General features: G+C 57.6%; 54 protein-coding genes and 1 tRNA gene (2 of these 55 running past the window's edge). 14 read left to right on the forward strand and 41 right to left on the reverse strand.

Annotated elements, in window-relative coordinates:
* The 5 genes from ACG74X_RS00565 to ACG74X_RS00585 form a co-directional block, all read right to left on the reverse strand.
* Positions 1-134: the 5' end (the start) of an HlyU family transcriptional regulator gene (locus tag ACG74X_RS00565; RefSeq protein ID WP_411231950.1), read on the reverse strand. Its footprint begins 142 nt before the window's first position; 134 of the gene's 276 nt are visible here — the first part of the coding sequence; its start codon is at positions 132-134; its stop codon lies beyond the left edge, outside the window.
* The gene (gene rpoD, locus ACG74X_RS00570; protein ID WP_411231951.1) at positions 134-2,119 is read right to left on the reverse strand and encodes an RNA polymerase sigma factor RpoD; all 1,986 of its coding nucleotides are present in this window, start codon (positions 2,117-2,119) and stop codon (positions 134-136) included. Before rpoD ends, ACG74X_RS00565 begins: the two co-directional genes overlap by 1 nt.
* A gap of 112 nt (positions 2,120-2,231) precedes the next feature.
* The gene (dnaG, locus tag ACG74X_RS00575) at positions 2,232-4,178 is read right to left on the reverse strand and encodes a DNA primase (RefSeq protein WP_411231952.1); all 1,947 of its coding nucleotides are present in this window, start codon (positions 4,176-4,178) and stop codon (positions 2,232-2,234) included.
* Between the two features lie 76 nt (positions 4,179-4,254).
* A complete protein-coding gene (locus ACG74X_RS00580) occupies positions 4,255-4,557 on the reverse strand; it encodes a hypothetical protein (protein ID WP_411231953.1) in 303 nt (100 codons plus the stop codon).
* Between the two features lie 68 nt (positions 4,558-4,625).
* Positions 4,626-6,062: a Glu/Leu/Phe/Val family dehydrogenase gene (locus ACG74X_RS00585; RefSeq protein WP_411231954.1), complete on the reverse strand. Its 1,437-nt coding sequence runs from the start codon at positions 6,060-6,062 to the stop codon at positions 4,626-4,628.
* A 299-nt stretch (positions 6,063-6,361) separates the two neighbouring features.
* On the opposite strand from ACG74X_RS00585, the gene ACG74X_RS00590 reads away from it, so the two are divergent.
* Genes ACG74X_RS00590 through ACG74X_RS00600 form a run of 3 tightly spaced genes read left to right on the forward strand, consistent with a single transcriptional unit; the run spans position 6,362 to position 9,179 of the window.
* Positions 6,362-8,026, forward strand: coding sequence for a pilus assembly protein TadG-related protein (locus ACG74X_RS00590; protein ID WP_411231956.1), 1,665 nt, complete (start codon positions 6,362-6,364; stop codon positions 8,024-8,026).
* Positions 8,027-8,034: 8 nt separating this feature from the next.
* Positions 8,035-8,565, forward strand: a complete 531-nt coding sequence (locus tag ACG74X_RS00595; protein WP_411231958.1) for a TadE/TadG family type IV pilus assembly protein — start codon at positions 8,035-8,037, stop codon at positions 8,563-8,565.
* A complete protein-coding gene (locus tag ACG74X_RS00600) occupies positions 8,562-9,179 on the forward strand; it encodes a TadE/TadG family type IV pilus assembly protein (protein ID WP_411231959.1) in 618 nt (205 codons plus the stop codon). The genes ACG74X_RS00595 and ACG74X_RS00600 overlap by 4 nt, the downstream gene beginning before the upstream one ends.
* Here the strand turns inward: ACG74X_RS00600 and ACG74X_RS00605 are convergent.
* From ACG74X_RS00605 to ACG74X_RS00615, 3 genes are all read right to left on the reverse strand, one after another.
* Complete coding sequence (locus tag ACG74X_RS00605; RefSeq protein ID WP_411231961.1) at positions 9,176-9,649, reverse strand: hypothetical protein; 474 nt, start codon at positions 9,647-9,649, stop codon at positions 9,176-9,178. The genes ACG74X_RS00600 and ACG74X_RS00605 overlap by 4 nt on opposite strands.
* A 130-nt stretch (positions 9,650-9,779) precedes the next feature.
* The gene (locus tag ACG74X_RS00610) at positions 9,780-11,579 is read right to left on the reverse strand and encodes an ABC transporter transmembrane domain-containing protein (RefSeq protein ID WP_411231962.1); all 1,800 of its coding nucleotides are present in this window, start codon (positions 11,577-11,579) and stop codon (positions 9,780-9,782) included.
* A gap of 132 nt (positions 11,580-11,711) precedes the next feature.
* Positions 11,712-11,785: transfer RNA gene (locus ACG74X_RS00615), tRNA-Gly, on the reverse strand.
* A 281-nt stretch (positions 11,786-12,066) separates the two neighbouring features.
* Between ACG74X_RS00615 and ACG74X_RS00620 the strand changes: the two genes are divergently transcribed.
* A complete protein-coding gene (locus ACG74X_RS00620) occupies positions 12,067-12,735 on the forward strand; it encodes a L,D-transpeptidase family protein (RefSeq protein ID WP_411231963.1) in 669 nt (222 codons plus the stop codon).
* A 49-nt stretch (positions 12,736-12,784) separates the two neighbouring features.
* Here ACG74X_RS00620 and ACG74X_RS00625 read toward each other — a convergent pair whose 3' ends face one another.
* Positions 12,785-13,066 (reverse strand): hypothetical protein, encoded by a 282-nt coding sequence (locus tag ACG74X_RS00625; RefSeq protein ID WP_411231965.1) that lies wholly within the window; start codon positions 13,064-13,066, stop codon positions 12,785-12,787.
* Positions 13,067-13,291: 225 nt separating this feature from the next.
* The gene (locus ACG74X_RS00630; RefSeq protein WP_411231966.1) at positions 13,292-14,659 is read right to left on the reverse strand and encodes an aspartate aminotransferase family protein; all 1,368 of its coding nucleotides are present in this window, start codon (positions 14,657-14,659) and stop codon (positions 13,292-13,294) included.
* A gap of 123 nt (positions 14,660-14,782) precedes the next feature.
* Here ACG74X_RS00630 and ACG74X_RS00635 point away from each other — a divergent pair, with 123 nt between their 5' ends.
* From ACG74X_RS00635 to ACG74X_RS00670, 8 genes are all read left to right on the forward strand, one after another.
* Positions 14,783-15,460 (forward strand): GntR family transcriptional regulator, encoded by a 678-nt coding sequence (locus ACG74X_RS00635; protein WP_411231967.1) that lies wholly within the window; start codon positions 14,783-14,785, stop codon positions 15,458-15,460.
* A 148-nt stretch (positions 15,461-15,608) separates the two neighbouring features.
* The gene (locus ACG74X_RS00640; RefSeq protein WP_411231969.1) at positions 15,609-16,373 is read left to right on the forward strand and encodes a class II aldolase/adducin family protein; all 765 of its coding nucleotides are present in this window, start codon (positions 15,609-15,611) and stop codon (positions 16,371-16,373) included.
* A 42-nt stretch (positions 16,374-16,415) separates the two neighbouring features.
* Positions 16,416-17,972, forward strand: coding sequence for an ABC transporter substrate-binding protein (locus tag ACG74X_RS00645; RefSeq protein WP_411231970.1), 1,557 nt, complete (start codon positions 16,416-16,418; stop codon positions 17,970-17,972).
* Between the two features lie 67 nt (positions 17,973-18,039).
* Positions 18,040-19,011: an ABC transporter permease gene (locus ACG74X_RS00650; RefSeq protein WP_411231971.1), complete on the forward strand. Its 972-nt coding sequence runs from the start codon at positions 18,040-18,042 to the stop codon at positions 19,009-19,011.
* Complete coding sequence (locus ACG74X_RS00655; protein ID WP_411231973.1) at positions 19,008-19,847, forward strand: ABC transporter permease; 840 nt, start codon at positions 19,008-19,010, stop codon at positions 19,845-19,847. Before ACG74X_RS00650 ends, ACG74X_RS00655 begins: the two co-directional genes overlap by 4 nt.
* Complete coding sequence (locus ACG74X_RS00660; protein WP_411231975.1) at positions 19,844-21,472, forward strand: ABC transporter ATP-binding protein; 1,629 nt, start codon at positions 19,844-19,846, stop codon at positions 21,470-21,472. The genes ACG74X_RS00655 and ACG74X_RS00660 overlap by 4 nt, the downstream gene beginning before the upstream one ends.
* Positions 21,469-22,431, forward strand: coding sequence for a 2-hydroxyacid dehydrogenase (locus ACG74X_RS00665; protein WP_411231977.1), 963 nt, complete (start codon positions 21,469-21,471; stop codon positions 22,429-22,431). The genes ACG74X_RS00660 and ACG74X_RS00665 overlap by 4 nt, the downstream gene beginning before the upstream one ends.
* Positions 22,432-22,449: 18 nt before the next feature.
* Positions 22,450-23,478, forward strand: a complete 1,029-nt coding sequence (locus tag ACG74X_RS00670) for a histone deacetylase family protein (RefSeq protein WP_411231979.1) — start codon at positions 22,450-22,452, stop codon at positions 23,476-23,478.
* 101 nt (positions 23,479-23,579) lie between these two features.
* Here the strand turns inward: ACG74X_RS00670 and ACG74X_RS00675 are convergent, their stop codons facing one another.
* From ACG74X_RS00675 to ACG74X_RS00745, 15 genes are read right to left on the reverse strand one after another with little or no spacing between them, the layout of a single operon-like run.
* Positions 23,580-24,521, reverse strand: a complete 942-nt coding sequence (locus tag ACG74X_RS00675; protein ID WP_411231980.1) for a FoF1 ATP synthase subunit gamma — start codon at positions 24,519-24,521, stop codon at positions 23,580-23,582.
* Positions 24,505-26,037 (reverse strand): F0F1 ATP synthase subunit alpha, encoded by a 1,533-nt coding sequence (locus tag ACG74X_RS00680; protein WP_411231982.1) that lies wholly within the window; start codon positions 26,035-26,037, stop codon positions 24,505-24,507. Before ACG74X_RS00680 ends, ACG74X_RS00675 begins: the two co-directional genes overlap by 17 nt.
* On the reverse strand, positions 26,027-26,794 hold the full coding sequence (locus ACG74X_RS00685) for a F0F1 ATP synthase subunit B (RefSeq protein ID WP_411231984.1): 768 nt from the start codon (positions 26,792-26,794) through the stop codon (positions 26,027-26,029). The genes ACG74X_RS00680 and ACG74X_RS00685 overlap by 11 nt, the downstream gene beginning before the upstream one ends.
* A gap of 4 nt (positions 26,795-26,798) precedes the next feature.
* A complete protein-coding gene (locus ACG74X_RS00690; protein WP_411231985.1) occupies positions 26,799-27,089 on the reverse strand; it encodes a F0F1 ATP synthase subunit C in 291 nt (96 codons plus the stop codon).
* The gene (locus tag ACG74X_RS00695; RefSeq protein ID WP_411231987.1) at positions 27,086-27,775 is read right to left on the reverse strand and encodes a F0F1 ATP synthase subunit A; all 690 of its coding nucleotides are present in this window, start codon (positions 27,773-27,775) and stop codon (positions 27,086-27,088) included. Before ACG74X_RS00695 ends, ACG74X_RS00690 begins: the two co-directional genes overlap by 4 nt.
* Complete coding sequence (locus tag ACG74X_RS00700; RefSeq protein ID WP_411231989.1) at positions 27,766-28,068, reverse strand: ATP synthase subunit AtpR; 303 nt, start codon at positions 28,066-28,068, stop codon at positions 27,766-27,768. The genes ACG74X_RS00695 and ACG74X_RS00700 overlap by 10 nt, the downstream gene beginning before the upstream one ends.
* Positions 28,065-28,352: an AtpZ/AtpI family protein gene (locus ACG74X_RS00705; protein ID WP_411231990.1), complete on the reverse strand. Its 288-nt coding sequence runs from the start codon at positions 28,350-28,352 to the stop codon at positions 28,065-28,067. Before ACG74X_RS00705 ends, ACG74X_RS00700 begins: the two co-directional genes overlap by 4 nt.
* The gene (locus ACG74X_RS00710; RefSeq protein ID WP_411231991.1) at positions 28,349-28,759 is read right to left on the reverse strand and encodes an ATPase; all 411 of its coding nucleotides are present in this window, start codon (positions 28,757-28,759) and stop codon (positions 28,349-28,351) included. The genes ACG74X_RS00705 and ACG74X_RS00710 overlap by 4 nt, the downstream gene beginning before the upstream one ends.
* Entirely contained in the window at positions 28,756-30,159 is a 1,404-nt protein-coding gene (gene atpD, locus ACG74X_RS00715) for a F0F1 ATP synthase subunit beta (protein WP_411231992.1), read from the reverse strand. The genes ACG74X_RS00710 and atpD overlap by 4 nt, the downstream gene beginning before the upstream one ends.
* A gap of 24 nt (positions 30,160-30,183) precedes the next feature.
* The gene (locus ACG74X_RS00720) at positions 30,184-30,948 is read right to left on the reverse strand and encodes an SDR family NAD(P)-dependent oxidoreductase (protein WP_411231994.1); all 765 of its coding nucleotides are present in this window, start codon (positions 30,946-30,948) and stop codon (positions 30,184-30,186) included.
* Between the two features lie 33 nt (positions 30,949-30,981).
* The gene (locus ACG74X_RS00725; RefSeq protein WP_411231995.1) at positions 30,982-31,542 is read right to left on the reverse strand and encodes an HdeD family acid-resistance protein; all 561 of its coding nucleotides are present in this window, start codon (positions 31,540-31,542) and stop codon (positions 30,982-30,984) included.
* Entirely contained in the window at positions 31,535-32,473 is a 939-nt protein-coding gene (arcC, locus tag ACG74X_RS00730) for a carbamate kinase (RefSeq protein ID WP_411231996.1), read from the reverse strand. The genes ACG74X_RS00725 and arcC overlap by 8 nt, the downstream gene beginning before the upstream one ends.
* Positions 32,474-32,476: 3 nt before the next feature.
* On the reverse strand, positions 32,477-33,478 hold the full coding sequence (argF, locus tag ACG74X_RS00735) for an ornithine carbamoyltransferase (RefSeq protein ID WP_411231998.1): 1,002 nt from the start codon (positions 33,476-33,478) through the stop codon (positions 32,477-32,479).
* A 12-nt stretch (positions 33,479-33,490) separates the two neighbouring features.
* A complete protein-coding gene (locus ACG74X_RS00740) occupies positions 33,491-34,720 on the reverse strand; it encodes an arginine deiminase (protein WP_411232000.1) in 1,230 nt (409 codons plus the stop codon).
* A 16-nt stretch (positions 34,721-34,736) separates the two neighbouring features.
* Positions 34,737-36,185, reverse strand: coding sequence for a YfcC family protein (locus ACG74X_RS00745; protein WP_411232001.1), 1,449 nt, complete (start codon positions 36,183-36,185; stop codon positions 34,737-34,739).
* A gap of 187 nt (positions 36,186-36,372) precedes the next feature.
* Between ACG74X_RS00745 and ACG74X_RS00750 the strand changes: the two genes are divergently transcribed.
* Both ACG74X_RS00750 and ACG74X_RS00755 read left to right on the forward strand, forming a co-directional pair.
* Positions 36,373-36,807, forward strand: a complete 435-nt coding sequence (locus tag ACG74X_RS00750) for a hypothetical protein (protein WP_411232002.1) — start codon at positions 36,373-36,375, stop codon at positions 36,805-36,807.
* A 28-nt stretch (positions 36,808-36,835) separates the two neighbouring features.
* Positions 36,836-37,123: a coiled coil domain-containing protein gene (locus ACG74X_RS00755; protein WP_411232003.1), complete on the forward strand. Its 288-nt coding sequence runs from the start codon at positions 36,836-36,838 to the stop codon at positions 37,121-37,123.
* 98 nt (positions 37,124-37,221) lie between these two features.
* On the opposite strand, the gene ACG74X_RS00760 is transcribed toward ACG74X_RS00755, so the two are convergent.
* From ACG74X_RS00760 to ACG74X_RS00835, 16 genes are all read right to left on the reverse strand, one after another.
* On the reverse strand, positions 37,222-39,078 hold the full coding sequence (locus ACG74X_RS00760) for a PHA/PHB synthase family protein (protein ID WP_411232004.1): 1,857 nt from the start codon (positions 39,076-39,078) through the stop codon (positions 37,222-37,224).
* A gap of 59 nt (positions 39,079-39,137) precedes the next feature.
* On the reverse strand, positions 39,138-39,749 hold the full coding sequence (locus ACG74X_RS00765; RefSeq protein ID WP_411232005.1) for a hypothetical protein: 612 nt from the start codon (positions 39,747-39,749) through the stop codon (positions 39,138-39,140).
* 41 nt (positions 39,750-39,790) lie between these two features.
* Positions 39,791-40,129 carry a chaperone modulator CbpM gene (locus ACG74X_RS00770; RefSeq protein ID WP_411232007.1) on the reverse strand — a complete coding sequence of 113 codons (339 nt, stop codon included), beginning with the start codon at positions 40,127-40,129 and terminating at the stop codon, positions 39,791-39,793.
* Positions 40,129-41,061 (reverse strand): DnaJ C-terminal domain-containing protein, encoded by a 933-nt coding sequence (locus ACG74X_RS00775; protein WP_411232008.1) that lies wholly within the window; start codon positions 41,059-41,061, stop codon positions 40,129-40,131. Before ACG74X_RS00775 ends, ACG74X_RS00770 begins: the two co-directional genes overlap by 1 nt.
* Positions 41,054-42,901 carry an ATP-dependent zinc metalloprotease FtsH gene (gene ftsH / locus ACG74X_RS00780; RefSeq protein ID WP_411232009.1) on the reverse strand — a complete coding sequence of 616 codons (1,848 nt, stop codon included), beginning with the start codon at positions 42,899-42,901 and terminating at the stop codon, positions 41,054-41,056. Before ftsH ends, ACG74X_RS00775 begins: the two co-directional genes overlap by 8 nt.
* Entirely contained in the window at positions 42,898-45,561 is a 2,664-nt protein-coding gene (locus tag ACG74X_RS00785; protein ID WP_411232011.1) for a cation-translocating P-type ATPase, read from the reverse strand. The genes ftsH and ACG74X_RS00785 overlap by 4 nt, the downstream gene beginning before the upstream one ends.
* 195 nt (positions 45,562-45,756) lie before the next feature.
* Positions 45,757-46,944, reverse strand: a complete 1,188-nt coding sequence (locus ACG74X_RS00790; RefSeq protein WP_411232013.1) for an acetate/propionate family kinase — start codon at positions 46,942-46,944, stop codon at positions 45,757-45,759.
* Positions 46,937-47,893 carry a bifunctional enoyl-CoA hydratase/phosphate acetyltransferase gene (locus ACG74X_RS00795; RefSeq protein WP_411232014.1) on the reverse strand — a complete coding sequence of 319 codons (957 nt, stop codon included), beginning with the start codon at positions 47,891-47,893 and terminating at the stop codon, positions 46,937-46,939. Before ACG74X_RS00795 ends, ACG74X_RS00790 begins: the two co-directional genes overlap by 8 nt.
* Before the next feature lie 148 nt (positions 47,894-48,041).
* Positions 48,042-48,953: an aminotransferase class IV gene (locus ACG74X_RS00800; protein ID WP_411232869.1), complete on the reverse strand. Its 912-nt coding sequence runs from the start codon at positions 48,951-48,953 to the stop codon at positions 48,042-48,044.
* Between the two features lie 294 nt (positions 48,954-49,247).
* Positions 49,248-50,282, reverse strand: a complete 1,035-nt coding sequence (locus ACG74X_RS00805) for a branched-chain amino acid ABC transporter permease (protein ID WP_411232015.1) — start codon at positions 50,280-50,282, stop codon at positions 49,248-49,250.
* A 30-nt stretch (positions 50,283-50,312) separates the two neighbouring features.
* Positions 50,313-51,215 (reverse strand): branched-chain amino acid ABC transporter permease, encoded by a 903-nt coding sequence (locus tag ACG74X_RS00810; RefSeq protein ID WP_411232016.1) that lies wholly within the window; start codon positions 51,213-51,215, stop codon positions 50,313-50,315.
* Positions 51,208-52,008: an ABC transporter ATP-binding protein gene (locus ACG74X_RS00815; RefSeq protein WP_411232017.1), complete on the reverse strand. Its 801-nt coding sequence runs from the start codon at positions 52,006-52,008 to the stop codon at positions 51,208-51,210. The genes ACG74X_RS00810 and ACG74X_RS00815 overlap by 8 nt, the downstream gene beginning before the upstream one ends.
* 34 nt (positions 52,009-52,042) lie before the next feature.
* Positions 52,043-52,867: an ABC transporter ATP-binding protein gene (locus ACG74X_RS00820; RefSeq protein WP_411232019.1), complete on the reverse strand. Its 825-nt coding sequence runs from the start codon at positions 52,865-52,867 to the stop codon at positions 52,043-52,045.
* Between the two features lie 108 nt (positions 52,868-52,975).
* Complete coding sequence (locus ACG74X_RS00825) at positions 52,976-54,322, reverse strand: ABC transporter substrate-binding protein (RefSeq protein ID WP_411232021.1); 1,347 nt, start codon at positions 54,320-54,322, stop codon at positions 52,976-52,978.
* A 369-nt stretch (positions 54,323-54,691) separates the two neighbouring features.
* Positions 54,692-56,671: a cache domain-containing protein gene (locus ACG74X_RS00830; RefSeq protein WP_411232023.1), complete on the reverse strand. Its 1,980-nt coding sequence runs from the start codon at positions 56,669-56,671 to the stop codon at positions 54,692-54,694.
* 3 nt (positions 56,672-56,674) lie between these two features.
* On the reverse strand, positions 56,675-57,671 hold the 3' portion of the coding sequence (locus ACG74X_RS00835; protein ID WP_411232025.1) for a sigma-54-dependent transcriptional regulator. It continues 494 nt past the right edge of the window; 997 of the gene's 1,491 nt are visible here — the last part of the coding sequence; the start codon falls outside the window, past its right edge; its stop codon occupies positions 56,675-56,677.

Below are 57,671 nucleotides of genomic sequence, written 5' to 3' on the forward strand. Positions count from 1 at the left end.
ATCCGCGCCGCAATGCGCCACGTTCCACCATCTTTCACCGGATCAGCGTAAATCGTGAACCCGTTGTGCACTTCGGCGGGGGCAGACGGGGCCGCACCGCCGCCGCCACCAAAGAGTTTCTTGAGAAACGACATTACTGATCCAAAAAGCTGCGCAGCTTGCGCGACCGGCTTGGGTGTTTGAGCTTGCGCAGCGCCTTGGCCTCGATCTGGCGGATACGTTCGCGCGTCACGCTGAACTGCTGGCCCACTTCCTCCAGCGTGTGATCGGTGTTCATGCCGATGCCAAAGCGCATCCGCAACACGCGTTCCTCGCGCGGGGTAAGAGAGGACAGAACCCGTGTCGTGGTTTCCTTGAGGTTGTCCTGAATGGCCGCATCCAAAGGCAGAACCGCATTCTTGTCTTCGATGAAATCACCAAGCTGGCTGTCTTCCTCATCACCAATTGGCGTCTCAAGAGATATCGGCTCTTTGGCGATTTTCATCACCTTGCGCACCTTTTCCAAAGGCATTTGCAGCTTTTCTGCCAATTCCTCGGGGGTCGGTTCGCGACCGATTTCGTGAAGCATCTGGCGACCGGTCCGGACCAGCTTGTTGATCGTCTCGATCATATGCACCGGAATACGGATCGTGCGCGCCTGATCCGCGATGGAACGGGTGATCGCCTGACGAATCCACCATGTCGCGTAGGTGGAAAATTTGTAACCACGGCGATATTCAAACTTATCAACCGCTTTCATCAAACCGATATTGCCCTCTTGAATCAGGTCCAGGAACTGCAATCCGCGATTGGTATATTTCTTCGCGATCGAAATGACCAAACGCAGGTTGGCTTCGACCATCTCCTTTTTGGCCTGCCGGGCTTCTTTTTCACCCTTTTGGACCTGTGCCACGATGCGGCGGAATTCCGAGATATCGAGGCCAACATATTGACCGACCTGCGCCATATCCGAACGCAGCTCTTCTGCCTTGGGCAAAGAGCGTTCGATGAACATCTGCCAGCCACGGCCGGACTTTTCGGACATCTCCTCAAGCCAGTTCGGGTCAAGTTCGCGGCCACGATAGGCATCGATGAATTCACGGCGGTTTATACGGGCCTGATCGGCCAGTTTCACCATCGCGCTATCAATCGACATGATCCGTTTGTTGATACCGTAAAGCTGATCAATCAGCGCTTCGATCCGGTTGTTGTGCAGGTGAAGTTCATTCACCAGTTCCACGATCTCGGACCGGAGTTTCTGATACCGCTCTTCGTCACCGGTGCTGAACGACCCATCCTCATTCAGCGTTGCTGAAATCCGATTGTCCTGCATGCTCGACAGTTCTTCATAGTCCTGAGCGATGCGGTCCAATGTCTCAAGTACGCGAGGCTTGAGCGCGGCTTCCATCGCCGCCAGGGACATATTGGCCTGTTCGTCTTCGTCATCATCATCATCGCTGACAATCGGGTTGCCATCGGCATCCAGTTCTGGCGTGTCGTCCGATTTTTTCTCGGCCGTGGGGGCCTCGGCACCGGTGACGACCGGTTCGTCGCCTTCGCCGTCTTCACCCATCTGGTTGCCAAAGGTGGTCTCAAGGTCGATGACATCGCGCAAGAGAATGTCTTCGCTGAGCAGTTCTTCGCGCCAGATCGTGATCGCCTGAAAGGTCAGCGGGCTTTCGCACAGCCCGGCAATCATTGTGTTGCGACCGGCCTCGATCCGCTTGGCAATCGCGATCTCGCCCTCGCGCGACAGCAATTCCACACTGCCCATTTCGCGCAGGTACATGCGCACCGGATCATCCGTGCGGTCAAGTTTTTCGGACGTGCCAGAGGCAAGCGTGACTTCGCCCGGCTTGGCCGTTTGAACGAGGTCGGTTGTGCCCTTGTCCTCTTCCTCGGCCTCTTCGTCTTCTTCAGTGACCTGGATGCCCATTTCCGAGAGCATCGACATCACATCCTCGATCTGGTCAGAGCTGACCTGATCGGGCGGCAAGACCTCGTTCAGCTGGTCATATGTGATGTAACCCCGTTCTCGCGCTTCGGCGATCATCTTTTTAACGGCGGCTTGGCTCATGTCGAGGCTGACGTCTTCCTCGCGGTGTTCGGTCTTGGCGTCGTCGTTATCTTTGGCGGCCATGGATGCTCCTGTCGAGGCGGGGCGATTCGTTAGACCCGAATCATTAGCGCGAAATTGCGATTCGCACACCCGTTTACCTTTATTCGTTTACGCTTTCCTTAGCAAAACACAGCTAGTTACGAGGTTTCTCAAAGCGTATCGTTTCCATCAAAGCAGCAAAAGCGCTGCGTTCTTCGCGGCTGATTGGGGCGCCGTTCGGCCCGGTATCATATTCCGTCTTATCTTCGGCCTGGGCGCGATGCGCTTTTTGGCGGGCTTCGGCGGCCTGACTTAGCCGCCATGTTACTGTTTCGTCGGCCACACCGTTCAAGTCTTCCGACGCTTCGGCAATTTCGGCATCAAGCCCGCAATGAGCCTCCAGTTTGGCAAGTTCTTCAGCAATGGTCAGGCGCGCAAGATCGGCGTTCCCAGGGTTGCGCACGCAAGGCGTAATCGCCACATGGCGAGACTGGCACAGTTTTTCAAGGGCTCCAGCACCAAGTGCTGCATCGGCCGCTGCCTGCACATCGCCTGCCGATGCGTCAGCGTGTTGTAAAAGACACGATCTTAACACGGCATGGTCGGGATCAGCGCATGGCATCATTTCAAGCTGCGCTTCAAATTCGCGGATCACCTCGGGCGTTGCGATCAATGCCGCCAGAATAACAGCCTCGCGCAGGCGCAATTCGATGTCCTGACCGCCTGCGACCAAGAGCGAAGACCGGGTGTTTTGCGTTGGATGGTGTTGGGGGCCGCTTTGCGCACGGCGGTTCTTACCTTGTCCAACGGCAGAGCGGCCCCGAAACAACTCCCAGCGCAGGCGCTTGATTTCCTCGCCATAGTGACTGCGCAGCGACGGGTCCTGAATGGTCCTGATGCGTTCGCGCAGGGTTTTGTCCAAGGCCGCTTTCCGTTCGGGGCTGTCAAAAACCCGGCCTTCGGTTTCCCGCCGCCATAGAAGATGGACCATCGGTTGTGCGGCGTCGATCAAAACCCGCATAGCCTCGCGGCCTTCTGATCGGATCAGGTCGTCGGGATCTTTGCCTTCCGGCAGCAGAACAAAGCGCAGGGATTTGCCCGCCTCCAAAAGAGGCAAAGCCGTGTCAATCACGCGATACGCGGCCTTGAGTCCGGCCTTGTCGCCATCAAGAGCCATGATCGGTTCGTCGGTGATCCGCCAAAGCATCTGAAGCTGCGTTTCCGTCACCGCAGTGCCCAAAGGGGCGACAGCCGCGTCAAACCCACCCGAGGCCAGCGCAATGACATCCATATAGCCTTCGGCAACGATCAGCGGCTGCCCTTTGCCAGCCGCCTCTCTGGCGGGGCCCTGGTTGTAAAGTGTCCGGCTTTTGTCGAACAGCGGTGTTTCGGGGCTATTGAGGTATTTGGCGTTATCATCCGGGTCCATGGCGCGCCCGCCAAAGGCGATCGGGCGACCGCGTGGATCATTGATCGGAAACATGATCCTGTTGCGGAAGGTATCATACGGCTTGCCGCCCTTTTGTGACGGCTTGGCAAGACCCGCTTCCATGATCTGTTCGGGTGTGACCCCTTGCCCTGTCAATTGATCCCAAAGGTTTTGCCAGCCGGCAGGCGCAAAGCCCAACCCGAACCTGTCTTGAGTGGCCGCATCCAGGCCGCGCCGCTCCAGGTAGTCGCGCGCATGCGCCCCTGAACCGCTGCGCAGTTGCATCCGATAAAAGCGGACAGCCTGTTCCATCACGTCAATCAGTTTGGCGCGGTGATCGGACTTTTCCTGCGCCCGAGGATCGCGGGCTGGCATGGGCAGCCCCGCCTCCCCCGCCAGAATCTCAACCGCTTCCATAAAACTGACATTTTCGGTTTCACGCACGAAGGAAATCGCATCGCCTTTGGCATGGCAGCCAAAACAATAGTAATATCCCTTGCGGTCATCCACATGAAAGCTGGGGGATTTTTCCTGGTGAAACGGGCACGGAGCCCACATATCCCCCTTGGCCTGATTGGACTTGCGGGTGTCCCAAAGCACCTTGCGCCCGACAACCTGACTGAGGCTGGTGCGGGTGCGCAATTCGTCCAGAAATCCGGGTGGCAGGCTCATCCCAAGAATATCGGGTTTGCGCGCACGAGAGTCCAGTGCCTCGGACCGGTGACCAAGCCAGATGGGCGGTGATGTGTTACTGCGACAGACAAACCTGATAAAGCGCGTTGCTGACTTCGGGCGTCAATTGATCTTCCGGCAGGCTGTAAATCCATTCCACCATCGCGGGCACCGCAACTTCATAGTTTTTCGCATCCTCCGGCAATGCCTGGATCACACGCCGTTCCGCACGACGATCTGTCGATCCATTCTTGCGCTCGGTCATGATGTTGGTCGCAATTTGCCCCTGTTTGCGGCATTCGGCCTCTTTGTCCTGTGACAGTGCGGGGGCTGCAACGCTCACGGTCAGGGCTGTGGCCAGTAGAACCGGTCGGATCATGGTCGTCCTCTTTGATTGGGCAACGTCAGATTTTGAAATCTAGCGCAGCCCAATCAGGTTGTCATGTCTCAGAGGCCTTTTGCCCGGTAACTTGTCGCCACTTTGTCGATCGCAGCGATATAGGCAGCCGTGCGCAGATCGGTGACATCCTCGCGCCCATGCCAGACCTCTCGCATTGTTTGGTAGGCAATGCGCATGGTATCATCCAGACCAGAGCGCACCAATTCCAGCTCGTCCGCGCCGCGCAGATATTTGGTTTTGAAATCAGGTGCCAGAGACCATTTATCGCCCAGTTGATCGTCCAGACGTTCCAGTTCCCGGACAATAAGTTCATGACGCGCCTCTTCCTGGCGGCGTTGCATGCGGCCAAACCTTATGTGGCTCAGGTTCTTGACCCATTCAAAATATGAAACCGTCACACCGCCCGCATTCGCATACATATCCGGAATGATGACTGTCCCTTTTGCGCGCAGAATGTCGTCTGCGCCCGCCGTGATTGGCCCGTTGGCAGCTTCTATGATCAATGGAGCGTTGATGCGATTTGCATTGGACAGGTTGATGACACCTTCCAGGGCCGCAGGGATAAGGATGTCACATTCCGATTCCAGAACCGTCGCCCCTTCGGCGGTATGCGCCGCATCCGGAAACCCGGTGACACCTCCATGCTTGACGATCCACTCGTGAACCGCATCAACATCAAGACCGGCCTCGTTAAACAGAGCGCCGTCCCGTTCAATGATCCCGATAATCTTGCACCCGTCCTGGGCTCTTAGAAATGACGCGGCGTGGTATCCGACATTTCCCAGCCCCTGCACCACAACTTTTTTGCCATCCAGCGTTCCGGACAACCCGGCTGCCTTGACGTCTTCGGGATGCCGGAAGAATTCCCGCAATGCGAATTGGATACCGCGACCCGTTGCTTCGACACGCCCCGAGATCCCCCCGGCGTTCAACGGTTTGCCGGTCACGCAGGCCCGGGCGTTGATATCCGTAGTGTTCATGCGGGCGTACTGATCCGCGATCCATGCCATTTCACGTTCGCTTGTTCCCATGTCCGGCGCAGGGACGTTTTGCGCGGGATGGATGAGATCGCGCTTGGCAAGCTCATAGGCAAATCGCCGGGTGATCAGCTCCATCTCGCGTTCGTCATATTCGCGCGGATCAATGCACAATCCGCCCTTGGAACCGCCGAACGGCGCTTCAACCAGCGCGCATTTATACGTCATCAGCGCTGCAAGCGCTTCGACCTCGTCCTGGTTTACCGACGGCGCAAAGCGGATGCCGCCCTTGACCGGTTCCATATGTTCGGAATGAACCGAGCGATAGCCCGTAAACGTTTTGATCTGCCCGCGCAGACGCACGCCAAAGCGCACGGTGTAGGTCGCGTTACAGACGCGGATTTTCTCTTCCAGGCCGGGCGACAGATCCATCAGCGCCACCGCGCGATTGAACATCAGGTCTACGGATTCACGAAATGTCGGTTCATTCGATGGTATTACGGTCATCAGTCCCTCTTGCATTTTTGGCGAGCTTTGCCCGTCATGTCACGCAAGCCTAGGACAGCATGGTTAATAATGCATGCCTTTTGCAGGGCAATTTCTGCGGATAAATCGCTCGGGTCATCCCTAATTGTTGCAAATGGCGCGCCAATAGCCTGAAATTGCCGGGAATTACTCAGCTATTTCAATACACTCCTCATTTATTCCACAATTCGCGCCCCATTCTTGCCGCCTTCTGCCTTCACTTCTTCCAAAATCTAAGTGGGGTGTAAGTCCGTCCTGAAAAGGCGGGAAAGAGGTAACTAATGATCGGATTAAGCAACCTTCTGCCAAGGGTGCCGGTCGGGAAACGGAAGAAATCTGCGTTACGGTCCAGTGTGGCCGGAACACTCAGCCGCTTCGCCCGGGAAACTGACGGCAACATGTCGATATTGGCAATCGCCGGTTCGATGGTCATGCTGGTTTTTGGCGGTGTCGGAATTGATATGATCTATTCCGAAGTGCAACGAACCAAGTTGCAAAACACCCTCGACCGCGCAGTTCTTGCTGCGGCGAACCTGGATCAGGAATTGGATCCGGAAATCGTCGTGACAGAGTATTTTGATGCCATGAACATGGCTGACGCCTTGTCGAGCGTTAACGTTGACCAAGGTCTAAGCCACCGCATCGTGAAAGCAGAAGCGGAACGCGATGTCGGAGCAAACTTTTTGCAGATGCTTGGCGTCGACACGCTTCATACCGCCGGAGCAGCGACTGCCGAAGAGCGAATCGCGAATGTTGAAATCTCGATGGTGCTCGATATTTCCGGCTCTATGGGCGGCAACAACAAGATCGGAAACCTGCGCAATGCGGCAACCGAATTTGTTGATACCGTCATCAAGGAAGACGATTCCGGCCTGACCACAATTAATGTCGTGCCCTATAATGCGACGGTTAATCTTGGGTCGACCGTGGCGTCTTACTATAACCTCGACGATTCGCATGATTATTCAAATTGCGCAGTATTTCCAAACTCGGCGTTCAACACGACGGTGCATAACCCGTCGACCGAATTGGAACGACTTGCTCATTTCGATTTGTGGTCCACAAGCACAAGCAGCACGCCGGCCTTCCGTTCCTGGTGCGCCGATGACGACTACGGTGCTATAATGGTCCACAGTTCGGATGAGACTGCGCTGACAACTCATATCAACTCTCTGGGGGCCGGCGGCAACACGGCCATCGACCTTGGGATGAAATGGGGCGTTTCGCTGCTTGATCCCTCGGCGCGTTCGGTTGTGTCGGATATGATTGCCGATGAACTTATTGTTCCGGAGGCAAGTGGACGTCCCGCAGCATACACAGCCGAAGACGCCATCAAGATCATCGTGCTGATGACCGACGGTCAAAATACGACCCAGTACGACCTGAAGGACAAGTACAAAACCGGCATGTCCGATTTGTGGATTGATGATCGTGGCACCAGCTCTCGCTCTGACGACCGCTTTTCCTTGCGCGTCCGCGATTGGAACGGGACCAGCAACGATATCTGGTTCTGGGAACGCTACAAAAACAATAGCTGGAATTCGCGCTATCGCAACCAACCGGATGGCGGAAGCAATGCGCGCCGGATGACGAATACCGAAGTGTTCGCACGCTGGGGCACACGTGGATACGCGCGGAAGTTCTTTATCAGGCCGTATAACGACAACTTCGTCAGCTATAATCAGTATTACGACGTGTACTACGCCTATCAGGCAACTGTCGGTGGAAATGCGGCCGATGCGCGTCTCTCCAATGTCTGTGAGGCAGCCCGCGAGCAGGATATCACAATCTTTGCAATCGGTTTTGAAGCACCAACACGTGGTCAAAATGCGATGCGTGACTGTGCATCTTCACCAGCGCATTACTTCGCTGTGGAAGGTCTCGAGATCAGCGATGCATTCCAACAGATTGCGCGGACCATCAACCAACTGAGGCTGACACAATGACCCCTTTCATGAAATCAAAATTGCGCGCGTTTCTGCGCGACGAGAAGGGCGCGGTGCATACCATCGAGTTTGTCCTCTGGGTCCCTCTCTTCCTCATCCTGATCATTGCGACCATCGAAATGGGAGCTATGACCATGCGGCACACACAACTTGAGCGTTCTCTTGACGCGACAGTCCGGGCCGTTCGACTTGGAACCAACGAAAATCTGACCCACGCGGCGCTGAAAACCAATATTTGTGAAAATGCGACATTGCTGGCTGATTGTGAACAGACGTTGCAGCTTGAGATGATACCGCTGGATCTTCGGAACTGGTCCAGCCCGCCGGGAAATGCAGACTGCGTGGACACTGCCCGTGACGTGAACCCGCTTCGCCAATTCGAAGCAGGACAAGACAATGAACTGATGTATCTGCGTGCGTGCTACAAGTACCGGCCAATTGCGCCGACAGGTATGCTCGCGGGATCGTTTTACACCGACGACGAGGGTCTCACAAAGATTGTGTCCTTCTCGGCCTTTGTACAGGAGCCGTCATTGTGATTACGCATATCAAAAACGCCCTGCGCCGTTTTTCGCGCAGCACGGATGGCAGTACCAGCGTTGAAGCGGTCATTGTCTATCCGGCCCTGGCTGTCATCTTTGCTGCCTCCTGGGTCTACTTCGACGTGATGCGGCAGCAAAGCATCAGCATTAAAGCAAACTACACCATCGGCGACATTATTTCGCGTGAAACAGAAATGCTTGACGATGCGTATATTTCAAATGCCCGTGAGCTTCTGTTCCATCTGACCAAAGGCCAGGGTGAAGATGTCGATTTGCGTGTCACAGTGGTGCAGTATAACGCAAGCGGAAATGAGCTTGATGTTATCTGGTCCGAAGCGCGCGGCGACTGGTCTGTGCTGTCAAACGGCGATCTGAGCATATATGCAGAACGAATTCCGCAGATGGCCGATGCAGATCAGCTTATCCTGGTGGAAACCCGCGATGCCTATGAGCCGACATTCAACGTCGCTGGCATTGGCCCGTTCGACATCGAAACCTACTCGTTCACCCGACCACGATTTGCGTCTCAGGTGATCTTTGAAGGCGTTAATGACGGTTCGAACTTCAACGGTTCCGAAGGCCCAGAAGAAACTCCGGAAACGCCATCCTAAGTTTCTTTGGATATCATCACCGCAATGATATCGGCCATTGGTCTGGTCTGACCCCCAGGGGTCACACCACCAACCGCAACCCGGCGTCCCAGACGCCACCAAAGGCCCGGCTGCCACGCGCGTGGTGCCGGGTCTTTCAGTTTGAGCATGAACCCATTTGAAGGTTTAATCGCCAACATACCGCGATTGACGGACACAACATCCGCGATCTGCGCCAGAACATTTCCATCGCTGTCCACAAGCGCCGTTTCTGTCAGGTACAGCTTGCGCAATGTCGCCTGTTGCAGCCGATGTGCAAACCACAGAGACAACAGCCCCAAGGCGACCAGAAAAACCTGCCAGCCCATATTCTGTGGCGGTTGTACGAATGCGATGTAGACCAGCAAACCACCCAGGGCCAAAAGCATGATCACGCCAAGCCACCGTCTTGGCCCTGTTGGATCGACAACTGCAATGATGTCTTCGCTCATGGCTCACTCCCACCGTGTCGGCATGCCGGATACCCCATTCGTGCCAGCAATGCGAGACACCACGCAAAACCACGCGGTCCTGCTCGCTGACAAGTCAGCCCAAACCTTGCCCGGTGGTCGGAACAGTGGGCTACTCGGCAGCCATTCCGTCGGTGAATTGAAGACGTGCAAGGCGGGCGTATAGCCCATCCTCGGAAACCAGAGCATCATGCGCCCCCGTCGCGACAATGCGCCCCTGATCCATCACCACAATGCGGTCCGCCTTTTTTACGGTCGCCAGACGATGCGCAACGATCACTGTTGTGCGTCCTTCCGAAAGCTCGTCCACCGCGCGCTGAACGGCACGTTCGCTTTCTGCATCCAATGCGCTGGTCGCTTCGTCAAGCAACAGGATCGGCGCGTCCCGCAGGATTGCACGGGCGATGGCAATGCGCTGTTTTTGGCCTCCGGACAACATCACGCCACGCTCACCCAGATAGCTGTCATAGCCATCGGGCAATCTGGAGATGAAGTCATGCGCTGCTGCAGCCTTTGCGGCGGCCTCGATTTCGGCATCCGTCGCATCCGGACGTCCAAAACGGATGTTATCCCGGGCCGATGCGGCAAAGATCACCGGATCTTGCGGAACAAGGGCGATGTGTTTTCTGAACGCATCGCGGTTCATGGCGTCAATGCGCGTTCCATCAATGCAGACCGAACCGGAATCTGGATCGTAAAATCGCTGGATCAGCTGGATAATGGTGGTCTTACCCGCCCCGCTTGGCCCGACAACGGCCACTGTCTCGCCCGGGGCTATGTTCAAGGACACACCATCCAAAGCGGCAATATCGGGCCGACTGGGATAGGCGAAATGCACGTCATCAAACGTAATCTCTCCGCGCACTGGATCTGGCAGGACAACCGCCAATTCGGGGTCATTCACCGTGTCCTGCGTGTTCAACAGTTCGACCAATCGTTCTGTTGCACCAGCCGCCCGCTGCAATTCCCCGAAAATTTCCGACAACGCGGCAACCGCCCCCGCCACCATAACCGAATAGATCACAAACTGAACCAGAGCACCGACGCTCATCATATCATTGCGAACGTCCGTTGCACCGATCCAGAGAACGCCGACAATCCCTGTGAACACAAGAAAGATCACAATTGCGGTCATCTGGGCGCGGGTCCAGATGCGCCGCCGCGCGGCATCAAAGCTTTTCTCGGTCACGTCCGAAAACGCATTTCGCGAGATGTCTTCATGTGTAAACGCCTGCACCGTCTGGACAGAGAGCAACGCCTCTGACGCGTTCCCGGAGGACGCGGCAATCCAATCCTGGTTTTCCCGACTGAGTTTGCGCATCTTGCGGCCAAGCACGAGGATCGGCACCACAACCGCAGGCACAATCAGCAGAACCATCGCGGTCAATTTCGGTGATGTGAAAAGCATCAACACCATACCACCGATAAAGATCAGCACATTGCGCAACGCGATAGAGATGGATGAGCCGATAACACTAAGGATGAGCGTTGTGTCTGTCGTAATCCGGCTTAAGACCTCGCCAGTCATCACGCGTTCAAAAAAGGTGGGGCTTAGTCCGATCACCCTGTCGAACACGGCTTTGCGGATATCCGCAACGACCCGTTCGCCAAGCCGCGTCACCAGCGCGTAGCGCAGCGCGGTTCCGATGGCCAAAAGGGCAGCAATTCCCAAGGCCGCCGCAAAGTACTGATTGAGAAGGGCGTCTTCTTTGGTGTCAAAATTGTCCACCACCCGACGCACAGCCATCGGAAGGATCAACGACACCGCCGCTGTCGCGGACAGCGCAAACAATGCTGCGAACATCAGCTTGCGATAGGGTGCAACGAACGGCCAAAGTGCGGCCAAAGATCCCAATTTCTTTGACTTCGCCCGTTCTTCTTTCTTCACCGGGGCTGATTGTGTCTCGGCCATGCTCATCCTGTGATTTGATTGGCCGCTGTTAAACATTGGGCCACCCATAGGGGTCAAGTCGAACCCAACGCCAAGGCCGATTTGCCGCGCCGGGCTGTTGCAGGTCATATGCTGGATATTGGCAAGAAAGTCTGGAGCGGGCGGCGGGAATCGAACCCGCGTCATTAGCTTGGAAGGCTAAGGTCTTACCACTACACAACGCCCGCTCAACGGTATTCGACCTATGACATGGCGGTTCCGAGGTCAAGCATCTGGAGGCGGCGGTCGGAAAAAATTCTCTTGCCAGATTGGTTCGAAAGTTGGCGGCACATCGTCCTTTGCTGCGTCACATTTGGCGAGCGGGCCTGAAATTTGGTAAATCCTTGGTGAACATGGTTAAAAAACCTCGGTTTGTATTGGACGGGAACATGACACCGTGTTGCAAGTTGATTATGACAACACACGCTTTTACAAAAAAGCTATTTTATGCGCAGTAGGGGATACCAGCATGGCAGAGTTGACGAGACGGCACTTTATCGCGGGTGCAACACTTTTGTTTTCGGGCCCCATCGCACAAACCGCGCAGGCGGCCCCCGTTTCTCGGAGCGACATGTGGTCGACATGGGATTCGCAAGTTGTTCCCGCAGGTTATGATGCTGCAACGTCAAACCCATGGGGCTTTCACCCCCGATTTCTGCCGACCCGGGTCGAAGCCAATGACGGCCTGATACCGGGCGATATCCACGTCGATGCTGTGGCACGCTATCTTTATCATATCGAAGAGGGCGGCACGGCGATGCGCTATGGCGTGGCGATTGCACGGGGCAGACTGTATGAAGCAGGCACTTACACCATCAGGCGCAAGGCAAAATGGCCGATCTGGACGCCAACCGCCAATATGGTGCGGCGTGAACCGGAACGCTATGAGCAATACGCTGATGGTGTAGATGGCGGCCCGAACAATCCGCTGGGGTCACGCGCCTTTTATCTGTATGTCGGCAATCGCGATACGTATCTGCGCATCCACGGCACGCCAGAGCCCAGATCCATCGGCGGCAGAGCCAGCTCTGGTTGTGTGCGCATGGTTATGGCGCACATTATTGATCTGTACGATTCTGTGCAAACCGGCTCGACCGCAGTTCTGTATCCGGCTGAAGATTCTCTCGCCCGAAGCTAAGGCAAAAAGGTCCGCCATCTGGCGGACCTCATGCGCACATCCGCCCGGATCAGATTTCAGGCTGTCGCGCGCAGATTGGATTTCCACCAACAGTGCGCAAAGGCAGCCATGTTGTTTCCACCGGGCCGGTGTAGCGATACCAATAGCACCCATCTGCAGGGTCCAATCGTGCGGCCCCAAGGTTTTGATTGGGTGCCGCAATGGCCAGCACTTGCTCTGGCAATGGCGAGAAAGACATCGATTGTCCGGCAGATCCGGTTGATCCCGGCTGTGTTTCACAGCCCGCCAGCCCCATTATCAAGCCCAACGCGACAAGTCTGATCGTAGTCATATTTCTGTACCCAATACCGTGTTATTTTGAATAGCTTATACCGCAAAACACGGTCTTGCAGCCGGATAAAGCTGTTTTGCGAAAGACAGGCTTTGATGTATGCAAAACTGCAAAATACCGCAACGCTATTGCGTTTTCCTTAAAGTGATTTGTTCCCTAAAGCTCAATGCGCCGCGTTATACAGCCAGATTGGCGTATGTAAGCATCAAACCGATCAAGGGATGCCTAAACCGCCATCTCTGCTGCAAAACCTTCGAGGCTTTTTTCAACCACATTCAAAACGTCCGATATCTCTTTCGAGGTGATGATAAGTGGCGGGCAAAACGCCATGGCGTCCATCATATTCCGCGACACAAGACCGTTTTTGAGGAAATGCTTGTTCATCAACGCGCCCAACTGTCCGGGCTTGAAGTCATCCGCGCGACCATTTGGCGCGATGATTTCAAGCGCTGCAATCAGGCCGATCCCGCGCGCTTCGCCAACCAGCGGATGATCGACAAACTTGGCAAGACCCGCTTGCAATTCGGCCCCGCGCTCGGCTGCGTTGATGACCAAATCGCGCTCTTGAATGATTTTTAGGTTCTCCAACGCCACCGCTGCACCAACAGGATGCGCCCCGGCGGTGTACCCGTGGCCCAGAACGCCGATCCGCCCGGATTCGTCTGCGATCGGGGCATAGACATCCTCGGTCATCATGAAGGCCGAAAACGGGAAATAGGACGATGTGATCTGCTTGGACATGGTGATAATGTCGGGCTTTATGCCAAAGGTCTCAGACCCGAACATCCTGCCGGTTCGACCAAATCCGCAAATGACCTCGTCCGCGATCAGCAGGATATCATATTTCCCAAGCACCGCCTGTATTTTCTGCCAATAGGTGTTGGGCGGCACAACAACGCCGCCCGCCCCCATGACAGGTTCCGCAATAAAGGCGGCAATTGTATCTGGCCCTTCAGCCTGGATCATCGCGTCAAGATCTTCGGCGCAGCGGGTCGCGAACTCTTCTTCGCTCTCGCCCTCTTGCCCTTCACGCCAATAATGCGGGCAGGTGGTGTGCAGCACGCCATCAATCGGCAGGTCGAAGGATTTGTGATTATACGGCAACCCCGTCATCGAGGCCGATGCAATGGTCACGCCATGATAGCCGCGAATCCGCGAGATCACCTTTTTCTTTTCCGGCTTGCCCAGCGCGTTCGACCGGTACCAGATCATCTTGAGGATCGTGTCATTCGCCTCGGACCCGGAATTGGTAAAAAACACCTTGCTCATCGGAACGGGGGCCAGTTCGATCAGCTTTTCGGCAAGATCAATCGCGGGCCCATGTGACCGGTGGGCAAAGTTGTGGTAATATGGCAGCCTCTGCATCTGCGTTGTTGCCGCGTTGATAAGACGCTTTTCGTTAAACCCGACAGCAACCGACCACAGCCCCGCCATCCCCTCGATATAGCGGTTGCCTGCGGTGTCGAACACATACACGCCCTCGCCCCGATCCATGATCATCGGGCCTTGTTCCTCGTGAATGCGCGCATTCGTGTAGCCGTGGAAGTGATAAGCGATGTCGCGGGCTTCGTCGGAATTGGGGCGCAGGTCCATGGGGGCCTCTTTCACGAAAAGGAAGGGATCAGTCGCGAAAACGCTAATCGCATATGATCTGGTGTGGCAAGAGATTTTGATGCATCATACATCAAAATTTTCGTGTGAGAGGTCGCAGGTTCCGTGCAATCCATCGGACAAACCCCGCTTGGCCAACAGGTTTATGACCGCATCGCCAAGGCGCTTTTGACCGGGCAGATGCGCCCGAATGACAAGCTGACCATTCGCGGTCTGGCCGAACAACTGGGCGTGAGTTCGACCCCTGTTCGCGACGCGGTCAAGCAAATGACACATGACGAAGTGCTTGAGATGCGATCGTCGAAGGACGTGCGCGTGCCGGTGCTGACAGAACGCAGCTATCTTGAAATCCTTGATATCCGATTGTCTTTGGAAGGGCTGGCGGCAGAACGCGCGGCCGAACAGGCGACCCAGACACAGATCCGCGATTTACAACGTCTGCTTGACCGGAACGACAAAGCGCTTTCCCGGCGGCACTGGGGTCTGGCCACCGAAGGCAATCAAGAATTTCACCTTGCCCTGAGCACCATCGCCGGCATGCCACATTTACAGAAAATCCTCCGAGGGCTGTGGTTGCAGATGGGGCCGCTCATCGCCTGCTATTACGACACCGAACCTGCAGGGTTGAACCTGCACCACGCGCAGCTTTTGGATGCCATGTTACGGCGCGATCCGGATGCGGCGCGACAGGCCATGCAAGCTGATATCGCTTCGGCCAAAGCCGCGATGCTAACGCAAATCGCACAATTGCGCGCACAGCATTTTGACGGTGCCGCGGCCTGATGACGTCTGCGTCGCCGCTCACAAAAGAATGCCGTCGGCCGGTTTTGAAATTTTCTATTTCCTGCAAACCGGAACCGTTGTTAGGCTTTCCAGACGGTGCGCGACACAGGACCGCCAGATCGGTAAGGTTTCAGAGGGGTAAAAACGTATGAAACATGATTCAATCGACAGCGTTCCAACCCAGAGGTTACATCTGGCCGCCGCGTACAGGCTTGTCGCGCATTTCGGGCTGGATGATAGTATTTTCACGCATATTTCGGCCCGTGCGCCCAAAGACGAAGCAGAGCACGGGTTTCTCATCAACCCATTTGGGCTGCGGTTTGACGAAGTGACCGCGTCCAACCTCGTGGCGGTTGATCTGGATGGCAACATTATCCGCGATGACTACGGTCAAGGCATCAACGCCGCCGGTTTCACCATTCACAGCGCGGTGCATGCCGCCCGCCCCGACATTGATTGCGTGCTGCACACCCACACGGTTGCCGGTGTCGCCGTGGCGTCGATGCGCGACGGAATCTTGCCTCTGAACCAATGGTCGATGCAGTTTTACAATCGTGTCGCGTTTCACGATTACGAAGGCATCGCGCTTGATCTGGCAGAGCGCGAACGCCTTGTTGGCGATCTGGGCGACGCCAAGGTGATGATCCTGCGCAACCACGGGCTTTTGACCTGCGGCGGAACCGTGGGTGAGGCGTTTACCCTGATGTATAACCTCGAACGCACCTGCAAGGCGCAGGTTGCGCTGATGTCCTCGGGAGCAGAGTTGAACCACGTGTCCAATGACCTCGCCGAATTTACGGCGCAGCAATATGACGACGCCACCAAAGAGCGCGGCAATCCCGCCGTGCCCGACCCCGAGTGGGAGGCGTATCTGCGCCTTGCGCTCAAGCTCTATCCGGACCTGTCACAATAAGGCGGGCTGGATGTTTCACCTCCACCAACAGGGAGACCTTGTATGAAAGCCTTTAAGATCATGACAACAGTTGCCGCCATGACGCTGGCCTCGGCCCTTGCCGCCGAAGAGCCGGTTTCAGGCGGCACACTCAACGCTGTTATCCAGCCCGAACCCCCCGGTTTGATGCTTGGCCTGATCCAGAACGGCCCAACGCAGATGGTCGCCGGGCAGATCTACGAAAGTCTGTTGCGCTACGACACTGATCTTAACCCGATGCCGTCTCTCGCGCGGGAATGGGAGGTGTCTGAGGACGGGCTGACCTATACGTTCAAGCTGCATGAGAATGTCCTGTGGCATGATGGTGAGCCGTTCACCTCGGCTGATGTGGTGTTCTCGGTCGACACCTTTCTGCGCGAAACACATGCCCGCCTGAGGGCCTCCCTCGTGCATGTTGACAGTATCGAAGCGCCCGATGATCACACAGTTGTCTTTAACCTCAAACAACCCTTTGGACCGTTCCTTGGGATTTTTGAAACCGGCACCATGCCGATGATCCCCAAGCACATCTACGAAGGCACGGACTTTGCCAACAACCCGGCGAACAACACACCCATTGGCACCGGGCCTTTCAAGTTCCAGGAATGGGAGCGCGGCAGCTATATTCATCTGGTCAAGAACGAAGACTATTACATCGACGGCCTGCCCTACCTTGACGAAATCTACTATCAGGTGATCCCCGACGCCGCATCGCGCGCTGTCGCATTTGAAACGGGGCGGGTTGATCTGTTGCCCGGGGGATCGGTCGAAAACTTCGACATCCCGCGCCTGACGGCGATGGACAACGTTTGCACCACCAACGCCGGTTGGGAGTTCTTTGGCCCCCATTCTTGGATGTGGATGAACCTGCACGAAGGTCCGATGACCGACAAAAACCTGCGCAAGGCCGTGATGCATGCGCTGGACCGCGAATTTGCGCGGGATGCGCTTTGGAACGGCAACGGCAACCTTGCCACTGGTCCCGTCAGCTCGGTCACGCGCTTCCATGATGGAAACACGCCGGATATTTCCTATGACCCCGAAAAGGCAAAGGAGTTCCTTGCCCAGTCTGGCTATGACGGCGAAACCTTGCAAATCCTGCCCCTGCCCTATGGCGAGACATGGCAACGCTGGGCCGAAGCAACACGTCAGAACCTTGCCGAAGTCGGCATCAATTCCGAGATCGTCGCAACAGATGTGGCAGGCTGGAACCAACGCACAGGCGATTGGGATTTCGACCTCGCCTTCACCTACCTTTACCAGTACGGCGATCCGGCCCTCGGCGTGGCGCGAACCTATATTTCAAGCAACATCGCCAAGGGCAGCCCCTGGAACAACGTTGCGGGCTATGTGAACGAAGAGGTTGACGCACTGTTCGCAGAGGCGGCCATTCAAGCCTCGGACGAAAAGCGCCAGGAGCTGTATACGCAAGCCCAGAATATCATTGTCGAGGATGTTCCGCTTGCTTGGCTGCTCGAACTTGAGTTCCCGACGATCTACCGTTGCGACCTGAAGAACCCGGTCAGCACAGCAATTGGCGTAAATGACGGGCTGCGCGACGCGTGGCTGGTGCAGAACTGATCTGATCCTCGCCGTCGCGCCTTGAAAGATGCGGCGGCATTTCAACGACAAACCCCAGAGGTAGCAAGTGCTTGGCTTTATCGCAGCGCGGCTTGTGAAGGCCGTTTTCATATTGCTGGCGATCCTCGTGCTGAATTTCGTGCTGATCCACGCAGCCCCCGGCGATCCGGCGGCGGTTATGGCGGGCGAGGCAGGCGCGGCGGACGAGAAGTTTCTGCAAGACCTGCGCGAACGATTTGGTCTGGACCAGCCATTTCATGTGCAGTTGTTCAATTACATGAAAGGTGCGGTGCAGCTTGATCTGGGCTTTTCCTACCGCCAGCAAATGCCTGTGGCAGACCTGATCTGGGATCGCTTGCCTGCCACGCTTTTGCTGACTGCGACCGCCTTTGTCATCTCGATCATCATCGGTGTTGCTGCAGGCGTGCTGGCCGCTCAGGCGCAAGGAACGTGGTGGGACACGCTAATCTCGACCTTGGCCCTTTTGTTCTACGCAACACCGCTCTTTTGGGTTGCGCTCATGGCGTCGCTGCTGTTTTCCGTCGTGCTGGGATGGTTGCCCGGTTTTGGGTACGAAACCATCGGCGCGAATTACACCGGGATTGACCGCGTGCTGGACATCGGCAAACACCTGATCCTGCCCGCGACCACGCTTGGCCTGTTCTTTACCGCGATCTACATGCGCATGACCCGCGCGTCGATGCTTGAGGTGTCGCGCCTTGATTTTGTGAAAACCGCGCGCGCCAAAGGATTGCGCAATTCGGTCATCCAGCGCCGCCATGTTCTGCGCAATGCGCTTTTGCCAGTGATCACATTGGCGGGTCTGCAAGCAGGGCAAATCGTGGGCGGTGCGGTCCTGACCGAGACCGTTTTTGCATGGCCCGGAATTGGGCGCCTCATGTTCGAAGCCATCAGCCAGCGTGATTACAATGTGATACTTGGCGTGTTTTTCGTGTCTGCGGCGATGGTGCTTCTTTTCAACCTGATCACCGATATTCTTTACGGCATCGTTGATCCGCGCATCCGGTTAAAACAATGAGCGGGTTCTGGATGCGATACCGCCAAAACCGGGGCGCTGTGATTGGCTTGGTAATCCTTGCCATAGTTATCGCCTGTGCAATTGCCGCCCCCTTCCTGTTCCCGCGCAGCCCATGGTCTATGGTGCAACGCCCGTTTCTGCCCCCGTTCGAGATGGGCAACCTGCCACTTGGAACTGATGCATTGGGCCGTGATGTGCTGTCGGGCCTGTTCCACGGCGCGCGCGTATCGCTTCTGGTGGGGCTGGTCTCGACTGTAGTGGCTCTGGCTATCGGCATCCCAATCGGCGCACTCGCGGGCTACTATGGCGGCTTGGTCGATGACGCGCTTATGCGCTTTACCGAGTTCTTTCAGACCATCCCAAGCTTTGCCTTGGCTATCGTCTTGCTTGCCATCTTCCAGCCCACACTGGCTTACGTGATCCTGGCGATTGCGATCGTCTCGTGGCCGCCAGTCGCGCGTTTGGTCAGGGGCGAGGTGCTATCCTTGCGCAACCGCGAATTTGTCGAAGCTGCGACGCTGTCGGGCCAAAGCAATCTGCGCATCATTCTGCGGCAGGTGCTGCCCAATGCCCTACCCCCGATCATCGTTCTGGCCTCGCTTATGGTCGCGACCGCGATCCTGCTGGAAAGCTCTCTGTCGTTTCTTGGCCTTGGCGATCCGAACGTCATGTCCTGGGGCTACATGATCGGGGCCGCGCGCACGGTGTTGCGCACTGCCTGGTGGCTGAGTTTTATTCCGGGCATTGCTATTTTGCTGACGGTGCTTGCACTGAACCTGATCGGCGAAGGGTTGAACGACGCGCTCAATCCGCGCCTGCGAAAGCGCACCTCATGAGTCTGCTGTCGATCAACAACCTGTCCATCGCGCTGCCAAAAGGGGCGGATCGGGAATTGGCGGTTGAGGACGTGTCCTTCACCCTCGATAAGGGCGAAATCCTGTGCATTGTCGGCGAAAGCGGATCGGGCAAATCCATGTCAGCCAACGCGCTGATGGGCTTGTTGCCCGAAGGCGTTGCGCCTTCTGACGGCTCAATCCTGTTCGAAGACCGTGATCTGTTAACCCTGTCTGAAGCGGAAATGCTGGCGCTGCGGGGTGCTGATATTTCGATGATCTTTCAGGAACCGCTTAGCGCGCTGAACCCGCTGATGCGTATCGGCGATCAGATTGCAGAGGTGTTTGAGGCGCATGGCCTGCTGACCCCGGCTGAGCGTCGGAAACGCGCGCTTGAATTGCTGCACGAAGTGGGTCTGCCTGACCCGGAACAGACGATCCGGGCGTATCCGTTCCAGCTTTCGGGGGGTCAAAGACAACGCGTTGTCATCGCTATGGCACTGGCGCTTGAGCCGAAGATCCTGATCGCGGATGAACCGACGACGGCTCTGGACGTGACGACACAGGCGCAGATCCTCGACCTGATCGAAAACCTGCGGCGCACCCATGGCATGGCGGTGCTGTTCATCACGCATGACTTTGGCGTCGTGGCCGACATCGCAGACCGCGTGATCGTGATGCAGCACGGCAAAGTGGTTGAGGCCGGGGTTGCCGATACAGTTCTTTTGAACCCGGAACACCCGTACACGCGCGCGCTTTTGGACGCGATCCCAAAGCTAAGTTTCCGCGAGAGTGCCGAACAAGGAAACGACCCGATCCTGAGCGTGCGTGATCTGAACATGACCTTCACGTCACGCACCGGCGGGCTGTTTAAGAAACCACGCGTGGTCAAAGCGGTGCAAAACGCGACCTTCGATCTTTACCAAGGTGAGACCATCGGCATCGTTGGTGAAAGCGGGTCAGGAAAATCGACCCTTGGCCGCTGCCTTGTGCGTTTGCTGACGCCGCAAAGCGGTGTGGTGCGCATCAACGGGCAGGATATCTCACAGATCAAAGGGCAGGAATTGCGCCAGCATCGGCGGCGTATTCAGATGATCTTTCAAGACCCGTTTTCGTCCCTCAATCCACGCGCGCGGATCGGTACGATCCTGACCGAAGGACTGATCGCCTACGGCACGGACAAAACCGTCGCCCGCGCGAAGGCAGAGGAACTGCTCACACTGGTTGGTCTTGATCCATCGGCCATGGCCCGCTTTCCGCACGAGTTTTCCGGCGGCCAGCGTCAGCGCGTCGGCATTGCGCGCGCGCTGGCGCTTGATCCAGAGGTGATCATCGCCGATGAAGCCGTGTCAGCACTGGACGTGTCCATTCAGGCGCAGGTTCTTGACCTGCTGGCAGACCTCAAGGATCGCCTGAACCTGTCGATGATCTTTATCACCCACGATCTGCGTGTCGCCGCCCAGGTCTGTGACCGTATCATCGTGATGCAACGCGGTAAGATGGTCGAATTCGGCCCATCTGCGCAGGTTCTGGGCAATCCACAAACCGACTACACGCAGTCCTTGCTTGACGCGATCCCCGGTAAAGATCATGAGGCGGCACTGGTGGCACAAGGGGCATCTGTATGAATGTCGCAATGCGGCCGATCGAGGGCGTCTACCTGTGTGATCAACTTGATTTGCCTGAGATTTTTGGCGATGCCGTGGCAGGCATCCCGGACCTGCGCCTGCTTAAACCATCAGACGTAACAGACCCGGAAAACATCCGTTTTGCACTGGCGTGGCGCCCTGCGCCCGATGCGTTTGACGCCTATCCAAACCTCGAACTGGTGCAAGTCATCGCAGCGGGCGTTGATCCGGTCCTGCGCACACCAAGCCTTCCCAAAGACGCGGTGGTGACCCGTGTGCATGACCCGGAACAGGCCGCGATCATGGCGGGCTTTACCGCGTGGCAGGTGGTTTGGCATCATCGCAACATGAAAGCCTATCTTGACGCGGCACGCCGATCTGAATGGACGCGCAAACTGATCAAGACATTGCGCCCACCGTCGCAGGTTACGATTGGCATTCTGGGTTATGGTTACATGGGCCGCGCCATCGCGAATGCGGTGCGCGCCATGGGCTTTCCCGTCGTGGTCGCGACCCGCAGCGCCGGTGCTGCGCAAGACGGGATCACCCGCATTGCCGGGGCAGACGCCGTGCAAAAGGTTGCCGCGCACTCCGACATTCTGATCAACGTGCTGCCGTTGACGGATGAAACACGCGGTGTGCTGAACAAAAACCTGTTCTGGGCTATGCCGCAGGGGGCTGCCCTGATCCAGTTGGGGCGCGGAGAACACCTGATCGAAGACGATCTTTTGGACGCCCTGAACGCAAACCACCTGAGCGGCGCGTCACTGGACGTTTTTCAGCAAGAACCGCTGCCTCCAACGCATCCGTTCTGGACCCATCCCGACATCGTCATCACCCCGCACGAAGCCAGCGTCACCTCGCCCGTTGCGGTGGCCGATGCCCTTGCCCAATCCGTGCGCGAGATGGCGCAAGGCAAACACCCGACAACCGCAATCGACAGAGAAAGCGGCTATTGACCACAACAGGACATCACCATGAAAGCCTATTTCGACAAACGCCAGCTGGGCCACAAACCCGACATCTACTATCGCGGTGGACATCCGATGCCGCATCCGGAACAGCCACAGCGCGCGATCCTGATCCGTGATATGCTGCTCGACAACGGCTTTCCCGTGGAGACGCCAGATGATTTCGGCCTTGCCCCGATCAAGGCTGTGCATGACCCGGATTATGTCGATTTCTTTGTCGACGCCTATGACCGCTTTATTGCCGATGCCCCAGACGGGGCCTTGGCAATCCCAACCCGTCATCCCGGAACGCGGCGGGGTCGGTGTCCTAAGGATATCAATGGCGCAATGGGTTGGTGGATGACGGACACGTCAACGCCACTGACCAAGGACACCTATGAGGCCGCGTATTGGTCCGCGCAAACCGCCATCACCGCTGCCCAAGATGTGATGAATGGCAGTCGCGCGTCTTATGGCCTTAGCCGCCCTCCGGGACATCACGCAATGAAAGACTGCTCCAACGGGTTCTGCTTTTACAACAACGCCTGCATCGCGGCCCATCATATGCGGGGCAAATGGGACAAGGTCGCCCTATTGGATGTGGACGTCCACACTGGCAATGGGTCGCTTGATATCTTCTATGACCGGGGCGATGTGTTCTTCTGCTCACTGCATCCGGACCCGGCGATCTATGCAACCTTCTATCTTGGCTATGCAGACGAGATCGGTGAAGGCGCTGGTAAAGGTGCAACCCGGAACGAAGTGCTGAACATGGGCGATGGCCCTGCCGAGGTGATGGCCGCGCTGGACAGGGGGATCGCCGCGATCCGGGATTTTGGGGCCGAAGCATTGGTTGTCTCGCTTGGGTTTGACATGGCAGCAGACGACCCATTGGCGGCTGTGAATCTGCAGGCACCGGATTTTGCCGATATGGCCAGACGGATTGCCGGCATGACACTGCCAACCGTTTTGATCCAGGAAGGCGGGTATCTGGGCCCATCACTCAGAACCAATGCCGAGGCCTTTCTGACAACCTTCCGGGACGAGACCCGTTGATGCGCGTCACTGGATGTGTCGGTTTGCCCGTTGGCGCGATGCGTTTGCCATCCTAAAATGATCAAGCAGCGGGACAATCCCATCGTCACCGGGGGCGGACATCACGGCTTACGGTGCTGTGACGTGACGCAGCCGGGGTTTCGCTGCTGGTTTTTGCGCTTCGGTTTGTCACGTGGCTTGAGCGCCTCGAACCCGATGATGATATCCAAAAGCTCGGTGGTGATTTCGCTTTGGCGCACGGATCGCATTTCTGCGGTCAGGCCCTCCAGCTGGTCATCGACAGAACGTTCAGCCTGTTGCATCCGCGCCAGACGGGCCGCATTTTCAGTCACCATTGCCTCGGCGGCTGCGCCGTAGATTTCAGCAAACAGATAACTTCGGATCAGCGCCGCCAAAAGGGTATCCGGTGGCAGGCTGAAATATGGCAGGCTGCGTGATTTCCAGGGTTTGTCCGCAAATCCCGCAGCGATTTCGGGATCAAGCGGCAGCAATGTCTTGGACACTTGCAGATGCTGCGCATGGGGCGCGCGTTTGGTGAATACCAGAGTTACGGAAATATCCTGCGCCGGGCTTGTCGTGCGCATCTGATCAAGCAAACCGATCAAACGGCCAGACAGGCGCTGCAATCCGTCGGCATTCGCCGGGGGCAACAGGGTGGATTCCGGTGAGATTCCCTGCCCGAACAAGGCATCTTCCATCTGCGCTCCGATGCAGATTACTTTCGGGACGTGCAACCTGTCGAGAACCTGCTTTGCCTTTTCGGCTACGATTTCATTGTAATTCCCGCAAAGCCCATGATCTGACCCAAAGACAATCACAATCGGCTGGGCCTCTATAGCGGATGTCTGCGGCAATGGACCGTAGTTCCGAACAAAGGCGTGGAAGCCCAAAAGCGTCGTTTCGCGATATGCCTCTATGGCCTGTGCGGCCTGCTCATAGGGCAAGGCATTGATCGCTGACATGGTCTTCATCGTGCGCACAATGCTGCGCAGACTGCGCATTGTATCGGTGCGATTGGTCAGCCGTTCAAGCGTCTGAGCCATCAGCCTGCCCAACCTGTTCAAGCGCATCACGCGCAGCGTCAATAATTCGGGCGCGCACGGTATCGCTTAACTCTTCGTTGCGCTGAATCACCTGCGCGAGTTCACGCCCGGCATCTGTACGGGCCACGCCGCGAATTGCAGCAACCGCAGTCTGTGCGCGGCTTTCATCCATCCCGTCCAGCAAGCCCTCCATCGCTGCTAGAAGCACAGCAAGTTGCTCAGTGGCAGGCATTGGGTCTCGTTCGGCCTGACGCAGCGCCGTGCGCACTGCGGACCCACGCGCCAGTCTTGCGCGGGTGTCCGGATCAAGCCGGGTGCCGAAGCGGGCGAATTCCTCAAGCTCTTCGAATTGGGACAGCGTCACGCGCAAGTTGCCTGCAACCGCACGAAAGGCACGCGCCTGCGCCTTGCCCCCAACCCGGCTGACAGACACCCCAAGATCGACAGCCGGAAACTGATTTGTGCGCACCAGTTTGGGCGATAGGTAGATCTGACCATCAGTGATCGAAATCAGGTTTGTTGGAATATAGGCCGATAGGTTCTCTGCCTGCGTCTCGACAACCGGGAGCGCCGTGATCGACCCTTGCCCTTCAACGAATTGCCCTGCCCGTTCCAAAAGCCGCGCATGGACATAAAAAATATCACCGGGAAACGCCTCCCGTCCGGGCGGACGTCGTAAAAGCAACGACAATTCCCGATAGGTGCGCGCATGATGCGTCAGGTCATCCATAATGACCACGACATCGCGCCCTTCGACGGCAAAGCTCTCGGCCAGGGACATCGCCGCGTAGGGGGCGATATAGGCAAGGCCGGGCGCGTCTTCGTCCCCGGCAACCAAAATGGCGGTGCGCTCCATCATACCACCGTCACGGATGGCCCCGATCACCTTGGCCACGGCATCGCCGCGCTGTCCGATGGCGCAATAGATACACACCACGTCTGTCTCGTGTTGATTCAGGATTGTATCAACCGCGATAGAGGTCTTGCCAGTTTGCCTGTCGCCGATGATCAGCTGGCGCTGTCCCTTTCCAACAGGCACCGCCGCATCAACAGCCTTGAGGCCCGTCGCAAGCGACCGCGCCACCGGGGTGCGCGACAGGATATCTGGGGCCTCGGCCTCGATCGGGGCCATAGAGACGGCCTCGACCGGTCCCCTCCCGTCGCTGGGCTGCCCCAGGGCATCGACCACACGGCCGAGCAGCGCTTTTCCGACCGGCACGCTAACAACTCGACCGGTGCGGCGCACGTCTTCGCCCAAACGGATCAGGTGCGATGGACCAAGCAAGACAACGCCAAGCCGATCCGGTTCAAGGTCGAACACGATGCCTGACACTCCGGAAGCGAATTCAAGCAATTCATCGGCCAATGCCCTGGCCATTCCAGTCACAATGGCGATGCCATCGCCCAATTCGGCAACCCGCCCCAGTTCGCTGACCTCGGGTCCGGGCACCGGTACATCCAGCAGCGCACTCACCAGATCTTGCGTCGACGGCCCTGAATAAGCGTCATGCGGCATGGGTCATGCCTTTCGATGCTGTCTGTTTGATCCGCGCATCCAGGGCCGCATCCAGACCATTCAGATAACTGTCAATCGTCCAGCCCACCTGCGCGCCGCCAATCCGCAGTGTCAATCCAAAGGGCAATGACGCATCTTCCTCGAATGTCAGAGGCAAGTCGCCAAGAACCGGCGCAAGCTCTTCGCGCAATTTGGCTTTCAGTGTGTCTGGTATCGGATCACGCGTCAGAACACTGCATTTGCTGGCGTCTCCCGAGGCCGCGCGCAACTCTGTCTGCATCGACTTGACCTGTGTGACCGCATGCATCACGATCCGATGCTCCAGGGTTTCGTCAGCCAGATCGGCCAGCGCCTTGCGCGTCAAAGCCAGCAAGGCTTCCGCACCGCTGCGGTGAAGATCCGCGCTGAAGCGCTGCGCCTCGTCGGTACGACGTGCATCCCGTTCCGCCTGCTCCTTGCGCACGCGCTCTTGCGCAGATGCAATCAGTTCAGAACGCTCTTTTTCGGCTTCACGGCGCGCGGTTTCCAGAACCTCGGCACGACTGGCAGACAAGTCCGCGATTTGCGCTTTAAGCTCTGCTTCGCGCGCCTCTGACTGCTTTCGCACCATGTCTGCTTCGCCCATTCGGGTCGCAATCTCGGCCTCTCGCGCCGTAATTCCGTCAAGAATAGGCCGGTACAGGAACCGCTTGAGCAACCAGATCAGAACAAGAAAGTTGACGATCTGGGCCGCAACGGTGATCCAGTCGATGGACATTGGTTTACCCTCCTGCGCCCTGCGCTGCCGCCTCAAGGGCGGCGTCCCAGAACGGGTTGGCAAAAATCAAAATCATCGCCACCACAAAACAGTAGATCGCAGTGGATTCGATCATCGCGAGGCTGACAAAAAGTGTGCGCGACAAGGTCGATGCCGCATCAGGCTGTTGCGCAATCGCGCTTAGTGCCTGCGCCGCTGCGCGCCCCTCACCCAGAGCAGGGCCGATGGCACCAAGGGATACGGTCAAACCAGCGGTAAAGATTGAAATGGCAGCGATAATGGCAAGATCGGTCATGACGACTCCTTTGCAGATGGGGGCGGCGTTGCGGTCGCCGAGGAGATGTAGACAGTGGCAAGAATGGCGAAGATGTAGGCCTGGATCACACCCGTGAGCAGACCCAGCATGTCCATCACGACCGGAAAGAAGAACGGAGCAACACCCAACAGGATCGCGGCGATAACCGCGCCTGACATGACATTTCCGTAAAGGCGGATGGCCAATGATATGCCGCGCGAGACTTCGCTGATAATGTTAAATGGCAGCATCACAAACGACGGCTGCAGGTAGGTTTTCAAATAGCCAATTACACCGCGACTGCCGATACCGAACATGGGAACAGCGATCAGCACCGATACCGCAAGTGCAACTGTCGTTGAGAGCGACGCGGTGGGCGTGTCAAAGCCCGGTACAACCGTCAACAGATTGGCGGTGACAATGAACAGGAACAAGGTGCCGCTGAAATACAGTATGCGTGGATCATGGCGTCCGGTGATCTCGGCGATCTGATCGACGATGCCATTTACAATGACCTCAAGAGCGGTGCGCCAGCGGTTCGGCGGCGTATCGGCGCGCAGATTGCGGGTGATCAGCGCGGACACGCCGGTTAACACCGCCATGATGATCCAGGTGCCAAGAATTGTTGCGTTGATGGGCACGCCGTAGACCACAAACACGATATTGGTATCGGGTGTCAGTTCCATGATGCCCCCGGTTCAGAAATCCCGCGCCGCGCCATCATGACGATCCCCACACGCACACTCAGAAACGCGAGCGCAAAACCACCAAACATCGGCAGCCCCTGTCCGATCACCCAAAGCCCAACCAACAAAAGCGCGGCGATCCTGAGTGCAGCACTCAACAAAAGGATCGGCGTCGGGTTTGTGCCACGCAAGGCAATACGCAGACCAAATGCCAGGCCCGCGAAGAACAGCGCGCTCGTCACGGTGCCCAGGCCCATGCCGGTCAGGACAGCAGACCAATCTATCCCATTCATTTTCCGTCTCCTTCCCGTTCTATCCAGTTCCACGCAATGAACGCGCCCAAAACCACGCCGCCCAAAAGCAGTGCGATGGTCCAGGAAAACGTCTGCGGGGCGGCCCGATCAAGCCATAGCCCCAGAAACACGCCAGCCACCGTCGGCACAGCGACAGACCAACCGATCATGCCAAATGTGCCGATACCCCGCAGCGGGCTTGGCCCCGGATCATCGCGCGCCGCCTTCATCCGCCGGGCGCGGTCACCGATATCATCGGCGGATTTGTCGTTCTTGCCAGTCATCCTGCCCTATCCCGCAGTGATGCAAAACGGCGCACCATATCCGCCTCCAGCCGCGACAGGGCGGCACGGGCGGCACGTTCCTCATCCTCCAGCTCGGAAAAGCGGGCGGCGGCACTGCCTTGCAAATCTGACAGATCGTTTGTTTCGACCCCGCGTCGCACCGAGATTTCAACGTTATGACCCTTTTTGACCAAAAGTCCTTCATCGATCCCGAAGAATCTTTCGGCTCCCCCGTCCTGTGTGATGAGCAAAACCGACGGCACAAGCGCCGTGACGAAATCAATATGATTTGGCAGGAGGCCAAAACTGCCATCAGAGGCTTCGCCGCGCAGACGTGTCGCTGCCCCGTCAAAAAGCCTTCCCGATGGCAAACGCACTGTGACGTGCATTGTGTTCGCGGTCGTCATGCCAATGCCCCCGTCAGGTCTGACAACGGACCGATCATGTAATAGGCGCTTTCCGGATGGTCGAAACTGGTCTGCGACAGGATCGCTTCGCATCCATGCAACGTGTCGGCGACTGGCACAAGCTTACCAGACGTTCCCGCCGATGCGTCGACAGTAAAGAACGGTTGGGTCAAGAACCGCTCAAGGCGGCGCGCGCGGGCCACGACCGCACGGTCATGCGCGGACAACTCCTCTATGCCAAGCATGGCAATGATATCGCGCAGATCCTCGTATTCGGCCAAGGTCCGGCGCACGGCACGGGCAATATCGTAGTGCCGCTGACCCACAACATTCGGCGTCAGCATCACAGAGGTCGAGGCCAGTGGGTCGACCGCCGGGTAGAGCCCTTCGCTTGCCCGCTTGCGTGACAGCACAACGGATGCCGACAGGTGCGAAAAAATATGCGCAGCCGCAGGATCGGTGAAATCATCTGCCGGAACATATACCGCCTGGATCGCCGTGATCGCCCCTTTGCGGGTAGATGCGATGCGTTCCTGAAGCGACGCAAGCTCTGTGGCCAGCGTCGGCTGATAACCAACGCGGCTGGGCATGCGGCCAAGAAGCCCTGACACCTCTGACCCGGCCTGCACAAAGCGAAAGATGTTATCAATCAAAAGCAGCACATCCTGTTCGCGGTCATCGCGGAAATACTCGGCCATGGTCAGCGCGGAATGTCCGACCAGAAACCTGACGCCCGGTGCTTCGTTCATCTGGCCGAACAACATCACCATCTGGTCACGAACGCCGGCGTCGCCCATCTCGCGCCAAAGTTCCTCGGCCTCGCGAGAGCGTTCGCCAATGCCACAAAACAGGCTAACGCCTTTGTGATGCTCTACCGTATTGTGGATCAGTTCGCTTAGCAGCACCGTTTTGCCCACACCCGCACCGCCGAACAAACCTGTTTTTCCGCCTTTCTCGATGGGGGACAGCAGATCAATGGCCTTGATTCCGGTCTCCATGACCTCGGCCCGAAGCAACCGGTCGGTCAGCTGTGGTGGTGATTGATGAATGGGACGTCGCTCGACAGCGTCTGGCGGGGATTGCCCGTCCAGAGGATCGCCAAAGATGTTCAGCATCCGCCCCAGCACAGCTTCGCCCACCGGCACCTCAATGCCCGCCGCGTCGACACGCGCACGCGCGCCAAGTCCGATTCCGCGCACCGGGCCAAGCGCGATGCAGCGCACCACGCCATCGCCCACGATAGAGGCGACCTCCATCGTGATACCTTCGGTCTGCACACGGGCATAGATACGCGGGGCGGCACCGGAAAAGGCCACGTCGACAACACCTCCGCGTATGGCGACAACCCTCCCGTCCGAGGGCTCGGAACTCGAAGAGCTGGTTTGCAAAGTCTGCGCCATAAAGCGTCACCTTTTTCGACCGGGTCAGCCCGCGGCCATTCCACCGTCAACCGGATACTGCGCACCCGTGATAAAGGCCGCATCGTCAGAAGCGAGAAACAGCACCAGCGCTGAAATATCCGCGCTTTCGCCGTAGCGGCCCAGCGGAATGCCTGCCGTCAGCTGATCTTTCACAGCGTCGCCTTGTCCGGGGCTGAACCCGTCTTCAAGCGCGCGCATCATGCGGGTGTTCACCGGCGATGGATGCACGGAATTGACCCGCACATTGTCTTGCGCCGCTTCGATAGCAGCCGCACGGGTCAAGCCGACCACCGCGTGTTTGGACGTGATGTAGGGCGCTACATTCGGGCTGCCTTTCAATCCGGCGATAGAGGACATGTTGATAATACTGCCGGATTTTTGCGCGATCATAACAGGCAAGACGTGCTGCAGGCCCAGAAAGGCACCGCGCACATTGACCGCCATCACACGATCAAAATCGTCGATCTTTTGATCGACCAGCGGGGCCACCTTGCCTTCGATGCCGGCATTATTAAAAAACACGTCGATGCGGCCGAACCTGTCCATGGCTTCACGCACATAACGCGCTGTATCTTCAGCGCGGGATACATCAGCCGCTACCGTCAAGACAGGTCCGGTCAGGTCATTGGCCGCCTTTTCAAGGTCATCCTCATTCAGATCAACAAGAACAACACGAGCCCCCTCGCTTAGAAACAGACGCGCCGTTTCCAAACCTATTCCGGCAGCTCCTCCGGTGATCAAAGCGACCTTGTCCTGTAAACGCGTCATGGCAATTCTCCTTTTGGTGCGATTTCAATGTGGTCAGACAGCGTCGATCTGGCGGCCAATCTTACGCAAGCGTAACGCCAGCAGTACGAACAAGATACCGAACGTCACAGCATAAAACCCGATGATCCAGGCAAGCGTGATGATCCCGGCCTGGGGCAGCGCGATCAGCAAGCCGCCGAACAGGATCGACACAATTCCGCCGACAATCAAAATCCATTCACCGGTGATTTCATGACGGATCTGAAACGCCAGAACGATACGCAGCAGACCGCCGACCACCGACCAGACCGCAATCAGCACAAGCAGCGCAAACAGCGTTGCCTCGGGCCAAAACAGCGTCAGAAGACCGATCACAATTCCAAGCAACGACTCGAGAACCAATGGCCAGACCCGTGCCAGATGATCCCGATACCGCACGGCATCAATCAGCCCGAAAACACCATCCACAAGCACATAGACCCCGAAAATCACGACCAGAATTGCAAGTGTCAGAGCGGGCCATGCAAAGGCCATGATGCCAAAGGCGACGCCCGCCAGGCCACGCAGAAGGAAGATCCACCAGCTTTTTTGAAGGAAATCGATCATGTCAGTCATTGTCTTGTCCTGTATTGTCTCGGGGCCCAGAGCTTACCGATGTTCCGGCCTGCCCTTCAAGAATTCGAACCGCCTCATCCAGCCGACCGATGCCGGCCAAGCCCCTATGTGCGGCGAACTCTGCTGCCGCGGCCATTTTTGGCCCCATAGAGCCTGCGGGCAGATCAAGCGCACGGGCCTTGTCGGGTGTCAGGCTGGCGATACGCGTTTGATCATCGGTGCCGAAATCGCGGTACACCGCGTCAACATCGGTTAACAAAAGCAAGGCATCAGCACCCAGCTTGCGCGCCAGAAGGGCGCTGGCGGCATCCTTGTCGATCACCGCTTCTATCCCGATCAAACTGCCATCATCGCGGCGGATCACCGGAATGCCGCCGCCACCTGTGCAAATCACGATCACGCCCTGATCCAGCAGCAGCTTGAGAACCCGCATATCCGGGATGTCCTGCGGCTGTGGCGAGGGCACGACGCGGCGCCATTTGTCGCCGTCCTGTGCGATGGACCAGCCCGCAGCTTTGCCTCGCGCCTCGGCCTCCTCGCGGGAATAGACCGGACCTATGAATTTGGTCGGGTTTTGGAACGCCGGGTCTTTGGCATCCACCAGAACCTGCGTCAGCAGCGTGGCAACGGCGTGTTCATGATCCAGTGCGTTTTCCAGCTCTTGTTCGATCATATAACCGATCATGCCGCCGGTCTCGGCCCCCAGAACATCCAGCGGGTACGCCTCTTCGGGTTTGTAGGCCGCGCCCTGAAGCGCCAGCAGACCCACTTGGGGGCCATTGCCATGAGTGATGACCAGCCGGTGTCCGGCGCGCAGGATTTCGGCAAGCGATTTTGCCGCGACGGCAACATTGGCGCGTTGGTTTTCGGCGGTCAAATCCTCTCCGCGTTTCAACAACGCATTGCCCCCAAGTGCTGCAACAACAAGCATGGATCAATTCCCCAATGTGGCAACAAGCACCGCCTTGATGGTGTGCATCCGGTTCTCGGCCTGATCAAAAACGATGGATGCGGGGCTTTCGAACACCTCTTCGGTCACCTCCATTGCGGTCAGGCCAAACGCGTCCTTGATCTGCTGTCCGACCTCGGTATCGGCGTTGTGGAACGCAGGCAGACAATGCATGAACTTGCAGCGTGGGTTGCCGGATTTCTCCATCACCTCGCGGGTCACCTGATACGGTTTGAGCAGCTCAATCCGCTGGGCCCATTTGTCCTTGCTTTCGCCCATCGAGAGCCAGACATCGGTGTAGATGAAATCTACCCCATCGACCGCCTCTTCGACATCTTCGGTCAGCGTTATGCTGGCACCGGTGGTTTCGGCGATAAGCTCTGCCTCATTGCGGATAAGCCCGCTGGGCCAAAGCGAGTTCGGCGCGCAAAGCCGCACATCCATGCCCATCTTGGCCCCGCCGATCAGCAGGCTGTCGCCCATGTTGTTGCCCGCATCGCCCATGAAACAATAGGCAACCTCGCGCAGGGGCTTTTCGCTATGCTCCTGCATGGTCAGGAAATCGGCCAGGATCTGGGTTGGGTGAAACTCATCCGTCAGCCCGTTATAGACCGGCACGCCGGACCAGTCCGCCAGCTCTTGCACGATCTCTTGTCCGAAGCCACGATACTCGATCGCGTCATAGACCCGGCCCAACACACGCGCCGTGTCCTTGACGGTTTCCTTCTTGCCCAGATGTGACCCCGAAGGTCCAAGATAGGTCACGGTTGCGCCCTGATCATGGGCGGCGACTTCAAAGCCCACGCGGGTGCGGGTGCTGTCCTTTTCAAAAATCAGCGCGATCTCGCGGCCCTTCAGCGTGGGCACCTCGGTGCCTGCATATTTCGCGGCCTTGAGGTCGGCCGAAAGCTTCAGCAGGAATCCGATCTCCTGCGGGCTGAAATCCCGCAGGGTCAGAAAGTGACGGTTTTTCAGGTTGAACGCCATGGATATGTCTCCTTAAACCGCATCACGGATGGTGGGGCAGGACATGCAGCGACTGCCGCCACGGCCCCGGCCCAGCTCGGCACCCGGCATCTCGATCACCTCGATGCCTTCGGCGCGCAGTGCGGCGTTGGTGTCGTCGTTGCGGTCATAGCCCATCACGACGCCGGGGCGCAGGGCCAGCACGTTGTTGCCGTCGTTCCATTGCTCGCGCGCCTGCTCGAAGGGGTTGGCCCCGCCGGTGGGCACCACGTTGAGCGTCTTGAAGCCCATCGCATCGGCCACCACCTCGAACATAGGGCGCGTGTCGTGACGCATGTCGAGCGGTTTGCCCCCTTCGCCGGGGTGCAGGTCGTAGCAGGTCATCTCATCGGCCACTTCCTTGAAGCTGGTGACGATGTTGTCACCGCAAAAGGTGAACACGGTGTCCAGATGCATGGCAGCGCGGGACTTGGGCATCTGGCAGGCGATAACCCGCTCCGCCCTGCCCTGCTCGAACAGCGCCTGCGCCAGCAGCCCCACGGCCTGCGGCGAGGTGCGCTCGCCCATGCCCACGAGAACAACGCCATTGCCCACGGGCATCTGATCGCCGCCCTCCAGCGTGGCCAGGCCATACTCTTTAAGCGGATCGCCCCAGATCACTTCGACCTTGTCCTTGAACTTGTCGTGATACTTGTAAATCGCGGTGGTCAGCAGCGTCTCGGGACGGCGGGCCTGCCAATACATCGGGTTCAGCGTGACACCACCATAGACCCAGGCAGAGTTATCGCGGGTGAACAGGAAGTTGGGCAGCGGTGGCAGGATAAATCCATGCTTGCCCAGATAGGCCCCCAACATGCTTTCCGTATCGAATGGCACATCGCCCACGGTCAGCCCGCCGATGAGGAATTTCGACAACTCCTCGCCGGGCAACTCATCCATCCAATCGCGCAATTCGCGCTCCATGCCGACACCCACATCATTTGCGGAAATTCGGTGATCCAGCACCCATTTGCGCGCCTCCGGGATGTCCAACGTCTGGGCCAGCATCGCGCCGGTCTCCAGCACTTCGACCCCCTCATCGGTCATTGCCTGCGCAAAGGCGTCATGATCCTTCTGCGCTTGCTTGACCCAGAATACGTCGTCGAACAGCAGGTCTTCGCAATTGTCCGGCGTGAGGCGGCGGTGCGCCAGACCGGGGCGGCAGATGATCACCTGCCGCAGTTTGCCGGATTCCGAGTGAACGCCGAGTTTTTGGTCGGACATGATCTTTCCCTTTCGTTCAGATAATGGCTGCGATGCTGAGCGCCGCCGAGATGAACACCAGCAAAATCAGCATCAGCGGCCAGATAAAGACGAGCCAGCGGTCGTAGGACACCCGCCCGATCGCCAGCCCGCCGATCACAACAGCGAAGGTCGGGTTGATCAGGTTCACCAGCCCGTTGGCCGATTGATAGGCGGTGACCACCAGATCACGCCCGACGCCGGCGAAATCCGCCAGCGGTGCGAGGATCGGCATCGACAAAACCGCAAGACCCGACGAGGATGGCACGAAAAAGCTCATTCCGACCTCGATCCAGAACATCAGGTTGATGAATGCCAGATCGCCAAGCCCGCCAAGCGATTGTTCGGCGCTGAACAGGATGGTGTCGGCAATCAACCCCTGTTCCATCACCACCACGATGCCGCGCGCCAAACCAACAACAAGAGCCACGCCCAAAAGATCGCGCGCGCCGTCCACGAAACTGCCGGTCAGTTTCTTTTCACCCAGACGTCCGATGATACCTACGACAATTGCGGCGAACAAAAACAATGCGCCCATGCGGGCCATCCACCAGCCCTGTGAAGCCACTCCCCAGATCATCACAGCAAAGGTGATCGCAAACAGCACCAGAATGATCTTTTGCGTGCCGGTCAGGGTGTCAGTGACATCGGCTGCATCGTCGTCAGCCAGAAACAATCGACGATGCGCGTCAGCCTGTTTGGCCACAACCGAGCGTGACGGATCGTCTTTGATCCGCTTGGCGTAGCGCATGACGTAGGCCGCACAGATGGCCAAACCGCCCAGCAGGATGATCAGCCGCAGCACAATCCCGTCGGTGAACGGAATGCCGGCCGCGTTGGATGCAATCACGGTGGCAAACGGGTTGATGGTCGATCCCAACACTCCGATCCCCGCGCCCACAAGAATAATGGCAACGCCGGTCACAGCATCATAGCCTGCGGCAATCATCACCGGAATAAGGATGGCATAGAACGCCAGCGTTTCCTCGGCCATGCCATAGGTGGTTCCACCAATCGCAAACAGCGCCATCATGATCGGGATCATCCAGATCTCGCGCCCTTTCATGCGGCTCATCGCGGTGCGGATGCCTGTGTTGATCGACCCGGTCGCATTGACCACCCCCAGAAACCCGCCCAGCAGCAAAACGAAAAGCGCGACATCAATGGCATTTGCTGCATAGCTGTCGGGATCATAAAACCCGGCGACAGGTGCCAACATAACGTCGACAAAGCCCTGCGGATTGGGCTCGACTTCGGTGTAGGTTCCGGCCACTGCGATCTCGCGGCCGACCTCTTCGTTCATTGCACGTTCATATTGCCCGGCCGGAATAATCCAGGTCAGCGCGGCAACCAGGATGATCAATCCAAACAGAATCGAGTAGGCGGTGGGAAACCGCGATGACAGATCTTGTTCGGGATCAGGCGGCGTGTTCGTTTCGTCAGCCATAGGGACCTCCATCGTTGAACGGCGTCAAATCCCGATGCTCTACTTCGATGCAAAGCAACGCATTAACCCGCGTTAACGTCCCGAAACGCGCGCTCTGGCGTTTCTTGCAGCGATGTTGATGAAGGTTAATGCGGGCTTCCGAATTTGGTGCCAGCGTAATGGTGTATTTCCAGGAAAGGATGACGTCATGGCCAAAGCAGACAAAATCAAATCACTTGATCCGGCGCAGGAAGCTCTGAATGCCGCGCAGGTCGTGTTTTCGCTTGATCCGGCCTATGTTCCGCAAGCCAAACATTTGCTGCAGGCGCATGAGCAGATGCTTGAGGAAGCCGAAACATTCTGGACCGCCTGGTTCAAACGACGCCATGAAGCGGCGCAATCTGCGTTGGATGTGGTCGCGCAAATCTCGAAAGAGGGCACGAAAGATCCGGCAGCCGGTCTAAAAGCCATGACCGAGTGGCAGACCCATTCGCTTGAACGGCTGACCGAGGATGTCAAGGATTGCACCGAAATGATGGCCCGCTGTTTCAGCAGCTTGGCCAATCACGAAGCACAAGCCGCTGCAGAAACCGCCGAGACGGCAGAACGCGCCACCAGCGGAAAACACGCCACACCTGTTTAACCAAACACCAAATCAATGGAGATGTCTTATGGAGTCAAAAGATGACTTTCAGAAGAAGTACAAAGCGCAGCTTGACGAATGGGAGGCCCAGATCAAGCAATTGCGGGTCAAAGCAGAAAAAGCCGGGGTCGAGGCCCAGGAAAAATACTCTGAACAGATCGAAGAACTGAAATCGCTTCATGCAAAGGCGCGGACCCGTATGAACGCGATGCGCGATGCGCAAGACGACGCGTGGGACGATCTGAAAAAGGGCGCGGACGCCGCCTGGGATGATATCAGCGCCGCGCTGGAGAAGGCGCGCAAACGGTTCGCATGACATCCTGCACAGGCGCACTGAACCGGCCGCTGTTAGGGTGGCCGGTTTCTTTGTTCTAATCGCTGTTGCCTTTTACGCTACAGGCGCAACCGGATAAGCTAAGGCTGGCGCACATACTGTCCCGGGGCATCCGGGTAATCGGCCTTGCCGCGTTCGTCACGCCCCATTGAGGGAGGAACCTCTTGACCGGACGAGATATCCCTGAGCCATGCGACATGCTCGGGCCACCATGATCCGTCCTGAACGGGCACGGTCATGCGCCATTCATCGGGTGCAATGTAATGGGCTTCGTCGGCGGTCAGTTTGATCTGATAGGTGCGCCCTTTGTGCCCCGGTTCACTGACGATGCCGGCATTATGCCCCCCCGAGGTCAACACGAAGGTGATATCGGTGTCTGTCAGCAAATGGAGTTTGTAGACCGATTTCCAGGGCGCGACATGGTCCCCCGTGGTCGACACACAGAACACCGGTACCGAGATATCGGTCAGAGCCACGGGTTTGTCGCCAATGCGATACTGCCCCTGCGCCAGTTGGTTGTTCAGGAACATGTCCCGCAGGTATTCGCTGTGCATGCGATAGGGCATGCGCGTAGCATCAGCATTCCACGCCATAAGATCGAACATCGGCTGTCGCCGACCCATCAGGTATTCGTGGACATACCGCGACCAAATCAGGTCGGTTGATCGCAGAAGCTGAAATGCTCCGGCCATTTGTTTCGTGTCCAGATATCCCTGATCCCACATCATATGATCCAGGAACGACAATTGGCTTTCGCTGATGAAAAGCTGAAGCTCGCCGGGATCTTCGAAATCGGTCTGGGTTGCAAACAGGCTCAGGCTTTTGAGCCGCGTATCGCCGTCCCGCGCCATCTGCGCCGCTTTGGCCGACAACAACGTGCCGCCAAGACAGTAACCAACGCCATGCACGCCGGTGTCCGGGACGATTGCCCCGATTTCGTCCAACGCCTGCGCGACCGCGTCCAGATAGTCTTCCATGCCAAGGTCGCGATCTTCGGCGTCCGGATTGCGCCAGGACACCATGAAAACGGTAAACCCTTGCTCGACCAGATAGCGCACCAGTGAATTATGCGGCGACAGGTCGAGAATGTAATATTTCATGATCCAAGCAGGCACGATCAAAATCGGCTCGCGGGTGACTTTATCGGTCTGTGGCGCATATTGGATCAGCTCGAACAGATGCGAGCGATAGACAACCTTACCCGGCGTGACCGCCACATCGCGCCCTGGAAGATAGTTTTCGGCCCCAACAGGCGGCTTGCCCGACACTTCGCGGTCCAGATCTTCTATCAGGTTTTGCGTACCCTGAACCAAATTCGCACCGAACGTGCGGCTAGTCTCGGCAATCACCTCGGGGTTTGTCCAAAGACTGTTTGACGGTGACATCATGTCCAGAATTTGCCGGACGACAAAAGAGGCCACCTGTTCGTCGCGGCGCGACAGGCCGTCTATATCGTTGGTGGCGTTGTACCACCATTGCTGGGTCATCAGAAAATTCTGATAAATCAGGTTATACGGCCAGCGCTGCCATTCAGGCGCATCAAAACGCACATCATAATCCAATGGCGCGATGCAGGGGGCAGACGCTTGGCCAAGTGCGAGCCTGTTTGCGGCCATGCCCAGCTTTGCCGCTTTTTGCATCGCTTTTTCGGCCAGCAGGAATTGTTTGCCGGGCGACGCCGCAAGATGCATGCCCCAATTGAAAAAGGTCGAGGCCAAACCAAACGGTGACACGCCCTGCGTATGGCGCGCAAGTTGCGCTTTCATCGCCTGATCAAGAGTTTGAACGGCTTGCCGATCAGGCGTATGCGATGCGCATAACGGACCGAATTCAGGTGACAAAGGATCAAATTTTGCGGCCTCCTGTGTGGCCGGAACGGTTAGGCTCGTATTATCCGAGACAGGCTTGAGATCCGTTGATGCTGCTTTCTTTCCCACGTCTTATCCTTGGTAGTCGTTCCAGTTTTGACATCAAACACCAGTAGCTTTGGCCGGTCTTAAGTGCTCCACTCATGGACGTGAACGTCTTTTCCGGAATGTGCCTTGAGTGTCTCTACCGCCAGATTCCGTTTTTCTTCATCCTGAACGCGCACCCATAACAGGATTCCACCCCGCTCAATCTGATGGGCATAATAGTCTTTGTGCTGCTGCCCCACCCGGCGCGCCAGTAGCGAGCCGATGACAAGCGCCGGCACACCCACAATTGCGACCGCAGCAGCCGTTGCAGCCACGGCCCCGCCTGCCGCCGCCATAACCGCCATGGCGATGTATGACGGAATAAAAAATGCGCCGCCGACAATCGCACCTTCTAGTTCGCCCATCGCCTCTTCGGATACGAAGGACGCACGCGGAACCCTGGGGTCATCCTCCAGATCGGCGGCCCGAAAATACGACTTGCCCAGCTTCTCCACCAAATCCTCTTCGCGCCCTAGAACGCTTAGGTCATAGCGGCTGAACCCCATCATCCTCAGGTCGTAGAACGCTTTTTGAAAATCATCGAAGTTTTCGAAAACACCAACCGCTTCGGGCACGTTGATGATCGTCGTCTGGTCGGCATTTGTGGTTGGGACAGGTGTCATTGCGCCCTCGGTCAGATCGGAATTCACCATCTAATTATCAGCCCGCTTGGCACCGCGCGCGTTAACGAGGGTTAACGATCCATCTCTTTTTGTAACCTGGTATAGGCTGACACGATCGCCTGACGGATCTCGTCGGGTTGCGCATCTACGGCACCGGCCAAATTCTTCAAATCGCGTCGCAACCCGTGCAATTGATCCAGCAACGACAGAACCACAGGCACGGCATCGTTGGGCAACGCCATTTCCTTGCGCAGGTCACAGACCAATCGAATGCGCGCCACGTCCAGATCATCGAAAACCGGGCCTGCTTCGCTTGTCGCGGGCTTGATCCAACCCTCGCGCACCCAAAGCCTGAGCTCTCGCAGCTCGACCCGTGCGACCCGTGCGACAACGTCACGTTCGTTCAACATCACAGATCCCTCCACATCGTTTTGCGCGGATCGTCGGACACATGATCCCGCCAGCGCTGCGCAATCGCTTCCATATCGGCGTCGATCTTTGCGGGCATAACGATCTTCAAACGCACGTATTGATCGCCGACTGCCCCTTTCGCAGGCGCAATGCCTTTACCTTTCAGGCGCAGCCGCTGACCCGAAGACGCCCCCTTGGGAACGCCCATCGACACTTTTCCAGACAACGTGGGCACTTCAATCTTTGCGCCAAGAACCGCCTCATCAAAGCCGATTGGCACCTCGACCTCGATGTCATTGCCATCGCGGGTGAAGAGTTTGTGCGGCTGAACGCCAATTTCTACATAGGCGTCGCCAGCCGGTCCACCGCCCAGACCCGGCTGCCCCTTGCCACGCAGGCGCAGGGTCTGGCCATCGCGCACACCGACCGGGATCGTCAGATCAATGGCACTGCCATCTGGCAAGGGCACAGCGCGTTTGGCCCCCAAAGCGGCATCCATGAAACTGACCTCAAGATGATACCGGACATCCCCGCCCCGTGCGGCGAACCCTTGTGCGCCTCCGGTTCTGGCCTGTGCCCGTGTACCGAACAGATCAGAGAACACGTCTGACAGATCCTCGAAATCGCCATACCCGGCTCCGGACGTATAGCGCCCTTGTGGATCAGCATGTGCCTGATCGCGGTAATATTGACGTTGCGGGCGTTCCTGCCCGCTTGCGTCGATCTCGCCGGCATCAAAGCGCTGACGCTTTTCCGGATCGCCAAGAATATCATTCGCCGCCGACACCGCCTGAAACTGCGCCTCTTTGTCCTTGTCACCGGGATGCAGATCCGGGTGCAGGGATTTGGCCAGCTTCCGATAGGCTTTCTTGATGTCAGCCTGAGAGGCGTCTTTCGGGACGCCCAGAACTTTGTAGGGATCATCACTCATATGTTGCGACCTTTGGTGTGGATGCCGTGTCGGTGCGCAGGCCCCGGGCCAGATCGCGCAACGCGGGCTCATCCAGTGTTTCGACCTCCAGCAGATGGCTGGCGGCTTTGTCCAGAATATCGCGATTGGCGGTCAGGATTTCCAGAGCCTGGTCCGACACCTCTTGCAACACGGCACGCACGGCATCATCCATCGCTTCGGCTGTGGCCTCGCTATAGCTGCGCTCGATATAGCGCGGTGCCTGACCTTCGAGAAAGCTGCTTTGCTGGGTTTCATAACTGACATTGCCCAGATCCGCGTCCATGCCATATCGCGCGACCATTGAACGTGCGATATCGGTGGCACGGGCCAGATCGTCTGCGGCCCCGGTCGACAGATGATCGAACACCAGCTTTTCTGCCGCACGCCCACCCATCAGAACCGCGATCTTGTCGCGCAGCTCGGACTCGGTCATCAGAAAGCGGTCTTCGGTCGGTCGCTGGATCGTATAGCCCAGCGCTCCAATTCCGCGCGGAATGATGGAGACCTTATGCACCTCGTCCACGCCAGGCAGTGCCATGCTGACAAGCGCATGGCCCATTTCGTGATAGGCCACGATCTTGCGTTCGCGCGGATTGATCAGGCGATTGCGCTTTTCAAGCCCGGCCACGATCCGCTCGATAGCATTGGTGAAATCCGCTTCGGTCACAACCTCGCCACGGCGGCGGGTGGCCAGCAAAGCGGCCTCGTTGACCAGATTGGCCAGATCAGCACCGGAAAACCCGGTGGTGAGGGCGGCGATGTCATCAAGCTCGATGTCCGGGGCAAGCACGATCTTTCTCATATGCACCTTAAGGATCTGCACCCGGCCCTTGCGATCTGGCCGATCCACAAGAACCTGACGGTCAAACCGCCCAGCGCGCAGCAACGCCGGATCAAGAATTTCCGGTCGGTTGGTCGCAGACAACAGCACAACCCCTTCGCTGGGATCAAAGCCGTCAAGTTCTGACAAAAGCTGGTTCAGGGTCTGTTCGCGCTCATCATTGCTGCCTTGCATGTTCCCGACACCGCGCGCCCGGCCCAACGCATCCAGTTCGTCGATAAAGATGATTGCAGGGGCCGCTTGACGCGCCTGCTCGAACAGATCGCGCACCCGTGCCGCGCCAACCCCGACGAACATCTCGACAAATTCAGAACCGGAAATTGAATAGAACGGAACTCCCGCTTCACCCGCCACGGCGCGCGCCAACAGCGTTTTACCGGTGCCTGGCGGACCCACCAGCAAAATCCCCTTGGGCATCCGCGCGCCAAGGCTGCCATAGCCTTTCGGATCTTGCAGAAAGTCGATGACTTCCTGCAATTCGGTCTTGGCCTCGTCCACGCCAGCGACATCTGCGAATGTGACCCGTGTGTCGCTTTCGACATAAATCTTGGCTTTGCTTTTGCCGATGGACATCATGCCACCAACGCCCTGACTACCCCCCAGTCTGCGGATCGCAAACATCCAGATCCCGACAAAAAACAGCGCTGGCAAAACCCAGGACAAAAGCGTTGTGAACCATGTGTTTTCGACCGCCCCGGTATAGGTCACGCCGGTCTCGCTGAGGCGTTCAGCCAGATCCGGAGCGACCGGTGTGGTGACAAACCCGGTTTTGCCGTCCTGGTCCTGTTCGAACGTCCCTTTGATCGAGGTACTTCCAATCACAACCTCCTCGATCACCCCGTCGTCAAGATAGGTCTCGAACTGACTGTAGGGGATCGCTTCGATGGTCTGGCTTTGAACCCATAAATCGCGGATCAAAACCACCCCCATCACAGCGATAAAAATGTACCAAATGTTAAACTGAGTGCCGCGGTTCATAAGACATCTCCGGTCGTTATGCGATCAGGCGCGGCCAGCCAAAGAACAATCTGACCGCCAATCAATTGCAAAGTGCTAAAACCCAAAGCCAGGGACAAGCCCGTCACCCCGGGTGAGGGCAGGCGTAAAATATCGGACAGGCCCGGAAACCAGATCGCCGCAGCAATCAAGCCGAGACAGAGCAGAACAGCCCCCCAAACCCATGGATTGCGGGTGATTTCATTGTTTACAACACCCGATCCGGGCACGCGCATGTTGAATACATTCCAAAGCTGCGCCAACGCCAGGGTGACAAATGCCACCGTCACAGACTGCGATACCGGCAATTCGAGCCAGTGCAGCGCGACAACAAAAGCGCCAAGCGTGGCCAATGTGATCACCCCGCCCAACAGGGCGATATAGGCCCAGCGCTCGTTGTCGATAATCGGTTCGACCGGGTCGCGCGGGGGGCGGTCCATCACGGTGTCATCGCCCCTGCCAAGGCCCAGCGCAAAGGCCGGAAACACGTCCGTCACCAGATTGAGAAACAGGATCTGTAACGGCAGCAGCGGCGCGGGCAGTCCCGCGCCGACAGCGACCCCCACGACCAGCACTTCGCTGACGTTGCATGACATCAGATAGACCACGAATTTGCGGATATTTGCAAAGATCACCCGACCCTGTCGCATCGCTGCGATGATCGTCGCAAAGGAATCGTCGTTCAGCACCATTTGCGCGGCCTCACGGGCCACCTGCGTGCCGCGTTGGCCCATAGCAATGCCGATATCCGCCTTTTTGAGCGCGGGTGCATCATTCACCCCATCGCCTGTCATCGCCACGATCTGACCGCTTTTCTGGTAAAGCGTCACAATCTTGAGCTTGTCCGCAGGTGCCACCCGCGCGAAAACATCAGTGTTCAGAATACGCGCGCGGTCCTGCTCTGACGGATTGTCCAGATCCATGGTGCCGATATCGGACCCCTCCAGAACGGTCAATTCACCATCTGCAAGTCCAGCCTGTCGTGCAATTTCGGCAGCGGTGTCAGCATGATCGCCGGTCATCATCACCACCCGCACGCCTGCATGGCGGCTTGCGGCAATCGCATCGGGCACATCCGCACGGATCGGGTCAGACAGGCACACCATGCCGATCAGCATTAACCCGTCATATGGTTCGGCATTCGCATCAGTGCTGGTCTTTGTCGCCAATCCCAAAAGCCGCAGCCCCCGCGCCGCAGACCCGTGAACGCGCGATTTCCAGTCCGCGCGATCAGCATCGCTAAGCGGTTGTGGGCCATTTTCCGTCAGAACCCGATCACAAACCGCCAGCACCGCTTCTGGCGCGCCTTTGATGGCAAATAGGGCACCCTCTGCCCCGTCATGGACGGTCGCCATCATCTTTGCGTCGGGATCAAACGCGTGTTGATGACATTCCGGCTGCGCCGCGACAAGATCCTGCCGGGACAGGCCCAGCTGGTCGGCCTGTTCCAGCAGGGCCAATTCCATTGGATCTCCGCTGCGCTGGTCATCCGGCCCAAGACTGGCCGCATTGCACAGCGCCCCGGTTTTGACGGCGAGAGCCAATGGGCTGCCGTCGGGAACATCCAAAGACGTGTCGACCGACACCTCACCCGACGCCAGCAAATAGCCCGCCACACGCATCCGGTTCTCGGTCAGTGTGCCGGTTTTGTCCGTCAGGATGATTGTCGTCGCGCCCAGTGTTTCGACAGCCGACAAACGCGCCAAAAGCGCATTTCGCTGTGCCATGCGCCACATGCCACGGGCCAGACATAGCGTTGCAACAACGGGCAATCCCTCTGGCACCGCGGCCACGGCAAGAGCGATGCCTGTCTCGATCATCTGCGTCAGGGGCAAACCACGCCAAACGCCTGTGGCGACAATAAAGGCGGTCAGCGCCAAGGTCAGCCAGACCAGCTTATGCCCCAGCCGGTCAAGGCGCTGCTCCAATGGGGATGCGTCCGCCTCTGCACCCTGGGTCAAAGCGCTGATACGACCCAACTGCGTGTTCATCCCCGTTCCGACAACGATCGCCTCGGCTGTGCCTTGGGTGACCGATGACCCCTTGAACGCCATATTCCTGCGGTCGGCCACAAGCGTATCCTCGGCGACCGCCTCTGTCTGTTTGATGACCGGAACGGATTCGCCTGTGAGAACGGATTCGTCGATATGAAGGGTGGACACCTCAAGCAGACGCAGATCCGCCGTCACGATATCGCCCGCGTCCAGCAAAACGATATCACCAGGAACAAGATCTTGTGCGTCTATCACCTGAACCTGACCGCCGCGCCGCACCCGTGTTGTCACTTGCGCAATCCGGTGCAACGCGTCCATTGACCGGGCCGCCCGCAATTCGGTGAAAAACCCGATGGCCGCGTTGATCATAAGCACCGCAACAATTGCCAAGGCTTCGACAATGTCGCCCAGATAAAGCGAAAAACCGGCCGCTGCCGCCAGCAACCAGACGATGATGCCCTGAAATTGGTGGATCAGAATGGACCACGCGCTTCGCTGGGCCTGCCTGCGCAAGATATTCGCCCCGGATTTCGCGCGCCGCTGAGAGATCTCTGCGTCTTGCAAACCGATCTTTGGATCGACACCAAGATCCTTGGTGACGGTCGAACTCTCTTGCGAAAAGGCGGCGGGATGCGTCGGAACGGTCATCTGCGGAATCCAAGCCAAAGTAACGATGCGATTGTGTACCGCAGCTTGGGCGCAGAACGATTAACCCAGATCAATCCGACCGCAAAGACCCGTCAGACAGGGCGGCTTAATCAGCACTACTGTGTTGTCTACACTCGGAATTCAGACTTGAGTGACGGCGAAAGCGCCAAGCAGGTCCTTTTTCAGCTGGTCCCTTCATTCCAACGCCTGATACGCGCTGCGGGCGAGAACCTGTTCTTCATCTGTCGCCAGCATAAGTACGGAAAGCCGACTGTGGGACGTTGTCAGCAGCGGGCCGCCCGCCTGGTTCGCCGTCACGTCCAGGTCCGCGCCGAGCCAGGACAGCTCTGCGATCAGCCTTGCGCGCAATTCTGGGATGTGTTCGCCCATGCCTCCGGTCAGAACCACCGCATCCACGCCGCCCATCGCGGCCGCAAGCGATCCGAAATTGCGCCCGCATTGATATACAAAGAACTCCACCGCCTCGGCTGCCTCGGATCGGTCACTGGCCAGAAGATCGTTCATTTCACCGGTGATCCCGGATACGCCCAGCAATCCGGATTGCGTGTATAGCATATCCTGCACGTCTTCGGGGCTGTGACCGCGATCCAGGATCAGATGCAGCACCGCACCCGGATCAAGCGCGCCACAGCGTTGCCCCATCGGAAGGCCGTCCAACGCCGTCAGTCCCATTGTAGTTGCCACGCTGCGCCCGTCTTTTAGCGCGCACATGCTGACCCCATGTCCCAGTTGCGCCACGATGACCCGCTTTTTGGCAAGATCGGGATAGCTCCGTTCCAGCTTGTGCGCGATATAGTCGTAAGACAATCCATGAAAGCCGTAGCGCAAGATGCCGTCATCGGTCAGCGCGCGGGGCAATCCGAAAATCTGCGCGACACGCGGCTGAGTGCGATGAAACGCGGTGTCGAAACAGGCGATTTGCGGGATATCCGGGTAATGTTCCTGAATACGCCTGATCGGGCGCAGATTGTTGGGCTGATGGCTGGGCGCCAACGGTTCCAACTCTGTCAGACGGGCAAGCACGGCCTCATTGATCAAAATTGGCGCGGCATAGTCCGGGCCGCCATGAACAATCCGATGTGAAAAAGCAGCGATGGTGCCAAGATCGGACAAATCGTCAAGACGGGCGAAGATATGGCCTAACGCCTCGGGATGGGCACGTTCCGCATTGGTTGGCGCGCCCAAATCAGTTTCGACCTGTGTGTCGGCCTGCCGATCTTTTTCAGTCAGGATCATGCCCGAGGGCAACCCGCGAATGTGGAAATTCCGGCATTGCTGGGGGCCGTCTTGCGTCATCCTGAACACCCCGCAGCGCAAGCTTGATGAGCCTGCGTTGAAGGTCACAACAAGCGTTTCAGACATCACTTTGCCCTTTTTGGTTTTTTGCCACGACAAGGCCCAAAAGCGCCGCAGAGGCGCAGCGCTGTTCCACGGTGTCGGCCCGGCTGGTCAGCGCGATTGGGACGGACGCGCCCATCACGATACCCGCCGTTACCGCATTGGCCAGATAATCCAGATCCTTGACCAGTATGTTGCCCGAAACAAGGTCCGGCACGATCAAAATGTCGGCCTGCCCGGCAACCGGTGACACGATCCCCTTGATCCCTGCCGCTCTGGGGGAAATGGCAAGATCCATTGCTAACGGGCCGTCAACATCCGCCCCGGAAATTGTGCCACGGTCCGCCATCTTGCAAATCGCGGCGGCAAAGATCGTGGATTCAATGTCTTCGTTGATGTTCTCAGACGCCGACAGCAGCGCCACCTTGGGCCGCTCTATCCCCAGCGCATGGGTCAGGTCGATGGCATTGCTGGTAATATCGCGCAATGTCGACAAATCGGGTCGGATGTTGATTGCGGCATCCGACACAAAAAGCAGTCTTTCATAGCTTGAGACATCTACGGCAAAGACATGGCTGATCCGGCGGCCCGTGCGCATCGCTTTTTCCGAGATGATGGCGTGCATGAGGATTTTGGTCTTGATCGCCCCTTTCATCAAACCGCCCACCTTTCCCGAAATGGCCAGATCGACCGCAGTTCTGGCGGCCTGTTCGGGTGTGTCTGCCGTGATGATGCGGGTATCGGCCAAATCCACATCTGCCGCTTCGGCAGCTTGTCTGATTTTCAACTCATCCCCGATGAGAACCGCTTTGATCAGCCCTCTTTTCTGGCTTTCAAGCGCACCGATCAGGCTTGGCGCATCCTGTGGACAGATCACAGCAACCCTGACGGGGTCGAGTTCGGCTGCAAGATGCTCCAGCCGCTCCAAACGGTCAGGGCGCCATTCGGTGGATGTTGTTTGGGTCGTGGTCATAAGGCTGCTCCTGATTTATCTGCCAATGTCAGCTGACGACCGTCTTATGCTGCCGATCAGTCATCGAAAGCGATCATTGATCGGCATTGACGAACCGATTGCACAGCACGGGCGGCAGTGTTCGGGCCTGCGCGGCCCGGTGGTTGTGTCATATCTGAGAGTGAATCAACTCCTTGTAAAGCTGTCTGATCCGAGCCGTCACCGGCCGCTCGCCGGTGCCGATGGGCTTGCCGTCGATCTCTGCCACCGGTGTTTGCGCGCCGAAGGTGCCGGTCAAAAAAGCCTCATCCGCGCCGTAAGCCTCATATAACGAAAAGTTCTTTTCAAAGACTGGAATGTCGTTGTCGCGGCACAGATCTATCACCTTTTGCCGGGTCACGCCGTTCATGCAGTAATCGCCGGTCGACGTCCAAACCTCTCCGCGCCGGACGATAAAGAAATTGCACGCATTGGTCGTGTTCACGAAACCATGCGGGTCCAGCATCAACCCTTCATCTGCCCCCGCCTGTTCCGCCTGCAGACAGGCGATCACGCAGTTCAGTTTGGAATGGCTGTTGTATTTCGCATCCTGGCTCATCGGCAGGCCGCGTACCTGCGGAACAGTTGCAAGGCGGATGCCTTTGGAGTGCAACCTGTCAACCGGTTTGGAATGTTCAAGGATCATCACAACAGTGGGCCCTGATCGGCTCAGCTTGGGGTGCTGAAATGGTTTGTCCTTCACCCCGCGCGTGACCATCAGACGGCAATGCACATCGGTTGTCATGCTATTGGCCGCCGCAGTCCTGTTCAGCGCATCCAGTATTTCGTCCTTGGTCATGCCCGGATCAAGAGAGACCGATTTGCAAGAGTTAAGGAACCGATCCATGTGTTCGTCAAAAAACGCCCATGTTCCATCATAAAGCCGCATACCTTCCCACATGCCATCACCCAGCATAAACCCGGAATCATAGACCGACACCTTGGCCTCATCGCGGTGAACAATGTCGCCGTTCACATAAATCTTGATATCCTTGTTGCGCGGATCATCGTCTGCGTCATGGGTGCTGTTGGATGGGGTCATGTGATCAGGTCCGCTATTTGCAACGCGTTTGGACGGAAAGTCGTACCATGGCACGATCCCGGAAACATGTGACATAAAGCGGGGTGATCAAAATCGCCTGCCCCGCCATTAAGGAGCAGGCTTGAAGGCGTAGGTGCCCTGATCCTTCAGGATGTAGGCCCCAGACGTCTTGCACAGGAAAGCGACATATCCGCAGCGGGCGTATGCAGCCGTCCTGTGACAATTTTCGATACAGACATCCCGGCCATTGGGTGCCCGATATGCATCTTTCGAATTCCGATCAGGAACCAGATCTCAAAGTTGCGCCAGCCGTGTCTTGGGGGCCGTCTTGGGGCGCATGCGTTGCTTGAGCTTTTCCCACAGCTTGGCCATACCCAGCGGTTCATAGATCATGAACAGGATGATCAGCACCCCGAACACCACCAGTTCGATGGCCGATATGATCGTGGCGTCGATCATGCCGTGAAAGAACCGGTTACCCAGCGTGTTGAGCACCACGGGAAACAGCAGGATGAACGCCGCACCGATGAATGCGCCGCTGATCGTGCCCAGCCCGCCGATGATGACCATGAACAGGATCTCGAAGGATAGCTTGATGTCAAAGGCCACCGGCTCCATCGACTTGAGGTAGGTAAAGGCAAAAAGCGCGCCTGCCACGCCGCAATAAAAACTGCTGATGGCAAAGGCCTGAAGCTTGGTCCTGAGCAGGGAAATTCCCATGGATTCGGCTGCAATATCCATATCGCGCACCGCCATCCAGTTGCGGCCGGTGGCACCACGGGCCATGTTAACGGCAAGGATCGTCAACACCGTCACCACCACCAGAACCACCAGGTACATCTGCAGCGGCGAGGTGAATTCGCGCCCGAAGATCACGATATCCTGCGCGGTGATAATGCCTGAGGTGTCGTAATTCTTGAACCAGCCGAACTTGTCGATCATCCAGATGATGAAGAACTGCGAGGCCAGCGTCGCAACCATCAGGTAGATGCCGCGCACCCGCAGGGAGGGCAGCCCGAACAGGATGCCGAACCCCGACGCGATCAGCCCCGACAGGCCAAGTGCCACGAAAAACGGAATGTCCGGCACCCGCAGGATCAGGTTGAAGCAGGCGAAGGCCCCCGCCGCCATGAACCCCGCGGCCCCCAGTGCCAGCTGGCCCGCATAGCCCATCACGATCTGCTGACCGATGGCGGCAAGCGCAAGGCAAAGCCACGGAATCAGGATCGACGAATACCAATAACCGCTTGTGACGAACATCGGGATGATCGCAAAGCCGATGGCCATCAGCGCCAGAAAGTTGACGACATCGTTGCGGCTGTAGCTCATGAAGAGTGTTCTGGATTGCATGATGGCCCCCTATACGCGCCGGATTAGTTTTTCGCCGAACAGCCCCTCGGGCTTCCACAGCAGGAACAGGATGGCGATGACGAAAGGTGCCCAAACCTCGATGCCGCCGCCGAAATAGGGGCCGACATACACCTCAAGCACCTTTTCGCTGGACCCGATGATCAGACCGCCAACAATGGCCCCCGGGATCGACGAAAAGCCGCCGATGATCAGAACGGGCAGCGCCTTGAGCGCCAGATCGACCAGTGCGAACTGCACGCCCGCGCGCGCACCCCAGAGCATGCCCGCGACAAGCGCCACGACACCGGCGGCCGACCAGACCATCAGCATGATGCTATTAAGCGGGATGCCGATAGAGCTTGCCGCGCCGGCATCGTCGGCCACCGCGCGCAGACCGAGGCCCATTTTCGTAAAACGGAACAAAAGCGCGAGGCCGAGGATCAGCAGGGCTGCCACCAGACCCGCCGTCAAATCCAGTGCACTGATAAACAGACCCGTGCTGTCGACAATCCACTGGATCGGAAAATCTCCAACGCCCAGATCCAGCGCGCGCACTTCCACGCCCCAGACCGCCTGCGCGACCCCTTCGAGCACGAAGCCAAGCCCGATGGTGGCCATTAGCACGGTGTCCTCGCTTTCGTTCATTAGCGGCTGGATCACCGTTTTCTGTGTTGCATACCCGACCAGGATCATCAGGCCGATGGTCACGAAAAAAGCCAGCGTGAAGGGCAGACCCAATTCCATGAAGCCGACAAAGGACAACACGGCAAAGAACACCATGGCACCCTGCGCAAAGTTGAAGGTGGACGACGCCTTGTAGATCAGCACGAACCCAAGCGCGACCAACGAATACATTGTGCCCGCCAGCATCCCCGCCAGCACGACCTCGAAAAAGAAGATGATGTCAGTCATGGGCGACCCCCAGATAGGCGTCGATCACGGATTGATTGGCGCGCACCTCTTCGGGTGGGCCATCTGCGATGATCTTGCCGTAATCCAGCACGACCACGTTGTCGGAAATGTCCATAACCACCCCCATGTCATGTTCGATCAGGACCATCGTGGTCCCGTATTCGTCATTTACCTTGAGGATGAAGCGGCACATCTCGCGCTTTTCCTCGACATTCATGCCTGCCATCGGCTCGTCGAGCAGAAGGATGTCGGCCTCTGTTGCCAGCGCACGGCCCAATTCGACCTTTTTCTGCAACCCGTAGGGCAGTTTGCCGACCGGCGTGTCACGGATGTCCTTGATCTCAAGAAACTCGACGATCTCTTCACAGTATTCGCGGTTCTCGCGTTCCTCACGCAGTGCCTTGGGCGTCTGGAAGGCGACCTGCAGGAAATTCGCGTCCATATGCAGCTTGCGCCCCACCAGAATGTTGTCCAGCACCGACATGCGTTTGAACAATGCAAGGTTCTGAAAGGTGCGCGACAGGCCTTTGCGCGCCATGATGTTGGGGCTGATGCGCTCCATCGCCTCGCCCTTGTAGATGATCGTGCCTTCCTGCGGTTTGTAGATCCCGTTGATGCAATTCAGCATCGAGGATTTACCCGCGCCATTCGGACCAATAATCGCCTTGATCTCGTGTTTGAGCACCGAAAACGAACTGTCGGTGATCGCTTTCACCCCACCAAAGCGCAGGGTGATGTTATTGACTTCGAGGATCGGACCTCCGATCGGGAAATTGCGTGCCATCGTCGTCATGGATGTTTGCCTCTTGTTGCGGCCTTGGGGCGGGTCAATGGTGATGCAGGTCAGGATGCGCCTTGTTTTCCTCGCGCAGCACGTCGCGGAAATTCTTGCGGCCTTCTTTCGAGATGCCGAGGTACAATTCCTTGACCTTGTCGTCGTTCAGCAGGCTTTCGGCACTGCCTTCGAGCATCACGTGCCCGGTTTCGATGATATAGCCGTAATCCGCGTTGCGGAGCGCGACATTGGTATTCTGCTCGGCCAACAGGATACTGACGCCTTCCTCTTTGTTCAGGGCCTGCACAATGCGGAAGATTTCGGCCACCAGCTGCGGTGCCAGTCCCATTGATGGCTCGTCAAGCAGCAGCATCTTGGGCTTGGCCATCATGGCACGGGCGACCGCGATCATCTGTTGCTCGCCCCCAGACGTATAACCCGCCTGACTGGTGCGCCGGTCGCGCAAGCGTTTGAAATAGCCGTACATGCGTTCCAGTTCGTTGCGCATCTCGGCTTTGGACAGTTTGCGCGAATAGGCACCGGTGATAATGTTCTCTTCCACCGTAAGGTGACCGAAACACCGCCGGCCTTCCAGCACCTGCACCAGACCAAGACCCACCATGTGCGACGGTTCCTGATTGGTCACAGGTGTGCCATCATACATGATTGTGCCGTTTGTGACCTTGCCGTGTTCGGCGGCCAACATGGTCGAGATGGCTTTGAGCGTGGTGCTTTTTCCAGCGCCATTGCCACCCAGAAGGGCCACCACCTTGCCACGCGGCACGCTAAGGCTCACATCGTGAAGTGCTGAAATGACGTTGTCGTAGACGACTTCGACATTATCGAGTTGCAGGATATTGTCGGATTGTGGGGTCATGGAACCTTTACCGTTCTGGGCCAGGTATGGCCGTGCACTAAGAGCGGACCGCCCGCACAGAGGCGGTCCAATGTCATTCAGAATAAACGAGCAGCTGTTGGCGACTTTTCAGGTGCAGTCGCGGGCGCTGATGCCGTTCTCTTCCGCAAATTTCGCGGCAGACTCTTCGATCAAGGTACGGATGGCCGCAGGATCATAAGGCTCTTCCCAGCCGGTGACCTGTTCAAATGCTTCGCCGTTCCACTGCATCATCGCAAACCGGCCGCCAGCGCCTTCGTGGTTTTCGCAGGACAGAGAAAACGGCGCGATCATTCCGGCGACCCCAATTTCTTCCAGCCGCTCTTCGGTCATGTTGATCGCTTCATACCCATCGCGGAATTCGGCACCCGTGACAGCCTGTCCTACCTTGTCGTGAATCTCTTGGGCGTTGCGCAGCGCCTCGACCCACATGATCGCGGCACCCAAGCCCCGGTTCCAGTAAACTGACCCAACCCGGCTTTCATCGTTGAGGTTACCTTCACCGGCACCATAGACCTCGTCGTAGATCGCCTGAACAAGCGGAAATTGACGTCCCGGCAGCGCGTTGGCCATCGCGTAGGTGCCCTTTGCGCTGTCACCGGCGGGGAACATGTCCTCCTCGGCGGCACCAAAGGTCACATAGACCATACGGTCGCGCGGAAAACCGACGCGCGCGGCGTTTGTCATGCCGGTAGAATTCATGCCAGACCCTGCCCCCCAGAATGTCACCCAGTCAGGCTGTTCACGGCGCACCTGAAGCCATTGCGACTGCTGTTCAAGGCCGGGGGGCGGCACAGAGATTTCGACCAGTTCAACACCCCACTCCTCAGCGATGGCACGCATCGCGGGCAGCGGTTCACGGCCAAAGGCGCTGTCGATATGCATGTGCACGATCTTCTTGCCCTCCATGTTCTCGATCCCGCCCTCCTGTTCGGCCATGAAACGCATGGTTACAGCGATCTGAGACCAATAATGCCCCGCCGCGTTGAACACCCAGGGCCAGACCCGGCCATCAGCGGCGTCGGTGCGGCCATATCCGTACTGCGCCAGCACCACTTCATCCTCTGCCATACGGTTGATCACGGCATAGGCCCCGGGGGTGCCCAACGTATCGAACACCACCATTTTCTGACCATTGTATTCCATGAGCCGCTGATAGCATTCGACGGTTTTCACGGCGTTATATTCGGTTTCACATTCCTGCCAGGTCAGCATGACACCGTTCACGCCACCATTTTTGTTGACATAATTGATGTAGTCGATCTGCGCGCCGTAATAGCCTGTGCCCATAGCCGAATACGGCCCGACACGGCTGCTTGCGATCGGAAAATACTGGGTTTCCTGGGTCGCGCCGTCTTTGGGGAACGTCACAGTTGCCAGACTGGCAAGCAATGCCACCCCAACCACAATCGAGGCTTTTATGCGGTTCATAAGCATTCGGTCTTCCTCCCTTTGACCTTTTGTGCCGGTATTGGGCGCACAGACTCCTGACGTGCCGGCTGGCCGTCTTATGGCAGTTACGGATTTTGTGAGGGCTCCGTTTTTACGGTTGACCCAATCGTTCAAACTTTGCGCATCAGCAGGTCATTTGGCATGACCTCGGCCTCGTGATTGCCTGCGGTTTGCTGTACGTCCCGCACGATGCCACGCGGCTTCACATGACATTACGGTTAATTTCAGCCAAAATGTCTGTCAATAAAAAATTGTTTATCTTCAAATTGTTACATTGATTTTCGCTAACACAAAAACGACAAAACGTCCATTTTCCAGCAGTGAATTTGAACGGGGGATGGACAAAATGTCCAGTTATTCGGCAGCCGCGTCGACACTGCAGGACGAATTGTCCAATTCCGGAAACCAGACCCGAAAAGAGGCCCCTTGCCCTTTTGGGCTGCTGACGCTGATCAAACCACCGAACCTGGCCACCAGATTCTGGCTGATCGACAGCCCCAGCCCTGTTCCGCTTCCCTGCTTTGTCGTCATGAAAGGATCGAACACATGGTCGATCCGGTCGGCGGGAATACCAGGGCCCGTATCGGTGACGACGATTTCAGTCCCCGCCGCACCATCCTGCTCGGCCGGGCCGGTTTTGAGTGTTATGGTGCCGTCCGAACCGATGGCCTGCATCGCGTTGATCAAAAGGTTGACCAGAACCTGTTGAAGTTCCGTCTCGACAACGCGGAATGGCTTAGCGGGCCTATGATCGACCACCGTCGCGACCCGGTTCGCACGCAGATCCGACGCCACAAGGATCAAGGCATCCGCAACAGCGCGATCCGCATGCACGCTTGTGACCAGTTCGGGTATTTCATCTGGCCGGGTAAAGGTCAGCAATTTGCTGACCATCACATTGATCCGGTAGGTTTGGGCATCAATCAGGTCCAGTTCGGTTTTCATTGCGGCACGTTGTTCGGGCGTCAGCCCCATGCGCAAAACCTCAAGATTGCCTTGGATGACAGCCACGGGATTATTGATCTCATGCGCGACGCCTGCGGTGATCTCGCCCACTGCGGCAAGTTTTTCGGCCATCACCAGTTTGGCAAAGGTTGCCTCAAGCCGCGCATTGGCCTCGCGCAGTTCCTCGGTCCGTTGTTCGACCAGCTCATTAAGGTTTTCGGCATAGTCGCGCAGGCTCGCGTCACGCTCCTCGACCTGATCCAGCAACCGGTCAAGATGGCGCGCCACAGCCCCGATTTCGCTTTTTTCATCCACAGGTCCGATCCGCGCATCAAGCGCACCGGCCTCGGCCCGTGCCATTGTTGCGGTCATCCGTTCCAATGGCGCAAAGATGCCGCGGGCCAGCCACAGGAAAATCGGCACCGACAGCGCGATCACCGCAACAAACGCCGCGATCAGAGCTATGATTGTGGCGTTACGCTGCGCGGTAAAGGGCGCTTCCAAAAACCCGGTATACAACATGCCAATCCGGTTTCCGTCGATATCGGCCAGCGGCACGTACCCCGAGATATACCAGTCATTCACCACGAACGCGCGGTCAAGCCAGGTCTGACCCGATAGCATCACCTGCTGCCAGACAACCTCTGACACACGTGTGCCCAGCGCACGTTCTCCTTCAAAAAGGCGGACATTGGTGGACACGCGCACATCGTCAAGAAACAGTGTCGTCGTGCCCGTGCGCGATATCGCCCCGGTTTCTTCGCGATAAACAAGCGCATTCATCGTGTCGATAACATTGAGGTTTCGGTTCAAAAGCCGCCCGCCCAGCAACACTGTATCGCGTCCTGCCAGCCGATGCGCCGCCAGCATGACCAAACCGCGATCTTCAACGTCGCGGGCGATGGGGCGCGCGGCCTCGGTCGGAACAAGCGGCAGGACGGCGCGCGCAGCCAGCGGCGCAGAGAGTTCCGCCAGATCGCGGGCCTCCAGTCGAACAAGATGCGCGGTCGGACGGTCAGGTGTGGCACCTTTGGCAACGGCGCGCATTGCTTCGGGCATGTCCGACCCCGAAAGCGACCGCAGGATAAGGAAATCCAGTCCCTTCTCCACGCGTTCGCGTTCAAGAAACGCCTCCAGCACACTGGCCCCCTGCTGCGAGGCCCGCGCAAAACTCAGCGATTCTCCGACCGCCGCGACACCGGCCGCCTGCGTTGCTTCGATCTGTTCAAAATACTGCTCCGCCACGCGTAGGTCGCTAGCCACCTTGGAAATCAGAAGATCATCATGCCGTTCAATCCAGCGCTGCATGGTGACACCCAGCAAAAGCGGCAGAAGCACGATCAGCGGAAGCAATGCGATAAAAAGCAGCCGCCAGCGAACCGAGCGCATGCTTCAAAGGCCCCAGGCGCGGCATTTGCGGTCGATGGTCTTGCGCGCCACACCCAGGCGCCGAGCGGCCTCGGCCCGGTTGCCATCGCAGGCGTCAAGAACGTTCAGGATATGCCGCCGTTCAACCGCAGCAAGACTGTCGGTCTCGGCAGAGCGGGGTGTGCTTTCGCCCAGGGCCATGTCGAAATCACCATGGATCAGCGCGCGTTCCACCGTGTTGCGCAGCTCCATGACATTGCCCGGCCAATCATGCGACAAGAACCGCCGCCGCGCCGTGGCAGAGATTTCCGGGAACGGTATGCCCATGCGCCGCGCCAGGCTTTCGCCGAAAAACCGCGTCAGGTCGAGCACGTCTTCGCCCCGATCCCGTAACGGCGGCAAGACGATATCGATCACCGTCAGGAGGTAAAACAGATCGGCCCGAAAGCCTTTCTCCTCCACGATATCGGCCAGCGGCTGCGTGGTTGAACTGACGATGCGCACATCAAGGTCCAGGCTGCGCCGCGCGCCCACCGGGCTAAACCGTCCGGTGCTCAGCAATTCGCTGAGGATGTTCTGACATCCGGGCGACAAAAGCTCCATATCTTCCAGAAACAGCGTACCACCCGCAGCACTTTGCAACATTCCCTCTTGCCCCGAGACCGCGCCACCAGGCCCCGTGTCAAGTCGTCCGAAAAGCCGCTCTTGGAAGACTTGCTCGGTCAGGCCATAGCATTGGAGCCAGACAAACGGTTTGTTCGCACGCGCCGACGCGGCATGCAGCATTCGGGCCGCCACCTGTTTGCCCGATCCGACCTCGCCCCGAATGACGACATGCGATGCCGAGGGGGCTGCCCGTTCAATCGCGGCGCAGACATCGGTGATCCCCGGCGAGCGCCCGACCAGCGCAGAACGGTGTTTGACAAGATCCTTGCCGAACTCAAGCTCGTGTCGCAGAACGGTGTTCTGACGGCGCAGGCTCGCGCGTTCAAGCGAATGGGCAATCGCGTTCAAAACCTGA

It is taken from the genome of Marivita sp. S0852, assembly GCF_046591575.1.
Lineage (GTDB): Bacteria > Pseudomonadota > Alphaproteobacteria > Rhodobacterales > Rhodobacteraceae > Marivita.

Excerpts from the sequence above, each read along its gene's own strand:
- rpoD (WP_411231951.1), bottom strand. The coding sequence starts at position 2,119 with ATGGCCGCCAAAGATAACGACGACGCCAAGACCGAACACCGCGAGGAA.
- dnaG (WP_411231952.1), bottom strand. The coding sequence starts at position 4,178 with ATGAGCCTGCCACCCGGATTTCTGGACGAATTGCGCACCCGCACCAGC.
- ACG74X_RS00580 (WP_411231953.1), bottom strand. The coding sequence starts at position 4,557 with ATGATCCGACCGGTTCTACTGGCCACAGCCCTGACCGTGAGCGTTGCA.
- ACG74X_RS00585 (WP_411231954.1), bottom strand. The coding sequence starts at position 6,062 with ATGACCGTAATACCATCGAATGAACCGACATTTCGTGAATCCGTAGAC.
- ACG74X_RS00590 (WP_411231956.1), top strand. The coding sequence starts at position 6,362 with ATGATCGGATTAAGCAACCTTCTGCCAAGGGTGCCGGTCGGGAAACGG.
- ACG74X_RS00595 (WP_411231958.1), top strand. The coding sequence starts at position 8,035 with ATGAAATCAAAATTGCGCGCGTTTCTGCGCGACGAGAAGGGCGCGGTG.
- ACG74X_RS00605 (WP_411231961.1), bottom strand. The coding sequence starts at position 9,649 with ATGAGCGAAGACATCATTGCAGTTGTCGATCCAACAGGGCCAAGACGG.
- ACG74X_RS00610 (WP_411231962.1), bottom strand. The coding sequence starts at position 11,579 with ATGGCCGAGACACAATCAGCCCCGGTGAAGAAAGAAGAACGGGCGAAG.
- ACG74X_RS00620 (WP_411231963.1), top strand. The coding sequence starts at position 12,067 with ATGGCAGAGTTGACGAGACGGCACTTTATCGCGGGTGCAACACTTTTG.
- ACG74X_RS00625 (WP_411231965.1), bottom strand. The coding sequence starts at position 13,066 with ATGACTACGATCAGACTTGTCGCGTTGGGCTTGATAATGGGGCTGGCG.
- ACG74X_RS00630 (WP_411231966.1), bottom strand. The coding sequence starts at position 14,659 with ATGGACCTGCGCCCCAATTCCGACGAAGCCCGCGACATCGCTTATCAC.
- ACG74X_RS00640 (WP_411231969.1), top strand. The coding sequence starts at position 15,609 with ATGAAACATGATTCAATCGACAGCGTTCCAACCCAGAGGTTACATCTG.
- ACG74X_RS00645 (WP_411231970.1), top strand. The coding sequence starts at position 16,416 with ATGAAAGCCTTTAAGATCATGACAACAGTTGCCGCCATGACGCTGGCC.
- ACG74X_RS00655 (WP_411231973.1), top strand. The coding sequence starts at position 19,008 with ATGAGCGGGTTCTGGATGCGATACCGCCAAAACCGGGGCGCTGTGATT.
- ACG74X_RS00660 (WP_411231975.1), top strand. The coding sequence starts at position 19,844 with ATGAGTCTGCTGTCGATCAACAACCTGTCCATCGCGCTGCCAAAAGGG.
- ACG74X_RS00665 (WP_411231977.1), top strand. The coding sequence starts at position 21,469 with ATGAATGTCGCAATGCGGCCGATCGAGGGCGTCTACCTGTGTGATCAA.
- ACG74X_RS00670 (WP_411231979.1), top strand. The coding sequence starts at position 22,450 with ATGAAAGCCTATTTCGACAAACGCCAGCTGGGCCACAAACCCGACATC.
- ACG74X_RS00675 (WP_411231980.1), bottom strand. The coding sequence starts at position 24,521 with ATGGCTCAGACGCTTGAACGGCTGACCAATCGCACCGATACAATGCGC.
- ACG74X_RS00680 (WP_411231982.1), bottom strand. The coding sequence starts at position 26,037 with ATGCCGCATGACGCTTATTCAGGGCCGTCGACGCAAGATCTGGTGAGT.
- ACG74X_RS00685 (WP_411231984.1), bottom strand. The coding sequence starts at position 26,794 with ATGTCCATCGACTGGATCACCGTTGCGGCCCAGATCGTCAACTTTCTT.
- ACG74X_RS00690 (WP_411231985.1), bottom strand. The coding sequence starts at position 27,089 with ATGACCGATCTTGCCATTATCGCTGCCATTTCAATCTTTACCGCTGGT.
- ACG74X_RS00695 (WP_411231987.1), bottom strand. The coding sequence starts at position 27,775 with ATGGAACTGACACCCGATACCAATATCGTGTTTGTGGTCTACGGCGTG.
- ACG74X_RS00700 (WP_411231989.1), bottom strand. The coding sequence starts at position 28,068 with ATGAATGGGATAGATTGGTCTGCTGTCCTGACCGGCATGGGCCTGGGC.
- ACG74X_RS00705 (WP_411231990.1), bottom strand. The coding sequence starts at position 28,352 with ATGACTGGCAAGAACGACAAATCCGCCGATGATATCGGTGACCGCGCC.
- ACG74X_RS00710 (WP_411231991.1), bottom strand. The coding sequence starts at position 28,759 with ATGACGACCGCGAACACAATGCACGTCACAGTGCGTTTGCCATCGGGA.
- atpD (WP_411231992.1), bottom strand. The coding sequence starts at position 30,159 with ATGGCGCAGACTTTGCAAACCAGCTCTTCGAGTTCCGAGCCCTCGGAC.
- ACG74X_RS00720 (WP_411231994.1), bottom strand. The coding sequence starts at position 30,948 with ATGACGCGTTTACAGGACAAGGTCGCTTTGATCACCGGAGGAGCTGCC.
- ACG74X_RS00725 (WP_411231995.1), bottom strand. The coding sequence starts at position 31,542 with ATGACTGACATGATCGATTTCCTTCAAAAAAGCTGGTGGATCTTCCTT.
- arcC (WP_411231996.1), bottom strand. The coding sequence starts at position 32,473 with ATGCTTGTTGTTGCAGCACTTGGGGGCAATGCGTTGTTGAAACGCGGA.
- argF (WP_411231998.1), bottom strand. The coding sequence starts at position 33,478 with ATGGCGTTCAACCTGAAAAACCGTCACTTTCTGACCCTGCGGGATTTC.
- ACG74X_RS00740 (WP_411232000.1), bottom strand. The coding sequence starts at position 34,720 with ATGTCCGACCAAAAACTCGGCGTTCACTCGGAATCCGGCAAACTGCGG.
- ACG74X_RS00745 (WP_411232001.1), bottom strand. The coding sequence starts at position 36,185 with ATGGCTGACGAAACGAACACGCCGCCTGATCCCGAACAAGATCTGTCA.
- ACG74X_RS00750 (WP_411232002.1), top strand. The coding sequence starts at position 36,373 with ATGGCCAAAGCAGACAAAATCAAATCACTTGATCCGGCGCAGGAAGCT.
- ACG74X_RS00755 (WP_411232003.1), top strand. The coding sequence starts at position 36,836 with ATGGAGTCAAAAGATGACTTTCAGAAGAAGTACAAAGCGCAGCTTGAC.
- ACG74X_RS00765 (WP_411232005.1), bottom strand. The coding sequence starts at position 39,749 with ATGGTGAATTCCGATCTGACCGAGGGCGCAATGACACCTGTCCCAACC.
- ACG74X_RS00770 (WP_411232007.1), bottom strand. The coding sequence starts at position 40,129 with ATGTTGAACGAACGTGACGTTGTCGCACGGGTCGCACGGGTCGAGCTG.
- ACG74X_RS00775 (WP_411232008.1), bottom strand. The coding sequence starts at position 41,061 with ATGAGTGATGATCCCTACAAAGTTCTGGGCGTCCCGAAAGACGCCTCT.
- ftsH (WP_411232009.1), bottom strand. The coding sequence starts at position 42,901 with ATGAACCGCGGCACTCAGTTTAACATTTGGTACATTTTTATCGCTGTG.
- ACG74X_RS00785 (WP_411232011.1), bottom strand. The coding sequence starts at position 45,561 with ATGACCGTTCCGACGCATCCCGCCGCCTTTTCGCAAGAGAGTTCGACC.
- ACG74X_RS00790 (WP_411232013.1), bottom strand. The coding sequence starts at position 46,944 with ATGTCTGAAACGCTTGTTGTGACCTTCAACGCAGGCTCATCAAGCTTG.
- ACG74X_RS00795 (WP_411232014.1), bottom strand. The coding sequence starts at position 47,893 with ATGACCACGACCCAAACAACATCCACCGAATGGCGCCCTGACCGTTTG.
- ACG74X_RS00800 (WP_411232869.1), bottom strand. The coding sequence starts at position 48,953 with ATGACCCCATCCAACAGCACCCATGACGCAGACGATGATCCGCGCAAC.
- ACG74X_RS00805 (WP_411232015.1), bottom strand. The coding sequence starts at position 50,282 with ATGAGCTACAGCCGCAACGATGTCGTCAACTTTCTGGCGCTGATGGCC.
- ACG74X_RS00810 (WP_411232016.1), bottom strand. The coding sequence starts at position 51,215 with ATGACTGACATCATCTTCTTTTTCGAGGTCGTGCTGGCGGGGATGCTG.
- ACG74X_RS00815 (WP_411232017.1), bottom strand. The coding sequence starts at position 52,008 with ATGACGACGATGGCACGCAATTTCCCGATCGGAGGTCCGATCCTCGAA.
- ACG74X_RS00820 (WP_411232019.1), bottom strand. The coding sequence starts at position 52,867 with ATGACCCCACAATCCGACAATATCCTGCAACTCGATAATGTCGAAGTC.
- ACG74X_RS00825 (WP_411232021.1), bottom strand. The coding sequence starts at position 54,322 with ATGCTTATGAACCGCATAAAAGCCTCGATTGTGGTTGGGGTGGCATTG.
- ACG74X_RS00830 (WP_411232023.1), bottom strand. The coding sequence starts at position 56,671 with ATGCGCTCGGTTCGCTGGCGGCTGCTTTTTATCGCATTGCTTCCGCTG.